General features: G+C 62.5%; 57 protein-coding genes and 1 tRNA gene. 26 read left to right on the forward strand and 32 right to left on the reverse strand.

Going from position 1 to position 50399, the window contains the following annotated elements; all coding sequences use genetic code 11:
- Positions 1–28 precede the first annotated feature (28 nt).
- The 3 genes from recA to Q1V51_RS00920 all read left to right on the forward strand — a co-directional run bounded on the left by recA (position 29) and on the right by Q1V51_RS00920 (position 4406).
- Complete coding sequence (gene recA / locus Q1V51_RS00910) at positions 29–1105, forward strand: recombinase RecA (RefSeq protein WP_366522680.1); 1077 nt, start codon at positions 29–31, stop codon at positions 1103–1105.
- A gap of 176 nt (positions 1106–1281) precedes the next feature.
- Positions 1282–3933 carry an alanine--tRNA ligase gene (alaS, locus tag Q1V51_RS00915; protein WP_300551806.1) on the forward strand — a complete coding sequence of 884 codons (2652 nt, stop codon included), beginning with the start codon at positions 1282–1284 and terminating at the stop codon, positions 3931–3933.
- Entirely contained in the window at positions 3933–4406 is a 474-nt protein-coding gene (locus tag Q1V51_RS00920) for a nuclear transport factor 2 family protein (protein ID WP_300551807.1), read from the forward strand. The genes alaS and Q1V51_RS00920 overlap by 1 nt, the downstream gene beginning before the upstream one ends.
- On the opposite strand, the gene Q1V51_RS00925 is transcribed toward Q1V51_RS00920, so the two are convergent.
- From Q1V51_RS00925 to Q1V51_RS00935, 3 genes are all read right to left on the reverse strand, one after another.
- Positions 4403–4819: a hypothetical protein gene (locus Q1V51_RS00925; protein WP_300551808.1), complete on the reverse strand. Its 417-nt coding sequence runs from the start codon at positions 4817–4819 to the stop codon at positions 4403–4405. The genes Q1V51_RS00920 and Q1V51_RS00925 overlap by 4 nt on opposite strands.
- 194 nt (positions 4820–5013) lie before the next feature.
- A complete protein-coding gene (locus Q1V51_RS00930; RefSeq protein ID WP_300551810.1) occupies positions 5014–5424 on the reverse strand; it encodes a hypothetical protein in 411 nt (136 codons plus the stop codon).
- A gap of 119 nt (positions 5425–5543) precedes the next feature.
- Entirely contained in the window at positions 5544–6767 is a 1224-nt protein-coding gene (locus tag Q1V51_RS00935) for an NADP-dependent isocitrate dehydrogenase (RefSeq protein WP_300551812.1), read from the reverse strand.
- 109 nt (positions 6768–6876) lie between these two features.
- On the opposite strand from Q1V51_RS00935, the gene Q1V51_RS00940 reads away from it, so the two are divergent.
- The 3 genes from Q1V51_RS00940 (at position 6877) to rpsD (ending at position 8757) form a co-directional block, all read left to right on the forward strand.
- Entirely contained in the window at positions 6877–7626 is a 750-nt protein-coding gene (locus Q1V51_RS00940) for an RNA methyltransferase (RefSeq protein ID WP_300551813.1), read from the forward strand.
- A gap of 112 nt (positions 7627–7738) precedes the next feature.
- Positions 7739–7984: a hypothetical protein gene (locus tag Q1V51_RS00945; protein ID WP_300551815.1), complete on the forward strand. Its 246-nt coding sequence runs from the start codon at positions 7739–7741 to the stop codon at positions 7982–7984.
- A 155-nt stretch (positions 7985–8139) separates the two neighbouring features.
- The gene (rpsD, locus tag Q1V51_RS00950) at positions 8140–8757 is read left to right on the forward strand and encodes a 30S ribosomal protein S4 (protein ID WP_300551817.1); all 618 of its coding nucleotides are present in this window, start codon (positions 8140–8142) and stop codon (positions 8755–8757) included.
- A gap of 40 nt (positions 8758–8797) precedes the next feature.
- Here the strand turns inward: rpsD and Q1V51_RS00955 are convergent, their stop codons facing one another.
- A complete protein-coding gene (locus Q1V51_RS00955) occupies positions 8798–9022 on the reverse strand; it encodes a hypothetical protein (protein WP_300551819.1) in 225 nt (74 codons plus the stop codon).
- Positions 9023–9230: 208 nt separating this feature from the next.
- Here Q1V51_RS00955 and Q1V51_RS00960 point away from each other — a divergent pair, with 208 nt between their 5' ends.
- Positions 9231–9755 carry a hypothetical protein gene (locus Q1V51_RS00960; protein ID WP_300551820.1) on the forward strand — a complete coding sequence of 175 codons (525 nt, stop codon included), beginning with the start codon at positions 9231–9233 and terminating at the stop codon, positions 9753–9755.
- 9 nt (positions 9756–9764) lie between these two features.
- Here the strand turns inward: Q1V51_RS00960 and grxD are convergent, their stop codons facing one another.
- Genes grxD through Q1V51_RS00975 form a run of 3 tightly spaced genes read right to left on the reverse strand, consistent with a single transcriptional unit; the run spans position 9765 to position 11181 of the window.
- Entirely contained in the window at positions 9765–10097 is a 333-nt protein-coding gene (grxD, locus tag Q1V51_RS00965) for a Grx4 family monothiol glutaredoxin (RefSeq protein WP_300551821.1), read from the reverse strand.
- Positions 10098–10129: 32 nt separating this feature from the next.
- Complete coding sequence (locus Q1V51_RS00970; RefSeq protein ID WP_300551823.1) at positions 10130–10948, reverse strand: aldo/keto reductase; 819 nt, start codon at positions 10946–10948, stop codon at positions 10130–10132.
- Positions 10945–11181, reverse strand: coding sequence for a BolA family protein (locus Q1V51_RS00975; RefSeq protein WP_300527401.1), 237 nt, complete (start codon positions 11179–11181; stop codon positions 10945–10947). Before Q1V51_RS00975 ends, Q1V51_RS00970 begins: the two co-directional genes overlap by 4 nt.
- A gap of 163 nt (positions 11182–11344) precedes the next feature.
- On the opposite strand from Q1V51_RS00975, the gene Q1V51_RS00980 reads away from it, so the two are divergent.
- Positions 11345–11848, forward strand: coding sequence for a YHS domain-containing (seleno)protein (locus Q1V51_RS00980; RefSeq protein ID WP_300551825.1), 504 nt, complete (start codon positions 11345–11347; stop codon positions 11846–11848).
- Positions 11849–11950: 102 nt separating this feature from the next.
- Positions 11951–12937, forward strand: coding sequence for a M20/M25/M40 family metallo-hydrolase (locus Q1V51_RS00985; protein ID WP_300551827.1), 987 nt, complete (start codon positions 11951–11953; stop codon positions 12935–12937).
- A gap of 175 nt (positions 12938–13112) precedes the next feature.
- On the opposite strand, the gene Q1V51_RS00990 is transcribed toward Q1V51_RS00985, so the two are convergent.
- From Q1V51_RS00990 to purC, 6 genes are all read right to left on the reverse strand, one after another.
- Positions 13113–13406 carry a GIY-YIG nuclease family protein gene (locus tag Q1V51_RS00990; protein WP_300551829.1) on the reverse strand — a complete coding sequence of 98 codons (294 nt, stop codon included), beginning with the start codon at positions 13404–13406 and terminating at the stop codon, positions 13113–13115.
- Between the two features lie 91 nt (positions 13407–13497).
- A complete protein-coding gene (purL, locus tag Q1V51_RS00995; protein WP_300551830.1) occupies positions 13498–15729 on the reverse strand; it encodes a phosphoribosylformylglycinamidine synthase subunit PurL in 2232 nt (743 codons plus the stop codon).
- 4 nt (positions 15730–15733) lie between these two features.
- Positions 15734–16276, reverse strand: coding sequence for a hypothetical protein (locus Q1V51_RS01000; RefSeq protein ID WP_300551832.1), 543 nt, complete (start codon positions 16274–16276; stop codon positions 15734–15736).
- 75 nt (positions 16277–16351) lie between these two features.
- Positions 16352–17014 carry a phosphoribosylformylglycinamidine synthase subunit PurQ gene (purQ, locus tag Q1V51_RS01005; protein ID WP_300551833.1) on the reverse strand — a complete coding sequence of 221 codons (663 nt, stop codon included), beginning with the start codon at positions 17012–17014 and terminating at the stop codon, positions 16352–16354.
- A 13-nt stretch (positions 17015–17027) separates the two neighbouring features.
- Complete coding sequence (gene purS, locus Q1V51_RS01010; protein WP_300551835.1) at positions 17028–17267, reverse strand: phosphoribosylformylglycinamidine synthase subunit PurS; 240 nt, start codon at positions 17265–17267, stop codon at positions 17028–17030.
- Positions 17264–18028 carry a phosphoribosylaminoimidazolesuccinocarboxamide synthase gene (gene purC, locus Q1V51_RS01015; RefSeq protein ID WP_300551836.1) on the reverse strand — a complete coding sequence of 255 codons (765 nt, stop codon included), beginning with the start codon at positions 18026–18028 and terminating at the stop codon, positions 17264–17266. The genes purS and purC overlap by 4 nt, the downstream gene beginning before the upstream one ends.
- Before the next feature lie 221 nt (positions 18029–18249).
- On the opposite strand from purC, the gene Q1V51_RS01020 reads away from it, so the two are divergent.
- Positions 18250–18573, forward strand: coding sequence for a DUF1476 domain-containing protein (locus Q1V51_RS01020; RefSeq protein WP_300551838.1), 324 nt, complete (start codon positions 18250–18252; stop codon positions 18571–18573).
- 72 nt (positions 18574–18645) lie between these two features.
- On the opposite strand, the gene Q1V51_RS01025 is transcribed toward Q1V51_RS01020, so the two are convergent.
- From Q1V51_RS01025 to Q1V51_RS01050, 6 genes are all read right to left on the reverse strand, one after another.
- The gene (locus tag Q1V51_RS01025) at positions 18646–19128 is read right to left on the reverse strand and encodes a hypothetical protein (RefSeq protein WP_300551840.1); all 483 of its coding nucleotides are present in this window, start codon (positions 19126–19128) and stop codon (positions 18646–18648) included.
- Between the two features lie 74 nt (positions 19129–19202).
- Positions 19203–19643: a thioredoxin domain-containing protein gene (locus tag Q1V51_RS01030; protein WP_300551842.1), complete on the reverse strand. Its 441-nt coding sequence runs from the start codon at positions 19641–19643 to the stop codon at positions 19203–19205.
- 92 nt (positions 19644–19735) lie between these two features.
- Positions 19736–20290: a pyridoxamine 5'-phosphate oxidase family protein gene (locus Q1V51_RS01035; RefSeq protein WP_300551844.1), complete on the reverse strand. Its 555-nt coding sequence runs from the start codon at positions 20288–20290 to the stop codon at positions 19736–19738.
- 70 nt (positions 20291–20360) lie between these two features.
- Positions 20361–21659 carry an adenylosuccinate lyase gene (gene purB / locus Q1V51_RS01040; RefSeq protein WP_300551846.1) on the reverse strand — a complete coding sequence of 433 codons (1299 nt, stop codon included), beginning with the start codon at positions 21657–21659 and terminating at the stop codon, positions 20361–20363.
- Positions 21660–22015: 356 nt separating this feature from the next.
- A complete protein-coding gene (locus Q1V51_RS01045; RefSeq protein WP_300551848.1) occupies positions 22016–22330 on the reverse strand; it encodes a DUF1330 domain-containing protein in 315 nt (104 codons plus the stop codon).
- Entirely contained in the window at positions 22327–23547 is a 1221-nt protein-coding gene (locus Q1V51_RS01050) for a threonine synthase (protein ID WP_300551849.1), read from the reverse strand. The genes Q1V51_RS01045 and Q1V51_RS01050 overlap by 4 nt, the downstream gene beginning before the upstream one ends.
- A gap of 207 nt (positions 23548–23754) precedes the next feature.
- Here Q1V51_RS01050 and Q1V51_RS01055 point away from each other — a divergent pair, with 207 nt between their 5' ends.
- Both Q1V51_RS01055 and Q1V51_RS01060 read left to right on the forward strand, forming a co-directional pair.
- Positions 23755–24036, forward strand: coding sequence for an STAS domain-containing protein (locus tag Q1V51_RS01055; protein WP_300551850.1), 282 nt, complete (start codon positions 23755–23757; stop codon positions 24034–24036).
- Between the two features lie 64 nt (positions 24037–24100).
- Positions 24101–24493 carry a VOC family protein gene (locus Q1V51_RS01060; RefSeq protein ID WP_300551851.1) on the forward strand — a complete coding sequence of 131 codons (393 nt, stop codon included), beginning with the start codon at positions 24101–24103 and terminating at the stop codon, positions 24491–24493.
- 1 nt (position 24494) lies between these two features.
- On the opposite strand, the gene radC is transcribed toward Q1V51_RS01060, so the two are convergent.
- The 4 genes from radC to sfsA form a co-directional block, all read right to left on the reverse strand.
- On the reverse strand, positions 24495–25184 hold the full coding sequence (radC, locus tag Q1V51_RS01065) for a DNA repair protein RadC (protein WP_300551853.1): 690 nt from the start codon (positions 25182–25184) through the stop codon (positions 24495–24497).
- 64 nt (positions 25185–25248) lie between these two features.
- Entirely contained in the window at positions 25249–26091 is an 843-nt protein-coding gene (gene map, locus Q1V51_RS01070) for a type I methionyl aminopeptidase (protein ID WP_300551855.1), read from the reverse strand.
- Between the two features lie 104 nt (positions 26092–26195).
- Entirely contained in the window at positions 26196–27866 is a 1671-nt protein-coding gene (locus tag Q1V51_RS01075; RefSeq protein ID WP_300551857.1) for a M28 family metallopeptidase, read from the reverse strand.
- A gap of 104 nt (positions 27867–27970) precedes the next feature.
- A complete protein-coding gene (sfsA, locus tag Q1V51_RS01080) occupies positions 27971–28675 on the reverse strand; it encodes a DNA/RNA nuclease SfsA (RefSeq protein WP_300551859.1) in 705 nt (234 codons plus the stop codon).
- Between the two features lie 64 nt (positions 28676–28739).
- On the opposite strand from sfsA, the gene Q1V51_RS01085 reads away from it, so the two are divergent.
- Complete coding sequence (locus tag Q1V51_RS01085) at positions 28740–29522, forward strand: molybdopterin-binding protein (RefSeq protein WP_300551861.1); 783 nt, start codon at positions 28740–28742, stop codon at positions 29520–29522.
- A 269-nt stretch (positions 29523–29791) separates the two neighbouring features.
- Positions 29792–31336 carry a von Willebrand factor type A domain-containing protein gene (locus Q1V51_RS01090; RefSeq protein WP_300551863.1) on the forward strand — a complete coding sequence of 515 codons (1545 nt, stop codon included), beginning with the start codon at positions 29792–29794 and terminating at the stop codon, positions 31334–31336.
- Positions 31337–31402: 66 nt separating this feature from the next.
- Here the strand turns inward: Q1V51_RS01090 and Q1V51_RS01095 are convergent, their stop codons facing one another.
- Complete coding sequence (locus tag Q1V51_RS01095) at positions 31403–32026, reverse strand: putative 2OG-Fe(II) oxygenase (RefSeq protein ID WP_300551865.1); 624 nt, start codon at positions 32024–32026, stop codon at positions 31403–31405.
- Positions 32027–32217: 191 nt separating this feature from the next.
- On the opposite strand from Q1V51_RS01095, the gene Q1V51_RS01100 reads away from it, so the two are divergent.
- From Q1V51_RS01100 to Q1V51_RS01125, 6 genes are all read left to right on the forward strand, one after another.
- Positions 32218–32304, forward strand: a tRNA-Leu gene (locus tag Q1V51_RS01100).
- A 207-nt stretch (positions 32305–32511) separates the two neighbouring features.
- On the forward strand, positions 32512–35334 hold the full coding sequence (locus Q1V51_RS01105; RefSeq protein ID WP_300551866.1) for a bifunctional [glutamine synthetase] adenylyltransferase/[glutamine synthetase]-adenylyl-L-tyrosine phosphorylase: 2823 nt from the start codon (positions 32512–32514) through the stop codon (positions 35332–35334).
- A 71-nt stretch (positions 35335–35405) separates the two neighbouring features.
- Complete coding sequence (locus Q1V51_RS01110; protein ID WP_300551867.1) at positions 35406–35942, forward strand: EF-hand domain-containing protein; 537 nt, start codon at positions 35406–35408, stop codon at positions 35940–35942.
- 43 nt (positions 35943–35985) lie between these two features.
- Entirely contained in the window at positions 35986–36624 is a 639-nt protein-coding gene (locus Q1V51_RS01115) for an RNA polymerase sigma factor (RefSeq protein WP_300551868.1), read from the forward strand.
- A complete protein-coding gene (locus Q1V51_RS01120; RefSeq protein ID WP_300551870.1) occupies positions 36621–37025 on the forward strand; it encodes a hypothetical protein in 405 nt (134 codons plus the stop codon). The genes Q1V51_RS01115 and Q1V51_RS01120 overlap by 4 nt, the downstream gene beginning before the upstream one ends.
- Entirely contained in the window at positions 37022–37546 is a 525-nt protein-coding gene (locus Q1V51_RS01125; protein ID WP_300551872.1) for a periplasmic heavy metal sensor, read from the forward strand. The genes Q1V51_RS01120 and Q1V51_RS01125 overlap by 4 nt, the downstream gene beginning before the upstream one ends.
- Here Q1V51_RS01125 and Q1V51_RS01130 read toward each other — a convergent pair.
- The 5 genes from Q1V51_RS01130 to Q1V51_RS01150 form a co-directional block, all read right to left on the reverse strand.
- Complete coding sequence (locus tag Q1V51_RS01130; RefSeq protein ID WP_300551873.1) at positions 37543–40074, reverse strand: ATP-binding protein; 2532 nt, start codon at positions 40072–40074, stop codon at positions 37543–37545. The two genes, Q1V51_RS01125 and Q1V51_RS01130, sit on opposite strands and share 4 nt — an antisense overlap.
- A 166-nt stretch (positions 40075–40240) precedes the next feature.
- Entirely contained in the window at positions 40241–40807 is a 567-nt protein-coding gene (locus Q1V51_RS01135) for a response regulator (RefSeq protein WP_300551875.1), read from the reverse strand.
- An 18-nt stretch (positions 40808–40825) separates the two neighbouring features.
- Entirely contained in the window at positions 40826–42391 is a 1566-nt protein-coding gene (locus Q1V51_RS01140) for an EAL domain-containing protein (RefSeq protein WP_300551876.1), read from the reverse strand.
- An 80-nt stretch (positions 42392–42471) separates the two neighbouring features.
- Positions 42472–43023: a hypothetical protein gene (locus Q1V51_RS01145; protein ID WP_300551877.1), complete on the reverse strand. Its 552-nt coding sequence runs from the start codon at positions 43021–43023 to the stop codon at positions 42472–42474.
- 77 nt (positions 43024–43100) lie between these two features.
- Entirely contained in the window at positions 43101–43778 is a 678-nt protein-coding gene (locus Q1V51_RS01150; protein ID WP_300551878.1) for a hypothetical protein, read from the reverse strand.
- Positions 43779–43901: 123 nt separating this feature from the next.
- Here Q1V51_RS01150 and dusA point away from each other — a divergent pair, with 123 nt between their 5' ends.
- Positions 43902–44906: a tRNA dihydrouridine(20/20a) synthase DusA gene (dusA, locus tag Q1V51_RS01155; protein WP_300551879.1), complete on the forward strand. Its 1005-nt coding sequence runs from the start codon at positions 43902–43904 to the stop codon at positions 44904–44906.
- On the forward strand, positions 44906–45721 hold the full coding sequence (locus tag Q1V51_RS01160; protein WP_300551881.1) for a sulfite exporter TauE/SafE family protein: 816 nt from the start codon (positions 44906–44908) through the stop codon (positions 45719–45721). The genes dusA and Q1V51_RS01160 overlap by 1 nt, the downstream gene beginning before the upstream one ends.
- On the opposite strand, the gene Q1V51_RS01165 is transcribed toward Q1V51_RS01160, so the two are convergent.
- Together Q1V51_RS01165 and Q1V51_RS01170 are read right to left on the reverse strand one after the other, a co-directional pair.
- Positions 45718–46461, reverse strand: a complete 744-nt coding sequence (locus Q1V51_RS01165; RefSeq protein ID WP_300551882.1) for a TIGR02281 family clan AA aspartic protease — start codon at positions 46459–46461, stop codon at positions 45718–45720. The two genes, Q1V51_RS01160 and Q1V51_RS01165, sit on opposite strands and share 4 nt — an antisense overlap.
- Positions 46462–46472: 11 nt before the next feature.
- Positions 46473–46670, reverse strand: coding sequence for a DUF1289 domain-containing protein (locus tag Q1V51_RS01170; RefSeq protein WP_300551884.1), 198 nt, complete (start codon positions 46668–46670; stop codon positions 46473–46475).
- Positions 46671–46768: 98 nt separating this feature from the next.
- Between Q1V51_RS01170 and Q1V51_RS01175 the strand changes: the two genes are divergently transcribed.
- Positions 46769–48055, forward strand: a complete 1287-nt coding sequence (locus Q1V51_RS01175) for a nucleoside transporter C-terminal domain-containing protein (protein ID WP_300551885.1) — start codon at positions 46769–46771, stop codon at positions 48053–48055.
- Here the strand turns inward: Q1V51_RS01175 and Q1V51_RS13420 are convergent.
- The gene (locus Q1V51_RS13420; RefSeq protein WP_366522681.1) at positions 48052–48774 is read right to left on the reverse strand and encodes a DapH/DapD/GlmU-related protein; all 723 of its coding nucleotides are present in this window, start codon (positions 48772–48774) and stop codon (positions 48052–48054) included. The two genes, Q1V51_RS01175 and Q1V51_RS13420, sit on opposite strands and share 4 nt — an antisense overlap.
- 78 nt (positions 48775–48852) lie before the next feature.
- On the opposite strand from Q1V51_RS13420, the gene Q1V51_RS01185 reads away from it, so the two are divergent.
- From Q1V51_RS01185 to Q1V51_RS01195, 3 genes are read left to right on the forward strand one after another with little or no spacing between them, the layout of a single operon-like run.
- Positions 48853–49296, forward strand: a complete 444-nt coding sequence (locus tag Q1V51_RS01185; RefSeq protein WP_300551887.1) for a PaaI family thioesterase — start codon at positions 48853–48855, stop codon at positions 49294–49296.
- 4 nt (positions 49297–49300) lie between these two features.
- Positions 49301–49546 carry a DUF3253 domain-containing protein gene (locus Q1V51_RS01190; RefSeq protein WP_300551889.1) on the forward strand — a complete coding sequence of 82 codons (246 nt, stop codon included), beginning with the start codon at positions 49301–49303 and terminating at the stop codon, positions 49544–49546.
- Positions 49533–50129 (forward strand): uracil-DNA glycosylase family protein, encoded by a 597-nt coding sequence (locus Q1V51_RS01195; protein WP_300551891.1) that lies wholly within the window; start codon positions 49533–49535, stop codon positions 50127–50129. The genes Q1V51_RS01190 and Q1V51_RS01195 overlap by 14 nt, the downstream gene beginning before the upstream one ends.
- The last annotated feature ends 270 nt before the right edge of the window (positions 50130–50399 follow it).

Here is a 50399-nt window from a genome sequence, read left to right on the forward strand (position 1 = left end):
TGGCGGCGTGAAATAAGGGAATACGGTTATGAGCAGGGGCGCGATTCGACTCGTGAAAGACGAAGAGATGGATAAGCAAAAAGCCATTGAGGCAGCACTGAGCCAGATCGACAAAGCCTTCGGTAAAGGCTCGGTCATGAAACTGGGTCAGAAACCGGCCATGGAGGTCGAAGCGGTCTCGACCGGTTCGCTTGGTCTCGATATCGCCCTGGGCATTGGCGGCCTGCCGAAAGGCCGGATTATCGAGATCTATGGCCCGGAAAGCTCCGGCAAGACGACGCTCGCCCTGCACACTGTCGCCGAGGCGCAAAAAGCCGGTGGTGTCGCGGCCTTCATTGATGCCGAGCACGCGCTCGACCCGGTCTATGCCGCCAAGCTCGGCGTGGATGTCGGCGAACTCCTGGTCTCGCAGCCGGATGCCGGTGAACAGGCCCTGGAGATTGCCGACACGCTCGTGCGCTCCGGTGCCGTCGACATTCTGGTCATCGACTCTGTGGCCGCGCTGACGCCGCGGGCCGAGCTGGAGGGCGAGATGGGCGACAGCCTGCCGGGCCTGCAGGCGCGGCTGATGAGCCAGGCGCTGCGCAAGCTGACGGCGTCGATCTCCAAGTCCAACTGCCTGGTGGTCTTCATCAACCAGATCCGTATGAAGATCGGTGTGATGTTCGGCTCGCCGGAGACCACGACCGGCGGTAATGCCCTGAAATTCTACTCCTCCGTCCGTCTCGACATCCGCCGCATCGGCGCGCTGAAAAACCGCGATGAGGTGATCGGCAACCAGACCCGGGTCAAGGTGGTTAAGAACAAGGTCGCCCCGCCTTTCCGTGAGGTCGAGTTCGACATTCTCTATGGCGAAGGCATTTCCAAGATGGGCGAACTGCTTGACCTGGGTGTCAAAGGCGATGTCATCGAGAAGTCCGGTTCCTGGTATTCCTACAATTCCGAGCGGATTGGCCAAGGGCGTGAAAACGCGCGGAAATTCCTGCTGGAGAATGGCGATATTGCGGCCGAGATCGAACACAAGGTTCGTGCCAATGCCGGCCTTCTGGCGGACGAAATGCTGACCGGCCCGGAGCTGGAAGACGATGAAGCCGTGGCCGGCTAGACCGGTCTGGCATCGGGGCGTGATTGTCCCGAGCTGAACGGCGCGGATTGCTAGAGATAGCAGCTTGCGATTAAACGGGTGTCTGGCGGGGCCGGGCACCCGTTTCTATATCTAGGACCTACTCCCTGCGCCGACCGTCCGGCCGGCGCTTATGCAAACCCGATGATGGACTGATCATGGCCAGCTTGCGCGATATCCGTGCCACCTTCCTCGACTATTTCGCCAAGAATGAGCACGAGGTCGTTTCCTCCAGTCCGCTGGTGCCGCAGAACGACCCGACCCTCTTGTTCACCAATGCCGGCATGGTGCAGTTCAAGAATGTCTTCACCGGGCAGGAAACGCGCGGCATACCGCGCGCTGTGTCGTCGCAGAAATGCGTTCGCGCCGGTGGCAAGCACAATGATCTCGACAATGTCGGCTACACAGCGCGTCACCACACCTTTTTTGAAATGCTGGGGAATTTCTCCTTCGGTGACTATTTCAAGGAACGCGCCATCCATCATGCCTGGGAGCTGGTGACCCGGGAATTAGCGCTTCCGGCTGAGAAGCTACTCGTCACCGTCTATTCCGAGGATGAGGAGGCGCGGACGCTGTGGAAGAAGATCGCCGGCCTGAGCGATGACAGGATCATCTCCATCTCCACCTCGGACAATTTCTGGTCAATGGGCGATACCGGCCCGTGCGGCCCGTGTTCGGAGATTTTCTTCGACCATGGCGAGGATATATGGGGCGGCCCTCCCGGTTCGCCGGAGGAAGACGGTGACCGCTTCATCGAGATCTGGAACCTGGTCTTCATGCAGTATGAGCAGCAGGGCCCGGACCAGCGCATCTACCTTCCCATGCCCTCGATCGATACCGGCTTGGGGCTGGAGCGCATCGCGGCCATCCTGCAGGGCAAACACAATAATTACGATGTCGACCTGTTCGCCAATCTGATCCGGGCCGGCGAGGAGGCGCTGGGCGTCACGGCCGAGGGCGATGCCCTGGGCAGCCACCGCGTTATTGCCGACCATTTGCGCTCGACCTGTTTCCTGATGGCCGATGGCGTTACCCCGTCCAATGAGGGCCGTGGCTATGTCTTGCGCCGCATCATGCGCCGGGCCATGCGTCACGCTCACCTGCTCGGGGCCAGCGAACCGGTGATGTGGAAGCTGGTACCGGCGCTCGAGCGTGAGATGGGCGACGCTTATCCCGAACTGGGCCGGGCCCGCGCCTTGATCGAGGACACGCTCAAGGTCGAGGAAGAACGCTTCCAGCGCACGCTCGGCCGCGGCATCAGCCTGCTCGACGACGCCACCGCCGGTCTTTCCGAGGGGGATGCGCTGCCGGGCGAGACTGCGTTCAAGCTCTACGATACCTATGGCTTCCCGCTCGACCTGACCCAGGACGCGCTGCGCGCCAAGGGCATGACCGTCGATGAGGCCGGCTTCAATACGGCGATGGAAAAACAGCGCGCCGATGCGCGCGCTGCCAAATTCTCTTCCGGTGAGGTGGCGCCGGACACGGTCTGGTTCGCGGTCCGCGACAAGGCCGGGGCCAGCGAATTCCTCGGCTATGAGGGCACCTCGGAGAGCGGCAAACTACTCGCCATCGTCGCCGACGGCGCCGAGGCGGTGGCCCTGGGTGAGGGCCAATCCGGCGAACTCGTCTTCGACCGCACACCATTTTACGGCGAAAGCGGTGGCCAGGCCGGCGATACCGGTGTGATCACATTCGAGAACGGCGCGGTCTTCCGTGTCGAGGACACCCAGAAGCGCGCCGGCGAGCTGCACACCCATGTCGGTGTGATGGAGAAGGGTGAGGTCGTGACCGGCGACACGGCGCGGCTGGATGTTGATGCCTCCAAGCGCACCGAGACCAAGTCCAATCACTCCGCCACCCACCTGCTGCACGCCGCCCTGCGCGATATCCTCGGCGCCCATGTGACCCAGAAGGGCTCCTATGTCGGCCCGGACCGACTGCGCTTCGATTTCAGTCATAATGGTGCGGTGACGGCGGCGGAAATCGCGGCCCTGGAAGCCCAGGTCAATGCCGTCGTGCGCCAGAACGCCTCGGTTTCGACGCGTGAAATGGCCCCGGAAGCCGCCATCGAGGCGGGCGCCATGGCCCTGTTCGGAGAAAAATACGGCGATAGCGTCCGTGTGCTGTCGATGGGGCGCGGCCTTGAGGACAGCCACAAGGCCTATTCGGTCGAGCTGTGCGGGGGCACCCATGTCGAGCGCACCGGTGATATCGCCCTGTTCAAGATTGTCGGCGAGAGCGCCGTATCGGCCGGTGTACGTCGCATCGAGGCGCTGACCGGCGAGGCGGCACGCCAGTATATGGACCAGCAGATCGGCTATGGCCGGGCTGCGGCCGAGGCGCTGAAAATCCCGGCCGCCGACCTGGAGGCGCGGGTACTGTCCTTGCAAGACGAGCGCAAGAAGCTGGAACGCCAATTGTCCGAGGCTAAGAAGCAGTTGGCCATGGGTGGCGGCGGTGCGGCCCCGGCCGGCCCGGAAGACATCGCCGGTACGGCTTTTATCGGCCGCGTGGTCGAGGGCGTGGGTGGCAAGGATCTGCGCGGCCTGATCGACGAGGCCAAGGCCTCTATGGGGTCCGGCATTGCAGCCTTTATCGGGGTCAATGACGGCAAGGCGGCCCTGGCGGTCGGCGTTACCGATGACCTCAAAGATCGTTTCAGCGCAGTCGAACTGGTTCGCGCCGGATCCGCCGCTGTTGGCGGCAAGGGCGGGGGCGGACGCCCTGACTTTGCCCAGGCCGGTGGACCGGACGGCTCCAAGGCCGAGGATGGCCTGGCGGCGATCCGCGCTGCGGTTGCCGGCTGATGGCCCGCCAAAGCAAGTCTCCGGGTAAGTCTTCGGGAAAGGCGCCCAGCGAGATCCAGCTCGTCGGCGACAAGGTGGCGGCACGTGAGATCGCGCGCTTGCGTGCGGATTTCAACACCGCCATCGCCGATCAGGATTTTGCCGCTATCCGCCGCGTGCTCAGCGAGGACGCGTTGCTCATCCCCGGTGACGACGCGCCCCTGATCCAGGGCCGTGAGGCGCAGCTGGAGGCCTGGAATTCCATTTTCAGCCAGTGCCAGGATGTGGGCTATCTGCGTTCACCGGCCCGCATCGAAGTCTCCGATGACGGCCATCTGGCGGCCGAGCAGGGGCGCTGGACCGGGGGCTGGATCAGCGATGGCCTGTCCATTCGCTATGTCGGCCGCTATCTGGCCAAATGGCATTTGGTCGATCTGGAATGGAAGATTGCGGCCGAGACCTTCGTCACCATCAAGCGCGCTGGCGGAAACTAGGCACAGGCGGATTTCTCGTCGGCCTCACGGGCTCCGACCAGCCATGCCCGGGCTTCTGCCTCGGTGGCAAAGGCCCGTTCGCTGCGCTCGAGCTCATTCTTCGCGCGATGTTCCCAATACGCCAGCAAGGCCCGGCTCAATTCGTCTGAACAGACCAGGGCGGACCGTTTAGCAGCGCGCTTGTGTTTGAGATCGCAGTCCCGGATGAATTGCATAATCTCGCCGGCGGCCTGTGGGGTGAAGCCACCCAGGGCCAGCTTGTTGATCACGGTCAGGCTTTCCAGCACCGGAGTCCATTCGGGGTGATTGAAGCGCTCGGCATAGCCGTCGCAGATTTCCTTGACCGTGGCAGTGCCCGACACGCGCCAGATGCAGAGGCGGTCTTCCAGGCAAAATTCCAGTTGCGACAACACGTTCGAGGGCTCCTACGATTCTAGAAATACAAATATGCGCCAATCACCGCCGCGTGCTCTACAGCCATTAACCCTACAAGAAACGGTGTATTTTATGATCTGAGCCGAGCGGGGGGACTCGCCCAATGCCGGGATCATCCAGTCAGGATATCAGGCTGGCGTCTCGCACGATGTTGCCAACCCGGCCGACCGCGCTAGACGCTCGCCGCGGGATCCGCGCTGTTGAGCCATTGCAGGGCGTCGGCTTCGGTGGCGAAGACGCGTTCCTCCAGGAAACTCTGCTCGTCATAACTCAGCACGTGCAGTTCAAGCAGGCTGCGCTGTTCCGGGCGACAATAGACCAGGGCGGATTTCATGCGCCGCTTGAGGCCGATTTCCGCTTGCCGCGCGTTGAGCTTGTCCTGCAGCTCGCGCAATCCATCCAGGGTTAGCTCGCCGAGCAGGGCGTCGACCTCATAGACGATCATGAGATTATAGCTGCGGTCCCAGTCCTTGGAGCTGAAGGCGTCGAAAAAGGCCTGGGCCAGCCCCTGCGGTGTGGCCAGACCATGAATCCGGATCGTGCAAACTCGGCGTTCCGCGCTGATCTCAAAACTGGAATGCAAGGCTTGTCCTGCCTCCCAAAGCCCCTCTGGTCCGTCTGATCCTTGCAATGAGGGCCGTGAAAAGCAAGACGGGCGGAACTTTCGTCCCGCCCGGCGCTTGATTAAGATGTGTGCCCGGATCAGACGCTGGCCGCCATGGCGGCCTTGAAGTTCTCGTCGACCTTGTTGAGGAAGCCCTCGGTGGAGAGCCAGCCCTGCTGGTCGCCGACCAGGAGCGCGAGGTCCTTGGTCATATAGCCGGCCTCAACGGTCTTGATGATGGTGTTCTCGAGCGTCTCGGCGAACGTCATGACCTGCTCATTGCCGTCCATACGGCCACGATGGTGCAGGCCACGGGTCCAGGCGAAGATGGAGGCGATGGAGTTGGTCGAGGTCTGCTCGCCCCGCTGATGCTGGCGATAGTGACGGGTGACGGTACCGTGGGCGGCTTCCGCTTCCACAGTCTTGCCATCGGGCGACATCAGGACCGAGGTCATCAGGCCGAGCGAACCAAAGCCCTGGGCCACGGTGTCGGACTGGACGTCGCCGTCATAGTTCTTACAGGCCCAGACGAAACCGCCGGACCATTTCATTGCGGCCGCGACCATATCGTCGATCAGGCGGTGTTCGTAGGAGATGCCCTTGGCCTGGAAGGCGTCCTTGAACTCGCTGTCGAAGATCTCCTGGAAGATATCCTTGAAGCGGCCGTCATAGGCCTTGAGGATCGTGTTCTTGGTCGACAGATAGACCGGCCAGCCGCGCTGCAGGCCGTAATTCATGCTGGCGCGCGCGAAGTCCTTGATCGACTCGTCCAGGTTATACATGCCCATGGCCACGCCGGAGCTCGGGAAGTCGAAGACTTCGCGCTCGATCGGCTCGGAGCCGTCTGCCGGCACGAAGGTCATGGTCAGCTTGCCCGGCTTGTCGACGAGGAAGTCGGTAGCGCGGTACTGGTCGCCGAAAGCGTGGCGGCCGATGACCATCGGCTGCTGCCAGCCCGGTGCCAGGCGCGGCACGTTGGAAATCACGATCGGCTCACGGAAGACGACACCGCCGAGGATGTTGCGGATGGTGCCGTTCGGCGAGCGCCACATCTTCTTCAGGTCAAATTCTTCAACGCGGGCTTCATCCGGCGTGATGGTGGCGCATTTTACACCAACACCGTAATGCTTGATCGCCTCGGCGGCTTCGACGGTGATCTGGTCATCGGTCTCGTCGCGCTTTTCGATCGAGAGGTCGTAATACTTCAGATCAATGTCGAGATAGGGCAGGATCAGCTTGTCCTTGATCATCTGCCAGATGATGCGGGTCATCTCATCGCCATCGAGCTCGACAACGGGGGTATCGACTTTGATCTTAGCCATGGTGTGCTGCTTTCTTTTCGGACGGATACAAGACGCGCTAGACACAGCGCTCGGTTGGAATTTGCGCGCTCTCTAGCACTGGCGCGCCATAAGGTGAAGGGGCGGACCCATGCCGCAGACGTCAGATACGCCGGCTTTTATCCTGGTCAATCCTCAGCTGGGCGAGAATATCGGTGCCGCGGCCCGTGTCATGGGTAATTTCGGGTTGCCCGATTTGCGCATTGTTGACCCGCGAGACGGCTGGCCCAACGACAAGGCGGTGTCCATGGCCGCAGGCTCGCCCGTGCTGGATGCGGCCTATCTGCACAAAGACTTTTCCGATTCGATCGCCGATTGCACGCGGGTCTACGCCACCACGGCGCGGCCACGCGGCATGGAAAAACCGGTGCTGACAGCCCGCCAGTCCGTGGCCGAGATGCGCGGCGCCATCAAGGCGGGCGAGAAGGTCGGGGTGTTATTCGGGGCGGAGAAATCCGGCTTGCCGAACGAGGCTGTGACCCTGGCCGACGCGATTATCACCCTGCCGGTTGATCGCAGCTTTTCCTCACTTAACCTGGCCCAAACCGTTGCGGTGATGGCGCATGAATGGGCGGCCGACGAAGCCGCGCCGGATGTGTTCGAGCCGGTCAGCGAGGCGGCCAGCCGCGAGGACCTGGAGCGCATGTTCGAACACTTCGAAGAAGAGCTGGAACGTGCTGGCTTCTTCTTCCCGCCCGAGAAGACGCCGCTGATGAAGCAGAACCTCCGCGCGGCCTTTATTCGGGGACGCTGGACGGCGCAGGAAGTTCGCACCTTCCGCGGGGCGGTGAAAGCGCTGGCGGTTGGCCGCGGCAAGGCCCGGATCGCGCGCGAGGACTAGGCGATTTGCGCCAACGGATTTGTGAAGCGCGTATCTATTGAGTTTGCGTGGGCAACCAAACCTTAGGAGTTTGCGTGTCTAGTAAGGGCTCGAATGGAGAAAGGTGAGAGCCGTGAACGACACGTCGCGCCCCTATGATGCCGACCAAATGGACCAATTCCTGGCCCAGCTGGCCAAGGGTGGTGCGCATGCGAGCGATGCCCTCGATGCCGTCGTGTCCCAATTCTCCATCGATGAGAAGCTCGCCTATGAGCTGATCCAGGACAATGGCGCCTGGGATGCCGAGTTCGCCCAATCCTCGGTGCTCAAAAGCCTCTTCCTCAACCTGCTCGATGAAGACGCCGATAACGCCGCCTGATCGGTTCTGAGCAGCCCGATTGACTTTCCCTGCCAGGCCTGTAGAACCCCCGCTTCTCGCGCACACGCGCGGGGTACGGGTGATGTGGTGTCCGCCGTTTAAATCGCGATCCCAATCGTGGGGTCGCCGGGCCACGTCAAACATAGGAAGAGACGATGTCGAAGCGTCATTCTCAGAAGTATAAAATTGACCGCCGCATGGGTGAAAACCTGTGGGGCCGTCCGAAGTCCCCGATCAATTCGCGTCCCTACGGCCCCGGCCAGCACGGTCAGCGCCGCAAGAGCAAGATGTCCGATTTCGGCATCCAGCTGATGGCGAAGCAGAAGCTGAAGGGTTATTACGGCAACATCACCGAGAAGCAGTTCCGTCGCACCTATGACGAAGCGTCTCGCCGTACGGGCAACACCGCCGAGAACCTGATCGGTCTGCTCGAGTCCCGTCTCGACGCTGTGGTCTACCGTTCCAAGTTCGTGCCGACCGTTTTTGCGGCGCGCCAGTTCGTCAACCACGGCCATGTCATGGTCAACGGCGTCAAGACCAACATCCCGTCCTACCGCTGCAAGCCGGGTGACGTGATCGAGGTTCGCCAGAAGTCCCGCTCCATGGCGCTGGTTCTGGAAGCCCTGGAAAGCGCTGAGCGCGACATCCCAGAATATATCGACCTGGACCCGAAAGCCATGAAGACGACCTTCGTGCGCATCCCGGAACTGTCTGAAGTGCCGTACCCGGTGCAGATGGAACCGAACCTCGTGGTCGAATTCTACTCCTCGTAATTGCGAGGACGACAATCGATTTGGGGAAAACCCGCCGGGCTCAGCCTGGCGGGTTTTTCGTGCGCAGCATATACAGAAGGCCAAGGCCAATCATGCCGGGGAGCAAGCCATATAGCGCCCCGATAAACGCCAGGACTTCATAGCTCATCCAGTAATGAACCGCCGGGTCATAGACCAAAAGCGCGATGGCCAGAGCGAGCAGGAGGACGAGCGATCCTCCTCCACACAGGAGTGCGCCAAGCAAGCGCATGATATCCCTAAGCATCGCGGTACCTTATCGCCTTATCTCGACCGTCGAAGTCGAGACTATGCGTGAAACAGATTCCCACAAGCGGAACGCAAACCGTGATCGCGTTCTTCTCCGCTCAGGCGCAATCCCTTGCAATCAGAATAAAAACTGCTTCCATGCTCCGGCTCGTGCGGCATGGGGCTTGCAGCGCACGGCGTCGATGGGGTTAGCAGTGGGGGCTGTTGTGTCGAATTTGCGTGTTTTTGGAGTGGTCGCGGCCTTGGCGGCGTGCAGCGCCTGTTCAACCGTACCGGCAGATAGTGCTGCAAGGGATGATGAGGGCGCCCGGGCGCGTTTCCTGGCCAGCCTGCCGAGCCTTCCCAGCCTGCCGGACATGTCCATTCCCGACCTGACCATCCCGGGCACCAACCGCCAGGCGCCGGAAGTTGACCACAGCCTGGAGCCGGTGATCTACTGGCGGGTGATTGAAGACGATATCCTGGTGGTTCATGCCAATACGCATGGCTGCACGGCGCGCAGCAATTTCCAGCTCGACGTCAAACAATATCACGAGGACATCTATACGGTACGCCTGAACCGCAATGCCGAAGACCTCTGCAGCGAGGACATCCCCTGGGGGATCCAGCTCGGCTTCGGTTTCGAGGAAATCGGCGTGCCGGTCGGCGGGCAGGTGATCCTGCTCAACCCGCTCGACAACCGGGCCTGGGACTGGAATGAGCGCGAGCCGCAAATGGTCGCGCGGCGCTGATCAGCGGCCTCAGGCCGCTTCGATCACACCTTTTTCGCGCAGATAGGTCTGCAGTTCGCCGGACTGGAACATCTCCTTGATGATGTCACAGCCGCCAACAAACTCGCCCTTTACATAGAGCTGCGGGATGGTCGGCCAGTTGGAGAAATCCTTGATGCCCTGGCGGATCTCATTGTCCTCAAGCACGTTGACGCTCTCGAAGTCGACCTGAAGGTGGTCGAGCACCTGGGAGACGACGGAGGAGAAGCCGCATTGCGGGAAGACCGGCGTGCCCTTCATGAACAGCACCACATCATTATCGGTGATGGTGGACTGAATGGCGGAATGAACGGCGTCGGACATCGGGTTACTCCTGGTTTGGCGCTGCAGAAGACCTAGGCGGGCTTGGCGTCCGGTTCAAGACCGGCGAGCGCTGCATTGGCTGTGAGATGCACCGGATTTGTCGTGCTTGAGACCACCGTATCGCAAAATGGCCGGTCGAGGGCCCATTTCAGGGCGGCTTGCGGTGGCAGCCCGGTCTCTTCCGGAACCGAGCCGGTTAGGCCCTGCTTGATCCGCCGGGCCAGATACCAGAGATCGGCCGGGCGGGGCGAGAGACGGGCCTGGCGCACACTGCCGGCCAGGGCTTCAATTCCCATCACCGTCATGGAGCGCGCCTTGGCGCGTTCGAGGCGCGCGATCCCGGTCCTGTCCAGGCTTGAATTCACCGGCGCCATAAGCGCAGTGATCTCGTCCATATCGATTGCGGCATCGAGTTCCGCGCCGCGGCCGCAGACACCGAGTACATCGAACAGGCCGCGCGCCTGAAAGGCGCCGAGATGGCGCAGCAGCGCCGGGGTGAGCTCTTCCGGCGCCGGACCGTGCAGCCAGAGAATGTCGACGCGCCTGCGGTTGAGGCGCTCAAGCGACTCCTTCAGCGACATCTCGATGGCGCCCGGCGAGAAATCGCGTCGCTTGCCGGCATGGATGCCGGCTTTGGTCATCAGGCAGATGCGGTCCTCGCGCACACCGCGCAGCGCCTCGCCCAAACGCCGCTCCGCCCGGCCATGGCCATAGGCCGGCCCGGTGTCGAACACGGTGATGCCGTGCGACAGCGCGGTCCTGACCAGCTCACGCGTCCGCGCGGCGGAGACGGCCGGGCTGGCCAACGGACCGGTGACGCCAAAGGCGAGCGGGGAGAGGGGGAGCGTCATGCGTCCGGTGTTTTGGTCTCCAGGGCGAGCGCGTGCAGCTCATTGCCCATTTTCGAGCCCAGGGCGGCATAAACCATCTGATGCTGGGCGACACGCAGCTTGCCCTTGAAACTGGCACTGGTGACCACGGCCTTCCAGTGATCGTTATCGCCGGCCAGATCCTCCATCTCGATCTCCGCATCGGGAATTCCGGCCTTGATCAGGGCGATAATCTCGTCAGCGGGCATCGGCATGTTGGGCTCCAGTCTTTCTTGGTGGGTGACGGCTCATCTCACGCGATCTCACAACACCGCACCCAGATGTGAAGCGGCGTGCCCGATCTGCGTCTTTCAAAGCCGGCAGGGGCGTCTCATATGTCGGCGCAAGCTAACGGCCCTGCCAGTTTGAGGAAAGACCATGACCCATCTCTTCGCCGCCAAAATCGCCCTGCGTGTCGGGCTCGGCCTGATCAATCTCGCCTTCGCCGCTGTGTTCCTCTCCGGAATGGCCTTGGCAGGCGAGCAATATCTTGACCGCGACGGCCGTCCGGTCGGCGGCTATGACGTGGTCAGCTATCACACCGAGGCCGCCCCGCTTGCCGGCCTCGATGCTTTCAACGCCGAGTACAATGGCACGACCTGGTATTTCGCCAGCGCCGAGAACCGCGACCTCTTCATCGCCGATCCGGCCCGTTATGCACCCGCCTATGATGGCCATTGCGCCTACGCCCTGGCCCATGACCGCAAGGTCCGCACCGACCCGCTCGCCTATCGCGTGGTCGATGGCAGGCTCTACCTGAATTTCTCCCCGTCGATCCAGCAGCGCTGGGAGGAGGATATCGACGGCTATGTGACGCAGTCCGAAGCCAACTGGCCGGACCATGAGGCCGAACCCGCCGCGCGCCCGAGCCGCTGGTTCTAGGCCGTCGGGCCGAGATCGCGCCCGGTGTGACTGATTTTTCAGTGGGGCCGGGCGCTTTTGCATGGCAGGTTGCGTCCCAGATTTCTGCTCTGGGGAGTTTTTATGCGTTCGTTTCTGACCGTTTCCGCCTGCACCGCCGCCCTGCTTGCTCTCAGCGCCTGTAGCGCCACGGACGCGCCGCAAACCCCGCAGACGCCTGCAACGCCGGCTCCGATCGCTCTGGATCGCACCCAATTGCTCGACGATCTGCGCATTCTGGCGGCTGACGACATGGAAGGCCGCGAGGCCGGGACCGAGGGCAGCGCCCGTGCCCGCGCTTATCTCATCGAACGCTTCGAAGAGGCCGGCATCGCCATGATTGGCGACACTTACGAGTCGCCCTTCACCTACCAGACGCGGGTCGATACCGGCGAGGTGCATAACGGCATCAACCTGATCGGCCGCATCGAGGGCACCGGCGATAGCGACCACACCATGGTCGTCTCGGCGCATTATGATCATGTCGGCATGCGTGACGGGGAGATCTGGAACGGCGCCGATGACAACGCCTCAGGCGTTGCCGCCATGCTTGCTGTGGCTGCCGATTTCGCGGCCAATCCGCCCGAGCATGACGTGATCTTTGCCGCCCTGGACGCGGAAGAGCGCGGCCTGCAGGGCGCCTATCACTTCGTCGCCAACCCTCCGGTCGACCGCGAGGACATCACCTTCAATCTCAATCTCGACATGGTGGCGATGTCGGAAGACCGCATCCTCTGGGCCGTCGGCACCTATCACTATCCCTTCCTGGTGCCTGTGGTCGAAGCGGTCGCCGCGCGCTCCAGCGTCAACTTGCCCATGGGCTATGACGAGCCGACCGATGTGCCCGGCGCCGACTGGACCCTGCTCACCGATAGCGGCGCCTTCCACCGCGCCGGCATCCCCTTCATCTATCTCGGCGTCGACTTCCACCCGCACTACCACCAGCCGACCGACACCTATGAGAACATGACGCTGGAATTCTTCCAGGATGCGTCGGAGACGATTGTCGATTTCGCGCGCGAAGCAGATGCGAACCTGGCGATGATCGCTGAAGCGGGGGCTGCGGAATAAGGGGCTTAAGGCTCAATATTCCCCCTCATCCCGGACTTGATCCGGGACCCCGATGCGGGTGCGCGCTGGCAGCGCCGACGCTGATGGCGCTTCAGGGCCGCTAGGTCCCGGATCAAGTCCGGGATGAGGGTGGGGTGGGGATTAGAAGATCGCCGGCTCTCGCCGGGATCAGAGGTTAGGCGTTGAGGGTTTCGTAGAGATCGTGCCAGCGCGGATTGCTTTTCTCGATCAGCTCGATCTTCCAGGCGCGGTGCCAGTTCTTCAGCCGTTTCTCCAGCGCAATCGCATCCGGCATGGTCGGGCTGTGCTCCAGCCAGACCAGGCGTTTGATGTTGTATTTGGCGGTATGCCAGGACGCCTTTCCCTGCTTGTGCAGCCAGACGCGCATTGCGATATCGCGGGTCACGCCGATATAGAGCGCGCCGTGGGGCCGGCTGGCGAGGATATAGACACAGGGCTGATGCGGCATGGCGCGGTCCTTTTGCTGGGACCGCGCGCCCTTTCGGGGTCCTGACTTGCGTCAGGATGAGGGAATATACTTAAAAGTACAACTTTAAAGTTTACTCCGCCGCCATGGCCTCGCTGCTCATCAACCCCGGCAGCCAGCCTTCCCAGGCCTCGCGCAGGCGGTCGAGTTCGAGGTGGTGGGCGCCGTTGACGCTGACGGCCGTGCCGCCGGCCAGGCCGACCACATGCACCGGAACATCTTCCGCCTTGGCGTCCTGCAGGATGGCCAGGGCGTCTTCGCGCTTGGCGGCGACGAGATAGCGGGCCTGGTCCTCAGCAAAGAGGAAGCCGTGCATCGGTACCGGGTTTTCCGGCTCGTGGGCGAGCTTGATGCCGCACTGCGAGGCCAGCGCCATGTCGGCTGCGGCACAGGCGAGACCGCCATCGGAGAGGTCGTGGCAGGCGGTCAGGCGGCCGGCGCGGATCTGGTCGCGGACGAAATCGCCGTGCATTTTCTCGATGCCGAGATCGACAGCCGGGGCACCGCCATCTTCGCGGCCTTCGATCTCGCGCAGATAGAGCGAGGCACCCATGGCGCCCTTGGTCTCGCCGACGACAAGGACGATATCGCCCTCGCTCATACAGCCAAAGCCCTGGCGCTGGTCCATGTCCGGGATGAGGCCGACACCGCCGACCGCCGGGGTCGGGGGAATGGCGACGCCATTGGTCTCGTTGTAGAGCGAGACATTGCCGGACACGACCGGGAAGTCGAGCGCCTTGCAGGCCATGGCCATGCCTTCCACGCAGCCGACGAACTGGCCCATGATTTCCTCGCGCTCCGGATTGCCGAAATTGAGGCAATCGGTGATCGCGATCGGGTCGGCACCGGTAGCGGTGAGATTGCGCCAGGCTTCCGCCACGGCCTGTTTGCCGCCCTCGAACGGGTCGGCAAAGCAATAGCGCGGCGTGCAGTCCGTGGTAATGGCCAGCGCCTTGTTGGTGCCGTGCACACGGACAATGGCGGCGTCAGACGGATCTTCCGAGCTGGCCGCCGTATCAGCCATGACGTGGCGGTCATACTGGCGCCAGATCCAGGCTTTCGAGGCCATGTTCGGGCTCGCCATCAGCTTGAGCAGGACCTCGCCCATGTGAGAGGGCTGGGCGACGTCCTTGGCATCGATCTGGGCGCGCACTTCCGGGGCGTAATAGGGGCGCTCGTATTTCGGAGCGTCGTCGGCCAGCGGGGCGATCGGAATATCGCAGACGATCTCGCCCTTGTGCTCCAGCACCATGCGGCCGGTATCCGTGGTCTCGCCGATCACGGCAACATCGAGTTCCCATTTCTCGAAAATCGCCTTGGCCACGTCCTCGCGGCCCGGCTTCATGATCACCAGCATGCGCTCCTGGCTTTCCGAGAGCATCATTTCATAGGTGGTCATGTTGTCTTCGCGCTGGGGCACGCTGTCCATGTCCAGCTTGATGCCGATACCGCCCTTGTCCGCCATTTCAACAGAGGAGGAGGTCAGGCCCGCTGCGCCCATATCCTGGATCGCGGCGATCGCATCGGTGGCCATCAGTTCCAGGCAGGCCTCGATCAGCTTCTTCTCGGTGAAGGGATCACCGACCTGGACGGTGGGGCGCTTTTCTTCGCTCTCATCGTCGAACTCGGCCGAGGCCATGGTGGCGCCATGGATGCCGTCGCGGCCGGTCTTGGAGCCGACATAGACGATGGGCTGGCCCGGCTCGGCGCCGCGGGCGTAGAAAATCTTGTCCGCATCGGCGAGGCCGACGGCCATCGCATTGACCAAGATATTGCCGTTATAGCCCTCGTGGAAATTGGTCTCGCCGCCCACGGTGGGCACGCCGACGCAATTGCCATAACCGCCAATGCCGGCAACGACACCGCCGACAAGGTGGGTGGTCTTTTCATGATCGGGCGCTCCAAAGCGCAGCGCATTCATCAGCGCCACCGGGCGGGCACCCATGGTGAAGACATCGCGCAGAATGCCGCCGACACCCGTCGCCGCACCCTGATAGGGCTCGATATAAGAGGGGTGGTTATGGCTCTCCATTTTAAAGATGGCGGCCTGGCCGTCACCGATGTCGATGACACCGGCGTTTTCGCCCGGCCCCTGGATCACCTTCTCGCCGGAAGTGGGGAACTTGCCCAGATGCGCACGCGAGGACTTGTAGGAACAGTGCTCGGACCACATGACCGAGAAAATGCCCAGCTCGACCATGTTGGGCGCACGGCCCAGCCGGTCGAGGATGATGGCGTATTCCTCATCATTGATACCGTGTTCGGCGACGATCTCGGCGGTGATGCCGTCAGCGTATTGGGTCATGGGTTCAGTCCGCGATCGAGAATTGAAGAGCGCGCAGCTCTCGAAGGTCAAGGGCCGCTTTGAGGTCGGCCAGGGTTTCAACGGTATCAGCATTCGCGTGACGTTCGCGATGCAGGTCCACGTTTAGATTGGCGATGGTGAGAGCGATGGATGAGGTCCAGTTGGGAATAGCGAGATACTGGGTCTCCCAACCAAGCTCACCGTCCTGCCGTGTATTCGAGTAGATGATATCCGCGCCTTCGATAGCCCGTTGGGCGGTCAGGCTCTGATACCAGTCCAGGCATTCGGTTTCGACGGCTTCAGCCGTTGAGGCCTGACATTGGAACGCAATGTAGGGCTCGCCCAGGGAGACATCGAAATAAACGGCGGTCACGGATCCGAAAGCGGATTCCCTATCGTCGACAACGACGCGCTCTGGGGTGCCGTCTCCGTCGATATCCTGCCCCAACACCCCAACGATGGTCGCGTCAATCACAGGTGTTGAGCGCCCCTCGCCGGAAGCCGATTGCATGGAGTAGGTGCCGTCACTGTGCACACTTGTAAGCATGCAGGGGTCTTCGCAGACATCAATGGCGAGCGACGCTACTACCAAAAAGCCACCAATGAGTGCCCCTGATACCACCTAAGCGCTCCCCAGCAGGCTTTCAAACAGCGCCAGCCCGTCCGTGCCGCCATGCTTGGCGTCAACGGCGCGTTCCGGGTGCGGCATCATGCCGAGCACATTGCCCTTGGCATTGACGATGCCGGCAATGTCGCGGGCAGAGCCATTGGGATTATTGCCGTAGCGGAAGACCACCTGGCCGTCGCCTTCAACTCGGTTGAGGGTTTCGTCATCGGCGAAATAATTGCCGTCATGGTGGGCGATCGGGATGATCAGCTCGGCCTCGCTGTCATAGCGCGAGGTGAAACGCGTATTGCCATTGGCGACGCTGAGCGGAGCTTTTTCGCATACGAAGGACAGTCCGGCATTGCGCATCAGCGAGCCCGGCAGGAGGCCGCTCTCGGTGAGGATCTGGAAGCCGTTGCAGACGCCCAGCACCGGCGCACCGCTCTCGGCATGGGCGATGATCGCCGGCATGATGTTGGAGCGCGAGGCCATGGCGCCGCAGCGCAGATAGTCGCCATAGGAGAAGCCACCGGGCACCATGAGAAACTCGGTACCTTCGGGCAGTTCGGTTTCCTGGTGCCAGACCATGGCCGGAGCCTCGCCGGTGACGCGCGCAATGGCGTCATGGGCGTCGCGGTCGCAATTGGAACCAGGGAAGACGATGACGGCGGATTTCATCGCTTGACGCTCCTTACGCCATCTCGATCGAGTAGCTCTCGATCACCGGGTTGGCGAGGAGTTTCTGGCACATCTCGTCGACGCGGGACTTGGCAGCGTCGGCGTCTTCACCGCTGAGGTCGAGCTCGATCAGCTTGCCTTGGCGTGCGGCGGTGACTTCCTCATAGCCCATGGTGTGGAGCGCGCCGGCGACAGCCGCGCCCTGCGGGTCAAGCACTCCGGGTTTGAGATAAACGTGGATCTTGGCTTTCACGACGTACCCTCATCATTGGCAACGGCGACAACATTATTCTGGCGCATGATGCCGAGACGGCGGGCAACTTCGGCATAGGCCTCGGTGACATTGCCCAGATCCCGGCGGAAACGGTCCTTGTCGAGCTTTTCATTGCTCTCCATGTCCCACAGGCGGCAGCTGTCCGGGCTGATCTCGTCAGCCAGGATAACGCGCTGCATCTCGCCATCGAAGACACGGCCAAATTCGAGCTTGAAATCGACCAGGCGGATGCCGGCACCGGTGAACAGTCCGGACAGGAAGTCATTCACACGCAGGGCGGTGGTGACCATCTCATCCATCTCGTGCGGCGCGGCCCAACCGAAGGCATTGATATGCTCTTCGGAGATCATCGGATCGCCCAACTCGTCCTTCTTGAAATAATATTCAACGATCGGGCGCGGCAGGGGCTGGCCTTCTTCAATGCCGAGGCGCTTGGAGATCGAGCCGGCGGCGACATTGCGCACGACGATCTCGAGCGGAATGATCTCACACTGGCGGATCAATTGCTCGCGCATATTGAGGCGTTTGATGAAGTGCGTCGGGATACCGATGCGCTGCAGGCCAAGCATGATGTGCTCGGAGATGCGATTATTGAGCACGCCCTTGCCCTCGAGGGTGGCGTGTTTTTCACCATTGAAGGCGGTGGCGTCGTCCTTGAAATACTGGACGATCGTACCCGGCTCGGGACCTTCATAGAGGATCTTGGCCTTGCCTTCGTAGATTTTCTTGCGGCGGGACATGCGCGACGCTCCTGCGGGGGTCCGGCACGATGCCGGAGCGATAAACGCCTCGCGCGGCCGACTCATCAAGCAGGCCGCGCGGCGAGGGCGGAAACTAGCCGTGAAGCGGGCTAATCGCAATGGCATGCTGCGGCAAGCTGTCAGCCTGCCCATGAGCGATTGATTTCGCTAGGGTGGCGGGATACGGAAACAGGAAAGAAATATCCGTCAGGGAGACCCCAATGTCTGGAATGGACGATCGCGAAAACGCCTTTGAAAGCAAGTATGCTCACGATCAGGAAGTGGAATTCAAGGCGATCGCCCGCCGCAACAAGCTTCTCGGCCTGTGGGCTGCTGGCGAAATGGGCATCGAGGGCGATGCCGCCGAAGCCTATGCCAAGGAAGTGGTGATGGCGGATTTCGAGGAGGCCGGCCATGAAGACGTCTTCCGCAAGATCCGCGGCGATCTCGACGCCAAGTCGGTCGACGTCTCGGACCACATCATCCGCAAGCAGATGGATGATTTCCTCATCCAGGCACGCGAGCAGGTGACCAGCGAGGGCTAGTAAGCCCGACGCTATCACTGGAAATGCAATGCCGTCCGCGCGGGTTCTGACCTGCGCGGGCGGCATTTTGCGTTAGAGATCGAGTTTGCCGCTGCGAAACCAGATATAGCGCGTCATGGCGATGACTGAGATTAGCCAGAGGGTCAAAGTTGCGGCGATGATTGCTGCACCGGTAAAGGCAAGCCCCACATACCCGTCGGACACCAGGGCGCTGATCCTCACAAGTGATCCCGGGATGAGGCCCATAAAGAAGATATGCGCGGGAATAGACCCACGGGCCATGAACCAAAAGATGGTGGTGGATAGGCTGAGGCCGAGGATCGCTATCGCTGCGGACAATACGGGGCCGCTCCGCTGGAGCGTCCATAATAGGTTTGGCGAAAACAAGAGAATTCCCAACGCCAACGGATAGAGCGAACACGCGATCGCGGCAGGCCTGAAGGCGCGCTTTGCGTTCTCGAACGAGCCGGGGTGCGGGTTATACCAGGGGCCGTGCTCAACTTTGGGAACGATGAGTTTCTCGCGGATAAAATCGGTGCGGCCTTCGGGAAACATGTAGAACTCGCACAGGTGGTTGCGGTTGCGCTCACACCAAGCCCGACTGCGGCAGTCGGGTCAATCCCCTAGCGCTAGTAGCCCGCCGTCACCTGCAGCCAGCGATCAAAAGCCGCGGCGATGTTTTCGCGGTCATAATCGGTGGTGATGATCTCGAAGATCTGGCCGCTGTCGCGGTCCATGAGCACGAGAAAACCGGTCCGGCCTTCGAGCTGGTCATAGAGGTCGGCAATGCCGGCCTCTTCTGCTTTTTCCCGCAGCCCGCCGCGGCGGCCCAGCGTGAAGTCGAAGCGGATGAATTCCATCCGGGCGTCGGTATAGTTTTCGCGCACATCATCGACCCGCGGTTCCAGGATACGGCAGGCGCCGCACCAGGACGAGCGGAACATGGCGGCCACCAGACGCGGGCGTTTTTCGCTCACCGCCGCCTCGGCCGGCGCGTCCCAGCTGGCACGGAAGAAGTTGGGGCCAAGGAAGGCGCCGAGCAGCGCGGTTACAATCAGAACAGTACGCATATTCACTCCAACGCGTGTCTTATGGGCAAGATAGGGCCCGGCCGCGTAAACGGTAGAGGTCAGGCGATCACACTTGTATCAGGTACCCGGTCTCAGGCGTCCGGTTTTACCAGCCCGTCGAGGCCGTCGATCGACACGGCGTTGGATTTATAGCGCTTCTCGCGCCACTCCTCCTTCGACCGGTTGGCATTGGCGCGCACCAGCTGGTCGCGCTCGCCCTTGTACTCGTAAAACGGCACGCCCCAGCCGCAACTGTCCTGGATGCGATCGATCTTGGCGGTGATGATGGCGCGGGCATGGGGAAATTCGGGGAAGAGGGCGAGCTTGTCCTCAAAACCCGGCTCGTCGAAGGTCACCGCTTCGCCCTGGCCATAGAGGCGCAGGATATTCGCCGCGCCCTCATAGGCGCAGAACATGAAGGTGATGCGGCCGTTCTCGCGCACATGGGCCAGGGTCTCGATACCGGAACCGCCGAGGTCGAGATAGGCGACTTCATTCGGCCCCAGGATACGGAAACTGTCATAGCCCTTGGGCGACATGTTCACATGACCCTCGCTCCCCGCCGGCGCCGTGGCGACGAAGAACATCTTCTGCGCCTCGATGAATTTGCGGATTCGGTCGTCGATCGTGTCGTGAAGCTTGGCCATGAGTCACTCCGTTTAGGCGCCCACACTTTAGCCCCTCATCCTGACGAAAGTCAGGATAAGGCCTGGGGTTTTACCCAAACACCCGCGCAAAAATCGTGTCGACATGTTTCAGGTGATAGGCCTCGTCGAAACAGGCCTCGATCTGCTCGTTCGAGAGCAGTTCAGTGACGCCTTCATCGGCCTTGAGATGCTCGACGAGCTTGCCGCCTTCATCCCAGGTTTTCATGCCATTGCGTTGCACCAGGCGATAGCTGACCTCGCGGCTGGCGCCGGCCTGGGTGAGGGCGAGGAGGACGCGCTGGGAATTATGGATGCCGCCATAGGCTTCCAGGTTTTCCCGGCAGCGGTCTTCATGCACGATGAGTTTCTCGATCATGCCTGCCGTGCGGTGCAGGGCGAAGTCGAGATGGACATTGGCGTCCGGGCCGATGCCGCGCTCGACGGAGGAGTGGGAGATGTCCCGCTCGTGCCAGAGCGCCACATTCTCCATCGCGGGGACCACAGCCGAGCGCACCAGGCGAGCCTGGCCGGTCAGGTTCTCGGTCAGGATCGGATTGCGCTTGTGCGGCATGGCGGACGAGCCCTTCTGGCCCTTGGAGAAATACTCCTGCGCCTCGCGCACTTCGGAGCGCTGCAAATGTCGCACTTCCACGGCGATATTCTCGATCGCCGAGGCGATCAGGCCGAGCACGGCGAAATAATTGGCATGACGATCGCGCGGGATGACCTGGGTCGAGACCGGCTCGACGGTAAGCCCCATCTGTTCGGCGACATGTTCTTCCACGGCCGGGTCGACATTGGCGAAGGTGCCGATGGCGCCGGAAATGGCGCAGGTGGCGATCTCGTCACGCGCAGCGACCAGGCGATCGCGATTGCGTTTGAACTCGGCATAGAAGCGGGCAAATTTCAGCCCCATCGTCGTCGGCTCGGCATGAATACCGTGCGAGCGACCGATACAGACGGTGAATTTATGCTCTTCCGCGCGCGTCTTCAGCGCTGCCAGCACCCGGTCCATGCCGACCAGGAGGAGATCGGCGGACTGTTTCATCTGTACCGCGAGGCAGGTGTCCAGCACGTCGGAGGAGGTCAGGCCCTGGTGCACGAAACGGCTTTCCTCGCCGACATGCTCGGCCAGGTGGGTCAGGAAGGCGATGACGTCATGTTTGACCTCGGCCTCGATCTCATTGATCCGGTCGACATCAAACTCGACATCCTTGGCTTTCCAGACCGCATCGACAGCCGACTGCGGCACCACACCCAGCTCCGCCAGTTTCTCCGTCGCATGCGCCTCGATCAGATACCAGATCTTGTACTTGTTCTGATCCGACCAGATCGCAGCCATTTCAGGACGGGTATAGCGGGGAATCATGCGCGCACTCCGGGCTTTGAGAGCATTTTCAGCAAAAGTGGGTACCGGTTTTGCGGTTCGAAAATGCGATCACTAATGATTCGGATGCTCGCATGAGCATTCGAATGAAGAAGCGCGGGGGATGCGCCGAAGTGGCGCAAAAATCAAGAGCGGGGCGGGTTTTCCTGGCGGCTTCGCCGCTGCACCCCATCCGCCGTGCTGCTGTGCAGCTCGCCACCCCGGAACAAGCCCGGGGCAGGCTCTTCCCCATCAAGGGGAAGGAGGGAGGAGAAGCGTCCTCCTTCCCCTCGACGGGAAAGGTGGGCCAGCCCGCAGTGCTGGGTCGGATAGGGTGCGCGCCGAAGGCGCACCAAAACTCACCCCCGCGGCGGCATCCCGTGCACCATGGTCAGGAACTGCAATTGCGTGCCGGCGCGGCGGTGTTCGGAGATCGCCTGGTATTCCGGGTCGTCATACCAGGCCCTGGCGGCCGCCTCATTGGGGAATTTGCCGATGATCATCCGGCCCTGGCGCGGCGCCTGGCCTTCAAACGTATGGGTATTGTCGTCAAATGTGACGAACTCGCCGCCATGCTTGGAGAAGACGGGGAAGAAACCCTTCTCGTATTTGCGGTACTCGTCCGCGTCCTCGATATGTAGGTTGGCGACGATGTAGACGGGCGTGTCGGTCATTTCATACTCCCCCAATCAATTTCCCCGTGCCGGTCGAGCGGTGTCGCGCCTTCCGGCATGTCGTATTTCAGGCCCGAGCCGCAATTGAACAGGACGCATTCCGCATCGCGTTCGATCTGGCCTGTGGCCATGGCTTTTTCCATCGCGGCCAGCGTGGCGGCGCCTTCCGGGCAAAGCAAGAGACCGTCTTCTTGCGCGCAGGTGACGCGGGCGGCCTGGATCTCGTCTTCTGAAACGCTCATGGCGAAACCGCCGCTTTTGCGGCAGGCGTTGAGGATGAGGAAATCGCCGATCGCCTTGGGCACGCGAATGCCCATGGCGTGGGTTTCCGCCTCGAACCATTCCTCGGCATGGGTTTCGCCCTTGTCCCAGGCGCGCACGATTGGGGCACAGCCCTCGGCCTGGACAGCGATCATTTTCGGGCGTTCCGAACCGATCCAGCCGAGGCGTTCCATCTCGTCAAAAGCCTTCCACATGCCGATCAGGCCCGTGCCGCCGCCGGTCGGGTAGAAAATGGCGTCGGGCAAGCTCCAGCCCATCTGCATGGCCAGTTCGATCCCCATCGTTTTCTTGCCCTCGATCCGGTAGGGCTCTTTCAGGGTGGAAACGTCAAACCAGCCCATCTCCGCCTTGCCGGCCCCGACGAGGGCGCCGCAATGGTGGATATAGCCATTGACCTTGAACACCTTGGCACCCTGCAGCGCCATTTCGCGCAGATTGACCTCGGGCGTGTCCTCCGGCGCAAAGCAATAGCTCTCCATACCCATGCGCGAGCAATAGGCCGACAGGGCCGCCCCGGCATTGCCATTGGTCGGCATGGCCATGCGCTTGATGCCGAAGGAATGCGCCATGGCGACCGCGAGGCCGAGGCCGCGCGCCTTGAAGCTGCCCGTCGGTAGCCGGCCCTCATCCTTGACCCAGACCTTGCTGGTTGCGCCGGTCGCCCTGGCTGTGGCCGGGACATCGATCATCGGCGTGTCGATCTCGCCCAGCGCGCAGACATCGGCGTCATTCACGACCGGCAGCAGCTCGCGCCATTTCCAGAAGCCGCCCTCACGTGCCGCGATCTCATCGCGGTCGATCTCGCCCCGGGCACGCTCGAAATCATAGCGCGCGAGCAGGGGCTTGCCGGCCCCGGAGAGGTTTTGCGGCTGGTCCTTGGCGTAGTGCTCACCGGTGGCGGAGCATTCCAGATGGGTGAAGTAATTGCGGTACATGTGGCCCTCGGATCGGTATCCGGCGAGGCTAGTCATGCGTGCAGATTTCGCTAGTGCTTTGTCAGCACGACGACCGCGTTCCGGGAAAACCGGAAAAACGTTCCGGTTTTACTCATTTTTTATGCATGCCGCCTATGGTCCACGTCAAAGACCTGGGGGGAGACAGGCTTGATCTGCGAAACAGCAGAGGGTGGTGGGATAATGCGGATGCGCGCGAGGGGGGAGCTAGTCTTCGCAGCGCATCCGCAATTTCACGCCTTCATAAAACAGCTCAAGACCACGCAATGCCGCCGGGCCGAGTTCGACCTAGACGCGATCACGCGTCTGGATATGTGCGGGGTAGGCATGTTGATGCTGGCGCAGGATTGCGCGGCCGCAGCCGGTATCGCAATTGAGTTCCTCAATGCGCCACGCGAGCTGGGCATCATCCTACATATCGCCGGCAAGTCGCTCTCGGCCTCAACCGCGCCGGCCCGGCTCGCAGCCTGACCGTTTTGCCCGTGCAAGCCCTCGAGTGCGCAGCTAGTCTACCGAGACAACAGGGGAGGCAATCATGGCCCAGGTAATCTGTGTCGGTGGCGTATTCTTCAAGTGCGAGGATCCGGAAGGCCTGATGGCCTGGTATCACGACGCGCTGGGGCTCAAGCTCAATCATTATGGCGGGGCGGACTTTCTCCACGCCGACAGCGCCAGGGCCTTCCCGCAGGGCGCCCGCACCATCTTTTCCGGTTTCAAGTCGGAGACGGATTATTTCGCGCCGTCCAAGCACGTTTTCATGATCAATCTCATCATTGACGACATGGACGCGATGCTGGCGCGCTTGAGCGAGAAGGGTGTGCCGCTGGAAGGCGAGCCGCAGGATTTCGACTATGGCCGCTTTGCCTGGGTGATGGATCCCAATGGCGTCAAGGTCGAGCTGTGGCAGCCGATCGAGCCCAAGGGTTAGGTCACAACAAGCCCAGCGTCTTGAAGCTCGCCGTGTTCTCGCGCGCGATCACCAGGTGATCGTGGACGACGATATCAAAGGGCGTGCAGACCTCCGTCAGTGAGCGGGTCATCTCGATGTCGGCCTGGCTCGGCGTGGCGTCGCCCGAGGGGTGGTTGTGAACCAGGATCAGGGCCGAGGCCTCATGGGCGAGGGCGCGTTTGACGATTTCACGCGGATAGACCGGGGCGTGATCGATCGTGCCCTTGCCGAGGACTTCATCGGCGATGAGCCGGTTCTTGCGGTCGAGGAAAAGCACGCGGAACTGTTCCGTCATGGCGTGTTGCAGGGCGGTGCGGCAGTAGGTGATCAGCGCTGACCAGGAGGAGATCACCGGCCGGCCGATGACCTGTTCATGCGCCAGGCGTTCTGCCAGGGCCTGGATTAGGCGCAGCTCGGCGGCGGTTTTTTCGCCCACGCCTTCTACCTGGACCAATTGCTCGACCGGCGCGGTGGCGACGCCGCCGAGATCGCCGAAGCGGGCTATCAGCGCCTTGGCGATGGGTTTGACGTCTTTGCGCGGGATGGCGAGGAAGAGGTAGAGCTCCAGGAGCTCGTAATCATGCAGCGCGTCTCCGCCCGCATTGAGCAGGCGCGTTCGCAAGCGGCCGCGATGGCCCTGCTCATGCGGTGGCGCTTCGCGCACGGGCATGTCGACAGCCTCCCTGTTCGCAACAATCTGGATTGTGCGAAGCAGAAGTGCAAGTCAGGGGTGTTTATGCCTGGAGCGAATAGGGCGGCTTATCCAGGCCCTTGGGCGATTGGGTGAAGATCTCGACACCGTCTTCCGTCACCCCGACGGAGTGCTCGAACTGGGCCGAGAGTGACTTGTCGCGGGTCACGGCGGTCCAGCCATCGGCGAGGATTTTCACGTCGGGCCGACCCAGATTGAGCATGGGCTCGACGGTGAAGAACATGCCCGGCTTGAGTTCGGGGCCTTCGCCGCGGGTGCCGAAATGCAGCACATTGGGGCTGTCATGGAAAAGACGGCCAAGTCCATGGCCGCAAAACTCGCGCACGATGGAACAGCGCCGGGTTTCAGCGTGTTCCTGGATGATGGCGCCGATCGTGCCCAGGGTGACGCCCGGCTTGATGGCGTTGATACCGGCCATCATGGCGTCATAGGTGGTGTCGATCAGTAGCTCGGCTTTGCGCTTGGGCTCGCCGGCCACGAACATGCGGCTGGTATCGCCATGCCAGCCATCGACCACAACCGTGACATCGATATTGACGATATCGCCATTGCGCAGCGGTTTCGGTCCCGGAATGCCGTGGCAGACGACATGATTGAGTGAGGTGCACAGCGAGTGCCGGTAACCGCGATAATACAGCGTTGCCGGGGTGGCGCCGTGATCGAAGACAAATTCGCGGGTCAGCCGGTCGAGATGATCGGTGGTCACGCCCGGGGCGACTTCACTGGCGAGCATGTCGAGCACGGAGGCGGCCAGATGGCCGGCTTTGCGCATGCCCTGGAAACCTTCCTCATTATGCAATTTGATCCGGCCGTCACGGGCCGGGCCGTCATCATATTCGGAAACGGTTTCGTATGCGGTCGTCACTGAGATCTCTCCGGTCGCCTCATCTCGGGCTGGCCAGCCTATAAGAAAGCACGCGCCGTTCAAAACGACGCGTGCTTCCAACTGTGCCCTTATGGTGGATTTGTCTAGTCTTCGGCTGCGAACATATTGCCGAAGAAGCTATCCTCATTCCATGCCGGGGTCTCGTCGCTATCGGCGATTTCGCGCGCAATCAGGTAGTTGATATTGGCGAATTTGGCGCCCTGGTCGAAGAGTACTTCGAGCTCACCGTCGAGCTGGTCTGTCTGACGGTGATAATAGGTGTTGAGGAAGCCCATGAAGCCTTCCCCGCCATCCCAGCGCGGATCCGGAGACGCAAAACCCGTCATCAGGAAGAGCGAAGGCACGCCGACACGCACGAAGTTATAATGGTCCGAGCGCACGAAGAGCGACTGTTCCGGGATCGGGTCTTCGCTGACAGCAATATCCATGCGGGCCGCCGCGCGCGAGGCGATCGGGCCGAGATTGGAGTGGTCGGAGCCAAAGGCCACGACATCGGCGAAATCATAGACGATCACCGGCATGTCGAGATTGACATTGGCGACCATCGCATCGGCGGGGACCGTCGGATTGCGAGCGAAATGTTCGGAACCGAGCAGGCCCTTTTCCTCTGCGGCGAGGGCCACGAACAGGACCGAACGGCGCGGTGCGCCCTGGGCCAGGAAGGTGCGGGCGGTTTCCAGCATGATGGAGATGCCCGAGGCGTTGTCGACTGCACCGTTACAGATGCCGTCCTGCTCGTCGCTGGACCGGCAGCCACCGCTCCCGCGCATGAATTCGGAAACCTGGCCGATATGATCCAGGTGAGCGGTCAGAACGACGTATTCATCGGCCAGTTCCGGATCGGTGCCGCGGATCATGCCGACGACATTGGGGTCCGCGAAGCTCTCCGACAGCGTGCGCTGGCGCAGGGTAACCGAGTGCGGCAAGTCGAAAACCGGATAGGTCGGCTCGTCTGCGCTCATGGTCGCGCGAACCTCTTCCAGCGACATCTCCGCGCCCTCGAAGAAGGCCGTGCCGAGCATCGTGCCGACGGTGGCGTGGGCCTGGATATTGTCGAACGGCGAGGCGCCGGTCGCAGAGGTCAAGGCGGTGAACTCGCGGCTGGCAAAGCCTTCTGCCCAGCCCGCAGCCTGTTCATTGGTCATGGAATTGACCGTGATCATGCCGATAGCCCCGCGTGCAGCGGCGACGGCCCGCTTGGTATTGCCGGAATTGTGGTGGGCGCGTTCCTCGCTGGGGAAGCCCGCCGGCACGCCATTCATGGTGACCACGATTTTGCCCTCGACATCGAGGTCGGCATAGTCGTCATGGCCGCGATTGGCGGCGGACACGCCATAGCCGGCGAAGACCAGCTCGCCGGTGATCTCCGCTTCGCCATGGATCGGGTTGGCCCAGATCACCACGCCATCGCCCTGACCGTAGGTCTGGCCATTGAAGGTCAGCTGGTTGAACTCACCATCGGCGCGCATGTCCTGCATGGGCACGGCAGCGAAATAGGAGTTCTCGCCGTCGCCAGCCGGCTCGAGGCCCAGGAGGCGCATTTGCGAGGCGACATAATTGGCGGCGATTTCATAGCCGTCCGAGCCGGCATCGCGGCCGCCCATATAGTCTGAAGCCAGGAAGCGGATATGCGCTTCGATATTCTCCACGCTCACATCCGGCGTGAAGGGCTCATTCGATGCGGAGGTCTGCAAGCCTTCAAGGTCGCAAGCCGTCAACGCCAAACCGGCCAGAACCGGAACCAGATATTTCATAAGTCTCAACCTCCCCCGCGAGGTGCCAAAAAACCCGCGCGACTATAGGGATTTGTAACGGCTGGACAACGCAGTGCGGTGTTAAATTTCAGAGAGAAACGCGCTCAGCCGGTTTCCACGCGCATCTTGTGAACCAGCGTGATCGCCTCCTGCGTCACATCGCAACCATAGGCGAGCACGTCCACGCCGCGGCGTGCCGCATCGCGCAAGGCCTCGGCATAGGTGGGATCGATATCCTCCGCCGGGCGCAGGACTTGGCAGTCGGACCGCTGCACCACGAAGAGCTGCACAGCGCGCTCCCCGGCCTCGGCCTTCAGCGCCAGCTCGCCCAGATGCTTGGCGCCGCGCGAGGTGACCCCATCGGGAAACTCCGCCACCCCCGGTGCGCGCATCCAGTGCACATTCTTCACCTCGACCCAGCAAGGCGGACGAACGTCGTCTTCCAGTAAGAGGTCGATGCGGGAGTTCTCGCCGTATTTCACTTCACGGCGCAGGCCGGCATAGCCGCTCAGCTCGGCGATCTTGTCGGCGGCCACGGCTTCCTCGGCAATCTCGTTGGCGCGGGCGGGCAGGGCGCCGATCAGCGTGTTGTCGGCCTCGACCAGCTCCCAGGAATATTTCAGCTTGCGCTTGGGATTGTCCGACTTGGACAACCAGACGCGAAGGCCTTGCTCCTTGATCCCGGTCATCGCCCCGGTATTGGCACAATGCGCGGTCACCACCTCGCCGCCGGGCAGCTCCACATCGGCGAAGAAGCGCTTATAGCGTTTGACCAGGCGGCCTTCGATCAGGGGGGCGGTGAATTTCATGGTTGGGCCTTTTGCGTTTCCGCCTCATATAACCGGTGAAGCGATTTTGGCGAGGCGTAGCATCATGAGTGAGGCAAAGCGGGTCACGGCAGCAGTTCTGCTGATCGGGGACGAGGTCCTCTCCGGCCGCACGGCGGACAAGAACCTGCAGCAGATCGCGCAATTCCTCGCCCCGATCGGCATCAATGTCATCGAGTGCCGCACCGTGCCGGACGAGCAGGACGTCATTGTCGACGCCGTCAACACGCTGCGCGCCAGGGCGGATTATGTCTTCACCACCGGCGGGATCGGCCCGACGCATGACGACATCACCGCCGATGCCATCGCCGCCGCATTCGGCCTGCAAATCGATGTCCGCGCCGATGCGCTGGAGATTATCGAGGAATGGTATCGCAAGTCCGGCACCCCGCTGACGGACAGCCGCAAGCGCATGGCGCGTATCCCGGATGGCGCCTCGCTGATCGACAATCCCGTCACCGGTGCGCCGGGCTTCCAGACCGGCAATGTCTTCACATTGGCCGGGGTGCCCAAGATCGCCCGCGGCATGCTCGAGGATATCGCCCACCGGCTTGAGGGCGGTGCGGTGACGCTTTCGCGCTCGGTGAAAGGCGAGAACCTGCGCGAGGGCGATATCGCTGCCCGGCTCGGTGAGCTGCAGGAGCAATTCCCGCAGGTCTCGATCGGTTCCTATCCCTATTTCCTGGAAATCCAGGACGGCAAGATCCGCCGCGGTACCCACCTGGTCGCGCGTTCGACCGATCAGGCGGCGCTGGACCAGGTGATCGACACCATTGCCGGATATGTCGCCGAGCTCGGCCTTGTGCCGCAGATTGACCCGGACAAATAGCGCGTCCGCGGCCGAACTCTCACAGGCTTGATGAATATTCCGCCGCGAGATGGTCTTGATCTGGCCTCTTGATCGTCTGGTTGTGGCATAGTCTTCTGCCCGGGACAAGGGCCCTGAGGGGCGGGAGATCATTGATGAAAGCCAAGCTTTTCGCGTTCGCGTCTGTTTTGATGTTGTCGGCTTGTATGGCCACAACGCCACCACCGCCATCTCCGCCGCCCCCTGCGCCTCCGCCGCCACCGCCCCCGCCGGCTTATGGGCAGTCGGAAATGATTGCAGTGACAGGGGCCCGAATTATTCGTCGAGATTTTGTCGCTACGGGTCCGGTTGTGGTGGTTACGGACCATTCTGATGAAAACATGTTCAACCAGGACCGCGACCGCTTCGAAGACGTTGACCCCAATCCGGTCGTCGCCGTCGCGGACGAGCCGGTCTCTACCTTCTCCATCGATGTCGATACCGCGTCCTACTCGGTTGTCCGCCGCCGCCTGGAAGACGGGCAATTACCGCCATCTGATGCAGTGCGGATCGAGGAGATGGTGAATTATTTCGATTATGAATACGCCCTGCCCGAGGGCACGGATGCGCCCTTTGCCACCCATGTCGAGGTTATGCCGACACCGTGGAATGCGGACACCCAGCTCCTGCATATCGGCATCCAGGGCTATGATGTTGTGCCGGAGGAGCGCCCGCGGGCCAATCTGGTATTCCTGATCGATGTCTCCGGCTCGATGGGGGCGCCGGACAAGCTGCCCCTGGCTGTCGATGCCATGCACATGCTGGTCGACGAGCTCGACCCGGACGACACGGTCTCGATCGTGGTTTATGCCGGCGCCGCCGGGGCCGTGCTGGAGCCGACCGAGGCACGCCATGCCCGCCGCATTCACAACGCGCTTGATCGCCTCTCCGCCGGGGGCTCCACCGCCGGGGGCGCTGGCCTGGCACTGGCCTATGACCTGGCCGAGCGCAATTTCGACCCCGAAGCGGTCAATCGCGTCATGCTTTTGACCGATGGCGATTTCAATGTCGGCCAGACACGCGATGAGAGCCTGGAAGACTTCATCACCCGCAAGCGCGAGAGCGGCATTTATCTGTCGATCATGGGCTTTGGCCGCGGCAATTATAACGACCTGCTGACGCAGACCCTGGCCCAGGCCGGCAATGGCACGGCCGGTTATATCGACAGCCGCCGTGAAGCGCGCCGCATGCTGGTCGAGGAAAGCGCGTCGTCACTCTTCCCGATCGCCAATGACGTGAAAATCCAGATCGAATTCAATCCGGCCCGGGTCTCCGAATACCGGCTGATCGGCTATGAAACGCGACTGCTGGACAATGCCGATTTCAACAATGACCGGGTCGATGCCGGCGAGATCGGTTCCGGCCATTCCGTGACGGCGATCTACGAGATCGCCGCACCGGGGTCCGATGGCCTCTTGCTGGAACCCTCGCGCTATCAGCCGCAGCCCGACCTGCCTGCCGATCTCGGCAATGAGTTCGCGCATCTTCGCCTGCGCTACAAGCGACCCGGCGAAGAGGACAGTCAGCTGATCGAGCGCCCCGTGACCACGGCCGATGCGGTGGAGACGTTCGAGGAGGCGGGTGATGAGGCCCGTTTCTCGGTCCATGTCGCCGGGTTCGCCCAGCTCTTGCGCGATGATCCCTATCTGCGCGATGCCGCCTATGACTGGTCGGCCATCCGCGATGGCGCGTCCGGCCTGGTCGGGGAGGATGAGCTGGGCTTCCGTGAGGAATTCCTCGGCCTAGTTGATCGTGCCCGCTATCTCGATGAAAGCGCGGGTCAGAAGACGCCCTAGGCCAATGACAAAAGAAAACGGGCGCGGAAAGCCATCCGCGCCCGTCTTTCATTCTGTCTCGGCCGCCTAGGCCAGCGTCAGTTCCGAGACATCGCGGAAATTGCCGATCTTGCCCTTGATGAAAGTGTTGAAGGCGATCGAATAGCGCGGCTGGTTGGTCACATTCGTTTCGACGAAATGCTGCAGGCCGGATGAGAACAGCACCACATCATTCACTTTCGGCTTCACCACATTGACCGGCGTGTTGAACAGGTTGTGGCGTTCACGCTCCGGGTTCAGCTCCAGCTGGCGATAGGTGCGGTGTTTGTCGAATACCATGCCCGCCACCGGCTCGGCCATCTCGGTGTAGTAAAGCGAACCCGAGACGATGGAATTGGAGTGCGAGTGGCCGTGCATGCCGACATTGGGCGGATTGATCAGCGACCAGGACTGGGTGACGTAGAGTTTCTGGGAAATCCCCATCACTTCCTTGGCGTAAAGATCGAGCGCGTCCTGAACGGCACCCGCGATCTTCTTCAGCGCCGGCTCCTCGAAAATATAGAGATTTTCCGAAATGTAGTTGGTCTTGTTGTTGATCATTTTCAGGTTTTTGATGAATTCAACCTGATCCGGCGTGATCGCATGACCGATATCCGCCCGGAAAAGCGGCTCTGCGAAAAGCGGCTGTACGCCATAATCCTTGATTGCCATGTGCAGCGCTCCCCCGTCCTTACTTGGCATGTTACATATCCGTAATAAGGACCCTGACGCAGGCCGCGCGAAGGTTCAAGATCGGGGGCTGATATTCATCCCTGGCGCGAAAGCCCGTCTGCCCCGTTCAACCTGCCGAGCACGCTGGAACAAGGCCTGAACCCGTGTAGGATCACGCCCGTCTACCCGGCGCGGGCGTGGCGGAATTGGTAGACGCAGCAGACTTAAAATCTGCCGGCCGCAAGGTCATGCCGGTTCAAGTCCGGCCGCCCGCACCATCCTTCCCCCGGGACTTGATCCGGGGTTCGGGTGGCAGGCCACCCGCAGCGCGCACCCTGGGGCGAAGGAGGGCCTCAGCGCCATCCCCCGCTTAGCCTCGTGGCCTCCGGATTTGACCTCTTTCCTCATCTCCCGGATCGGTTCAGCTTGGCGCCATGTCATCTGACCGTCCGCTTTTGAGAGATCTCGCACCCCTCCCGGGCCCAGTGCCGGGGGAGGCAGGGCTGTTTTTTGCAGAGTGGGATGAGGCGCATCTTGCGGCCCTGGCGCCCGCGCGCGGTTTCCTGGAAAGCGTGTTTGCGCATGCGCCCTATCTCGGCCGGTTGGCACAGCGCCGGCGCGGGACGCTGCTGGCATTGACTGGAAAGGCTGTCAGCCATGTTGTCGACAGCGCCATCAACGCCGCCTTCGAGGCCGCACAGACCGCTCCGGACATCGCCGCTTTCGACATCGCCTTGCGCCGCGCCAAGGCGGATATGCATCTCGCGGTGGGGCTGGGTGATCTCGCCGGAGCCCTGCCATTGAGCCAGGTCACCGGCGCGGTAACCCGCTTTGCCGATGCCGCCGTCAGCGCCGCGCTTTATGCGCATGTCCGTTTCAATGCCGCGCTGGGGCGCTGTGCTGAGCCGGTCTCGCTCGACAATCCGCTGCCCGGCCTTTTCGTGCTGGCGCTGGGCAAGATGGGCGGTAGGGAGTTGAATTATTCCTCCGACATCGATCTCGTCGTTCTGTTCGACGCCGAGAGGATCGCCCTACCGGACGGTCAGGAGATGCGCAAACGCCTGCCGCGCCTGATCCAGGCCATGGCCAAATCGCTGCAGGAGGTGACGGCAGAGGGCTATGTCTTCCGCACCGATCTGCGCCTGCGGCCCGATCCGGGCGCGACGCCGGTGGCGCTGTCGACCGATGCGGCCTTTCACTATTACGAGACGCTGGGCATGACCTGGGAACGCGCCGCCTGGATCAAGGCGCGCCCCTGTGCCGGCGATGTGGAGGCGGGCCAGCGCTATATCGAGGCGATGCAGCCCTTTATCTGGCGCCGGGCGCTGGATTATGCCGCCATCGACGATATCCGCTCGCTTGCGCGACAGATCCAGACTGTCGGGCGGCGCGCCGAGATCCGTCCGGCCGGGCATGATCTGAAACTGGGCCAGGGCGGTATCCGCGAGATCGAGTTTTTCGTCCAGGTGCCGCAACTCGTCATGGGCGGGCGCAACAGGGAGGTCCGCACCCCGGCAACCCGCGATGCGCTCGCGGCTTTGACCACGGCCGGCGCGGTGGAAGCGCCGATCGCCCAGGCTCTGGTGCAGGATTATATCCGCCTGCGCCAATGGGAGCATCGCATCCAGATGCGCCAGGACGAGGCGAGCCAGGCCGTGCCCGCGGATGAGGCGGCCCGCGCCAGCCTGGCCGCATTGGCCGGGTTTGAAACGCGGGCGGAATTCGAGGCCGAGATCGAGGCGGTCCTGACCCGTGTGCACGGGCATTTCTCCGACCAGTTCGAACAGGACAGGCCGCTGGCATCGCAGGCCGGCTCACTGGTCCTCACCGGGGTCGAGCCGACACCGGATACTCTGACGACGCTCGCCCGCCTCGGCTTTGCCGAACCGGACCGGATCTGGTTCCGGCTCAATGGCTGGGCCGCCGGAAAGATCCGCGCCCTGCGCACTGACCGGGCGCGGCGCCTGTTTGCGCAATGGGCTCCGCAGCTGGTCGACACGCTGGCCGAAACCGGTGAACCCGACGCCGCCTTTGCCCGTTTCTCGGCCTTCTTCGAGGGCCTGCCCATGGGCGTGCAGCCGCTCTCGCTGTTGATGAATGAGCCGGGCCTGGCGGCGGACCTGATCGGCATCTTGCTCCTGGCGCCGCGCATGGCCAGCGATCTTGCCCGCCGTCCGGAGCTCATCGATGCCATGCTGGATCAGCGTTTTGCGATCCCGGTTGACAGCGATCCGACCGGCGCCTTCCGCCAGCGTCTGCTCAAGGCGAGCCCGGACGGGATGGTCTTCGAGGATGTGCTCAACCAGGTGCGCCGCACGGTGCGCGAAGAGCGTTTGCGGGTCGGGACACAGATCCTGCGCGGCACGATTGAGGCCAGTGCCGCCGGTGCGGCGTTTTCCGATATGGCGGATGCGTCCATAGAGCGCCTCGCGGCGGCCTGTCTGGCCGAGGCTGAGCGTCGTTATGGTGAGGCCCCGAGTAAATGGGCGGTGATCGGGCTGGGCAAGCTGGGCGGGCGCGAGCTGTCCGCTGACAGCGATCTCGATATCATGGTCGTACATGAAGCACCGGTAGAGGCCCAGACCTGGTTCACCCGCTTCACCCAGCGCCTGGTGTCCGCCCTGTCGGTGCCGACCGAGGAGGGCGAGCTCTACCAGGTCGATATGCAATTGCGTCCCTCCGGAAAGGCGGGGCCCGTGGCGGTGCAATTCAGCCGGTTTGAAAGCTATTATGGCGGTGAGGCTTGGACCTGGGAGCGCATGGCCCTGACCCGCTCGCGCCTGATCACCGGCGATCCGGGATTGTCAGAGCGGATCGGCTCGGCCATCGAGACCGTTCTGCGCCAGGCCGGTGAGGCTACGACGATCATCGCCGATGCGCGCGACATGCGGACCCGGCTGGAAGAGGCCAAGCCGGCCCGCTCGCCCTGGGATCTTAAGGCCCGTATAGGCGGTATCCAGGATATCGAGTTCATCGCCCAGACCCTGCAACTCGTGCATGCTGACCGGCTCGGGGCCGCCGAGGCCTCGACGTCTGCCGCGCTGGCGCGCCTGGCCGAAGCGGAGATCATCGAGCCTGACGATGCGCGCGCCCTGGCCGACAGCCTGACGCTTTATCTTTCCCTGTCCCAGCTCTTGCGCGTCGCGCATGGCTCCGGTTTTGACCCGGACCGGGCCAGCAAGGGTGCGATCGGTGCGTTGTGCCAGTCCTGTTCCAGTCCGGATCTTGACTCGCTCAAGGCCGATCTCGACGCTCGGGCCGAGCGGGTGAGAGCGCTGTTCGAGCGCTATATTCATCTAGCTGAATAAAAAGCGACGGATTTCTGCTGGAGGCGCGTTTGAGGAGTAAGCGAGGCCCACAGGATAAGGAAATCCTTTCGATGAAACGCTCCCAACTTCTCGTGCTCTTGTGCACGTCCACCCTGGCCTTCACCGGCGCAACGGCCGAGGCCCAGCGCGGCGGCGACCGTGATCGCGGCAATGGCGGCGAACGCGTCATGATGATGCTGCGCGCGTCTGACGCCAATGGCGACAACACCATCACCCTTGAAGAGATCGAGGGGCTGCAGGCGGAGATGTTCGCCTGGATGGATCGCAATGGTGATGGTTACCTCGACATTGACGACCAGAACCCGATGCGCCAGCGCCTGATGGCCCAGCGCCAGGCGGAGCTCAGTGATGAAGAAGCCCGCGGTCCGCGCGGTGGCCGGGGCGGTCGCGGCCGGCACGGTCCGGGCGGTGAACATCGCCGGGCTGACAGCAATGGCGATGGCCGGGTTTCCCAGGCCGAATTCATGTCGGTCGAGCACCCGCTGTTTGAACGCCTGGACAGCAATAACGACGGGGCGATCACCCCTGACGAGCTGGACGCTGCTGTCGAACGGCGTCAATCTCGCCGCATGTGGTGGCGTGACTAGTTCGGCCGGCACTCTGGATGGACGCGCTAGCTCAGGAGTTTTGATGGCCGATACGGGCCTCAACGGTTTTCGCGTCCGTTCGCGCGGCGGCGATCAGAGCGATGAAGCCCTGCTGGGCCGCATTGCTCAGGGTGATCGCGATGCCGCACGCCTCCTGATGCAGCGTTGTCTGCCGCGTATCTGCGGGATTGCCCAGCGCATGCTGGGGGATCCGGCGGAGGCCGAGGACGTGGCCCAGGAGACCTTCATCCGCGTCTGGAAAGCGGCCGGCCGGTTTGAAAGCGGTCGCGCCCAGGTCACCACCTGGGTCAGCCGCATCGCCATCAACCTCTGCTATGACCGGCTGCGCAAGCGGCGCGAGGTGCTGATGGATGAAATGCCCGAGCGCGCCGACGAGACGCCGGACCAGGAAGCCCGCCTGACCCGCCGGGAAAGTGGCAATCGCGTTGTCGATGCGGTCAATCAATTGCCCGAACGCCAGCGCATGGCGATGGAGCTCGTCCATTTCCAGGAGATGAGCAATATCGCCGCTGCGGAAATCATGTCGGTCAGTGTCGAGGCGCTGGAAAGCCTGCTCGCCCGCGGCCGCCGTAAACTCAAGGCACTGTTGATGGATCAGGCAGGCGATCTGATATCAAGCTACCATAGCGTGGCGGTTACGCAGGAAGGAGTGGAGCCATGAACCGGGAACGCATGCAAGACATTCTCGAAGCCTATGGCGCCGATCCGGCGCGCTGGCCTGAGGCCGAGCGCGATGCGGCGCAGGACTTCTTGCTCGATCATCCCGAAATCCTCGCTGAGGCTCATGCACTGGAAGCCGAGCTCGATGCCCTCTTGGAGATGCCCGACCCGCAGCCGAGCGAGCTGTTGCAGCACCGGATCCTGAAAAGCCTGCCGCAGCCGGGTCTGGTCTGGGGTTGGCGCGCGCCGGTCGCTGCAGCGGCGGCCTTGGTCATCGGTGTGTTTGCCGGCTTTGCCGGTGGCTATGTCGCGCCTCAAGGCAGCGACGCCGAAGCGATTTATGCCGAAGCCTTCAGCGGCTTTGACGAGGACTGGACCGATTGGCTGGGAGAGGAGATTTGAACTCACCCACCCCCTGGATCATCGCCTTGATCGTATCCGTGCTGGTCAATGGTGCGCTCATCGGCTTTGTGGCTCAGCGCCAGCTGGCGCCCGCCGCACCGGCAGCGGTCGAACGCCCGGACGGTTCAGGGCGCGAGACCGGGCTGCGCGGCTTCAATGTGCGCCGTTTCATCGCCGCTCTGCCGCCGGAATACCGGCGCAATGCGCGCCAGCGCATGCGCCAGGAGGCACCCCGTTCACGCGAGCTGATGCGGGAAGCCTATAGGGCACGCCGGGAAGCAGAAGTGGCGATGATGGCTGAACCCTTTGATCCGGACGCCGCGCAGCTGGCCCTGCAACGCATGCGTACCAGCCGCCATGCTGTCGAGGCCCATATCGAGGGCGTGCTTATCGCGGTGGTGGCGGATCTTGATGCGGATACCCGGGCGCGGGTTTTGCGCGAAGCGCGCGGTCGCGGGTTCCGGCCAGACGGTGAACGTCCGGGACCGCGCCGCCGACCGCCGTCCCCGGATGGCGGCTAGCCCGTCTGGCTTGAGGCTGCGGTTGCCGCTGCCGGCTCGCCATCGACAAATTCCAGCGCGTCATCGCCGAAATCGCTTTCGACCTGTCGTGCCAGGGCCTCGGCGTCGATCTCCTGATCCTGGGTCAGGGGCAGTACGAAGCTGACGGTGGTGCCCTCGCCAAGGGTCGATTCGATCGTCATCGTACCGCCATGCAGTTCGATCAGTGATTTCGACAGGGCCAAGCCGAGACCGGAGCCCTGATAGCTCTTGGAATGCTGGCTCTCAATCTGCTCGAACGGACGGCCCAGTCGCGGCAGGTCGTCCTTGGAGATGCCGATACCGGTGTCTGAGACCTGGAAGACCACCCCATTCCCAGACAGGAAACCACGTACCGTGACGCGGCCGCCTTCCGGGGTGAATTTCACCGCATTGGACGCCAGGTTGATGACGACCTGCTTGAACGCGCGGGGATCGACCTCGACCTCGGGCAGTTCGGACACATCGGCCCGCAATTGCAGATTCTTTTCGTCGGCCCGGCCGCGCACAATGCGCAGGCAATGCTCCACCAGCTCGCCGGCATCAGTCGGCTCGGTCTGGAGCTGCATCTTGCCAGCCTCGATCTTGGACATGTCGAGAATGTCGTTGATCAATTCCAGCAGGTGCTGGCCGGATGAGAGAATATCGTTGGTATAGCCGACATAGCGCTCATCGCCCAAGGGACCGAACATCTCGCGCAGCATGATCTCGGAGAAGCCGTTGATGGCGTTCAGCGGGGTGCGCAGCTCGTGCGACATGTTGGCGAGGAATTCGCTCTTGGAGCGGTTGGCTTCCTCGGCGCGGATCTTCTCTTCTTCGTATTTGCGGGCCAGATCGGCGATACGGGCCTGGCTTTCGCGCAAGTCTTCGACGGTCCTGCGCAGCTGGGCATCATTCTCGGTCAGCGCGGCTTCATGGCGTTTGAGGTCGGTAATGTCCGCCCCGAAACTGACCAGGCCGCCATCGGCAGTGGCGCGCTCGGAATAGTGCAGCCAACGACCGTCGGCGAGCTCGATATCATAGGCTTCCGACGTGTCCTGTTCGCCATGCACAGCCTTGATCGCGCGGGCTGCGGTCTGTTCAACCGCGCTGTAGGACAGTCCCGGCTTGAGCTGGCCGTCGGAGAAATCGAAATAGTCACGGAACTTGCGGTTCCACAGCACCAGACGGCGCTTGCTGTCCCACAGGACAAAGCTTTCCGACATCGATTCCAGCGCCGCCCGCAGCCGCGATTCCGCCGCTGCCACGCGGGCTTGGGCGCCCTTGCGTTCGGTCACATCGATGGCGACGCCGATAATGCGCGCGGCACCATCCATACCGTCGCTGAGGATGCGGCCGCGCATTTGCAGCCAGACCGGAGCGACCGACGCGATGACCTCCAGATCAACCTCGCCGCCGGTCGGAGCAGTACGCATGGCGGCGCGGAGCTTGTCCCGGTCGCTGCGGCTGAACAGGCGCAGGAATTCCGTGCCCGAACACTCGATCGCACCGTCCAGGCCGAGCATGCGCGCCAGGCTGTCGGTGACGAAGACGGTGTCCGCATCGGGATTCCAGTCCCAGACGCCACAGCGCGCGCCTTCAATGGCGTAACGGAAACGCTGCTCATTAACGGCCAGCTGCACCCGGGTGGAGCGCAGGCGGCGCATCTGCAGGAAGATCAGGCCGACAAGCCCGAGCGCAACAATAATCGGCGCCACGAACATCAGGCTGTAGAAGGAAATCGTCCGGATCCAGGCGCTCTGATTGATCTCCACAGCGCCCAGGGCATAAACCCGCAAGGCCGTGTTCGAGACCGGAGCAACCGCGAAGGTGACCGGGTCCTCGCCAAAGCGGGCCTCCGATGTCGCGCCGCCGCCATCAGCGAGGGAGGCGACGATCTCACGGGTCAGCCCGAAACGCTCGGCCAATGGGGTGCCGGCGCGTACGCCGGTCATGACGGGTTGCAGGGCCAGCATGCGGCCATCTTCATCGGCCAGCGCTACGACGCGGTCGCTGCCCCAGTCGGGTAGGGCGAGCTGGGCCGGTACGCGAACCGCGATGGCGCCGACAGTGCCGTCTTCAAGCGGTACCGGTACAGCGAGAACGACAAAGGCCTCGCTATTGTCGCTGATGGTCGCCACCATGCCGGACTCAACCGCCAGAGCATCGCCGGCCGCCGACCGCAGAGCGCTGTCGCCGGGTTGGCTCATGAAGGTGCGTCCGTCGGGCAGCATGATGATGCCGCTATCGATCAAAGGAGACTGGACCAGCGTGTCGAGGCGCGTCTCGGCCAGTGGGCTCAGGCCCTGGACCGGTGCGGCCGCCAGATCGGTCCCGGCGAAATTCAGCGCGTAGCGGACCTCGCCCAGCCTCGCTGACACACGCTCGGCCAGGTAGCCGGCGGCATTGGCCTGGGACCGTTCCGCTTCCGTCATCAGGGCGCCGCGTTCTTGCTGGATCTTGAGAGCAAAAATGCCGCCATAAGCGAGCGTGAAAAGAAGGATCGCGAAGACAATCCAGCCCGCGCCCATTCCACGGGCCGTTTTCCCCTCGGCCGCAGGCGCGCGCACCGTCGACGGACGGGGCTTCGCACCGCGCTGCCTTGCAGCCGGCCTATCGGAAACAGATTGACTCATAGTCATAAACTAAAGTGCGTCGCGCGCCAATGTCGATCACGCGTCGCGGTCTATCCACGGTTTAAGCCGCGTTGCCCTGCGGGGAGAGGTCAATACCGTCTCCGCCATCGTCATCCGCGGCCGGCGCAACAGACTTCAGACCCTTGCGGCGTTCCGGTCCCTTATAGGTCGAATCCTCAGGGTCCTGACGGCGCCGGTCCGGTCCGAAATAGGACTTGTTGCGGATAAAGGGACGCGGTTCGTTGATCACTGCGGCGATCTTGGCAAACATTTCCTTTGCCGTGATCGGCTTGCAGCAAAACTCGGTAACCCCGGCATCGCGTGCGGCTTCCACTCGTGATTTCTCCGAGTAGGCGCTCAGCATGACGATCGGGATCAGCGGATTGGGGCTGTCATCTGCGGTGCGGACCAGGCGCACGAAATCGAGACCGTCCAGGATCTCCATCTGATAATCGGTGATGATGATATCGACGCTGTCGGAGCGCACCATGTCGAAGGCGTCGGCGGGGTCGCGCGATTCGAGAATCTGCTTGATGCCAAACCCGTGCAGGATCGTACGCAAGATGGTGAGCATATAGCCGTTGTCGTCGACAATCAGCACTTTGACGCGGCTCATATCTGCGGCCATGGCGGTTCGCCTCTCCGGTTACGCGGCCCGATTCGCCTTGTGATTCGGGTCTGCCAGAGTTTTTAGCGGGAGAGGCTTACCGAAATAGTAACCTTGGCCGAAGTCGACATTCATGGCCTTCAGACGTTTGACCGCCTTCTCGTCCTCGATCATTTCGGCAACGGTTTTGCAGCCGAGAGAATGACAAAGATCTACCATGCCTTTGAGGATCAGGTCGTCGCGCTCCGACCGGCCCAGTGCGCGGATGTATGACCCGTCGATCTTGATAATATCGGCGGGAAAATCCCGAAGATAGTGGAAACCGGCCTGTCCGACTCCGAAGTCGTCCAAGTACACCTTGTGCCCTCGCTCCCGGATCTTCTGGATAACAGTGTTGGCGGCTTTGACATTCTTGATTTGAGCGGTCTCGGTGATCTCAAAGCTCAGTCGGGATCTGTCGATTTTGATATCTGCCAGCAGTTTGAGAAATTTCTTGGCCCAGATGGTGTTGGTCAGAGATTTGCCAGACAGGTTCACTGCAAGCGCCGGCCGGTCATAGTCGTCGCGCAGGAAGCTCGCGGCGATTTCGGTCATGGCAAAATCGATCTCGTGGATAATCCCCGTACTCTCCGCAAAACCGACGCTCTCGCTCACTGGGCGCCCACCCGGCAGGCGTAGCAAAAGCTCGTAATGGCTGACCTCGCCGCTCGTGATATCGACGACGGGTTGGGCAAAGGGTTCGATGACGCGCCCGGCGATCGTCGTCCGCAATTCGAGCATACGCTGCTTGGTGGCCTCCATCATCGTGGTCGCCACTTCCTTCAGGCTCTTGATATCAAGAGCTCTGTTTGTTTCCGCTGCCTCGTTGACCGCATGAATGAAAGCCTGAACGGCGACTTCCGGTTCAAGATCCGGCGCATCGGGGACGGTATCGATCGTGGCCACCGCATTGGTGAAGCCATTGTCGGCGAGAATGCCCTTCACCTCTGCGAGCAGACCGTTCAAGTCGGCCTTGGCGTCGTGGATGAGCGCTGTGCGGTTCCCGTCGACTTGGCGCGCGACTCCGTACTCACCGGTGGTCAATGCGCATGCCGCCGCCAGAGCGTCACGCATTGAGCGAGCCGCGGCTTCACCGATCATGCGCGTCGCATCGTCGATGCCATCAATGCGAAGGACCGACATGTTCAGTTCAGTGCCGGCATCCCGCGCGGCGGAGATGGCGGCTGCAGCTGAGCGGTTGAATACCTCCGGCTCAACCTCTTCGGGCGCGGACAGTGCCGTGAAGTTGATCGTCCATCGGATGTTATCGGAGTCCTTGAGCTGCCAGCCGGACAGCATGGCCTCACGACCGCCGATACAGATCCGCACCGGACCAGCGCGCCGGCCCGGGCGGATGGAGCGCAATATCGCCTTGAAGATAGGCCGAGAAGTTCGATCGAAGCGATCGGGCAAGGTCACCGAGGTCTCGTCGATCGACGGTTCGCCGAGTGCCGCACTGGCGCCAGCCGCGAAGGTTGTTATTCCCTCGCGGTCGGTCTCGACCAGAACATCTGCCGCAGCAAATGCGAAGGACAGAAAGCGATTGCGTTGTTCTATCAGCGACATTCCAAAGGCCCGAGCGGTTCGCTTGAGTCTTCAGTCTTGCATCGAAAACGTTATGGCGGCCTTAAGCGAATGGAATTCTGTTACGCCGCTTTGGCGCTTGGAGCCGTGGCCGCAGATCTAGGCTTGGTGTTGACCGCCTGGAGGATGTCACGGGCCTGGCGGACAAGCTCGGCCCAGTCGGCGGGAAGATCGGTTTCTTCTTCGGTCAGCTCGACCAGTTTCTCAGCCATGTGCAGGAGCCGAGGGGATTGGACGACGAGGCGGGCCTGGGCTTCGATGCGCCCCGGGTCGCGGTCGTACTCGGCTGCCGGGACACGCCATCCGCCCCAGTCCATACTGTCTGTGACAATGACCGGGAAGGTGCCGGGATAGGGGTGGCGCGCGCATTCTTCATCGCTCTGCCACTTGTTCTTGGCCCGGAGCAGGCGCCAGTGACCGGTTTCGACGATCTCGGTGTGTTCGGCGGAAAGCTCGTCGGCGGTGAAATCGCGTCCCAGACCGCAGTCATAAAACACCCGGACCGGTTCTTCGACATCCTTGACCCATTGCGGTTTCACATGTTCGACCAAGGCCCAGGTGCCGACCGGCTGGACGAAAACGCGCTGATGCTTGTGAAAGATCGCTTTGGCCATGATGCCCTCCCATTGGACAGACATCAGACCAGAACCATCTTGAAATCCGCTAAACGAACTCTCTTGGATTTGAAATATCAGCCGATCTGCGCGCGCACGCGGGCGATCTGGGCGTTGACATCGGCCACCGGGGTCGGGGTTGAAGCGGCCAGGGGGCCGGACTCCGGCCACATCGCTTGAAGCGCTTCCAGCTCTGCCGCGAGCGGCTCATTCTCCGCCCGCCGGGCCAGCCGCAAGGCAACCTGGGTGAAGCCGAAAGCGTCCTGGTATTCCCCAGGGTCCGTGATCACGCCGTCGGTGACCCCGATCGCGTATTCCTCTTCCAGCACATCCATCAGATAGCTGATGATTTCCATCGGGTCGCCGCCGGCCTGGTTCTGCATCCGGGCCAGATTGGCCTGGGCGCCGTTGAGCAGGCGTTCAACCTCGTTTGCCGGGCGCCCCGCTGCAAGCGCCGTTGAGACGGCCTCGAAAATAGCCGGGTCGAAGCCGAGTTCGTCCAGACCGGCGCGCTCTGCGGCATGGGTTTCCGATACCGGGTGAAGGAGGTGAGGGGCAGCCTCTTCCGGTGCCCCGGCCCGGTAAAGTGCCAGTCCGGCCATGACATGGCCGGACATGAAGGCGACGCGCTTTTCCCGGGGCAGGGTTTCCATGTCGGAATGGGCCGCTGCGGCTTCGGTCTGCTCGGCCGGTGGCGGCGCGGCATTGCAAGCCGTCAGGGCCGCCACAGCGCCTGCAAGCAAGAGATGTTTCATGAAATGCCCCCAGATTTGTGTTGGCTGAAGTGAACACCAGCGACGCGGACATCGCAATATCCGGGCAGGCGATCGCAGCGAACGACCGTGCCCGCAGGGAAAAAGCGTGATAACCGGGGCCTCATGACAACGACCTCCGCACCCTTGTCGCGCAAGCTCAGCGTGGCGCCGATGATGGACTGGACCGACCGGCATTGCCGGGCGTTCCATCGTGTCCTGACGCGCCAGACCTTGCTCTATACCGAGATGGCGGTGGACAAGGCGGTGATCCATGGCGATCGCAAACACCTGATCGGGTTCGAGCCGGAGGAACAGCCGGTGGCGCTGCAGCTGGGCGGGTCCGACCCGGCCGAGCTCGCCGAGGCGGCCCGGATCGGTGAAGCGTTTGGCTATGCCGAGATCAATCTCAATGTCGGCTGCCCCTCGGACCGGGTCCAGTCGGGGCGTTTCGGTGCCTGTTTGATGCGCGAGCCGGGCCTGGTCGCTGATTGCGTCAAGGCGATGCTCGACAAGGTCAGCGTACCGGTAACGGTGAAATCACGTATCGGCGTCGATGACCAGGACCCTGAAACCGCTCTGTTCGAGTTTGTCGAGCGGGTCGCCGCGGCGGGCATTGCCAGCTTCACCGTTCACGCCCGCAAGGCCTGGCTGAAGGGCTTGTCGCCAAAGGAAAACCGCACCGTTCCGCCGCTCGATTACGCCCTGGTGCGCCGCCTCAAGGCCGAGCGACCGGAGCTGGAAATCATCCTCAATGGCGGGCTCGAGGATATTACCCACGCCCAGTCCGAGCTCGGCGATCTGGACGGGTTCATGCTCGGCCGGGCAGCCTATCACACGCCCTGGGTTCTGGCACAGGCCGACAGTCTCGTATTCGGCGCTGAGGCCGATCCGGTGGCGGGCCGGTTCGAGGCGCTGGATGCCTATCGGCCATATCTGGAACGCCGCATCGAGGAGGGCGTACCGTTGCACGCCATGAGCCGGCACATGCTGGGCCTGTTCCATGGCCAGCCCGGCGGCCGGCACTGGCGCCGCATCCTGTCGGAAAAGGGCGGCCGCCATGGCGCTCCGCTCGAAGTGCTCGATGAAGCCCGCGCGGCAGTTGCGCAACAGATGGACGAGGCGGCCTAGTGGAAGAATTTGGTGTTCTGATTATCGCCCTGGCGCTGACCGGCGCTCTGGCCGGTCTGGTCGCGGGCCTGTTCGGTATCGGCGGCGGCATCGTCATGGTGCCGGCGATGTATTACGTCTTCCAGACGCTGGGTTATGACGGTGACCGCACCATGCATGTCGCGGTCGGGACCTCGCTGGCGGTCATCGTGGCGACCTCGCTGCGCTCGGTGTCGGCCCATGCCAAGAAAGGCGCGGTCGACTTCGACGTTCTCAAGGCCTGGGCGCCCTTCATCGTTATCGGAACGCTGATCGGCACCGTCGTGGCGGATTACATTCCCAGCCGCGGACTGACCGGGCTCTTCGGCGGTATGGCGCTTCTACTGTCCCTGCAATTTTTCTTCGGCCGGCCCAATTGGCGGCTGGCCGACGAGATGCCGGGCGGACTGCCGCGTATTGCCCTGGGGCATACAATCGGCGGTCTGTCGGCGCTGATGGGGATTGGCGGCGGGGTCATGGGTGTCACTCTGATGACGCTGTGCGGCAAGACCATCCACCGCGCCGTCGCGACCTCCGCCGGGTTCGGTGTGGCCATCGGCGCGCCGGGTGCGATTGGCTATATCCTCAATGGCTGGGGATCGGATGCCGTGCCGATGTCGCTGGGGTACGTCAATCTGCCCGGCTTCGCCTTGCTCGCCGGTTGCGCCTTCTTCGTGGCGCCGTTGGGCGCGCACCTGGCGCATTCCCTGCCGGAAAAGAACCTCAAACGCCTGTTTGCCGTCGGCCTGGCGATCGTCGGCGTCATGCTGTTGCGCGAGGCCGTCATCGGCGCCTAGCGGCGCAGGATCAGCTGGTCGCCTCGAATTTCCACCGAGCGGAATTCTTCTAGGATCTCCATCCCGAGCAGGGACCGTCCGCCGGATTGCATGATCAGGGCCGGGACGTTGGAGAAACTGTTATTGGGCAGGTTGAATTCCCGGATGGTGATCGGAGCGGCCTGGGCGCGGCCATTGGCGGTGGAGACATTCACCCGGTAGTCGAGCCGGTCCATGTTCACACCGATGCGGCGGGCGTCGTCCTGGGTGATCGCCACCCCGGTCGCCCCCGTATCGACCAGGAAGACCACATCCACGCCATTGATCCGGGCGTCGATATAGTAATGGCCGTCCGCCTGGCGCTGCAGGATGATGGCATTGCCGGCCTCAACGCTGGCGAAAGCGCTGCTCGGGGTCATGCCGCGCTGCGGGCTATGGGTGAATTCAGGCGGGGCTTCCACCCAGAGCCGTTCAGTTTCCCAGGCCGTGTAATCCCGATCGAGCAATGCGACGGCGAAGAAGGAAAGCGCCACGCTGCCCCAGCTGAGAACGTGGCGGTATTTGGCGTCACGTCCGGCCAGCGCGCCGCCCGTCAGGGCGATCGCCAGAAGCACCAGGATCAGCGCGGCATAGGCCATGCCGGTTACCGGGGCGACGCCTTGCCAGATCGGCCAGGCCAGAATGCGTACGGCCAGAAAAACGACGGCCGCGATCAGGGCCGGTATGGCGGCCAGAATGAAAAGACGTTTGAGCGGGTTCACAACCGGACGGCCTAGCTTGCGGCGGTCCGGGACGCGAGATAGGCCTCGCGCCGGGCTTCGAGCTGACCCATGATCGTGTCGCGCTCCGCATCGCTATACTTGGTCCAGCGCCCCAGCTCTTCCATCTTGCGGAAACAGCCGACACAGAGCTGCGCCGTCGGATCGACGAAGCAGACTTTCACGCACGGTGTCTTGATGCCTTGGCTCATGGGCTCACATTTGGGCCTTCGCGTCATTGAAGCAAGTCCTTGCCGCCGCACCTGCCCGCGGAATAAGGTGCGCAACCGAAATTCCTGGGGGGACTGGCATGGAAGATGTGTCGCTGCAGATGCGCAGCTTTATTGGCCTGTTTGCCCTGGCGGCGATCGCCTGGCTGCTGGGCCCGCGCAAGCGCATCCCGGTGCTGCTGGTTGTCGGTGCCATCGGGCTGCAATTGGGGCTCGCCTGGGCGCTCTACAGCTTCGCCCCCTTCCGCGCCTTCCTGCAATCCCTGACCGGTGTCGTCGCGGTGTTGCAGCAGGTGACCGACCAGGGCGCGCAATTCGTCTTCGGCTACCTCTCCGGCAGTGAAGCGCCCTGGATCCCAAACCCGAACGCAGATCCCGGCGCCGCTTACCTGTTCGCCTTCCGGGCGCTGCCGATGGTGATCGTGCTGTCGGCTCTGTCCGCTTTGCTCTGGCGCTGGCGTATCCTTGAGGTGCTGGTGCGGGCCTTTGCGCTGGCGTTCCGGCGATTGCTGAACCTCTCGGGCGCTGCCAGCCTTGGCGCGGCGGCCAATATCTTTCTCGGCATGACCGAAAGCCCGGTTCTCATTCGGCCGCGTCTGCCGGATATGAGCCGCTCCGATCTTTTCCTGATCATGACCGTCGGCTTCTCCACCGTCGCCGGCTCGGTGATGGCGCTTTATGTCGGCCTTCTGGGCGATGTCATTGAGGGCGCTGCCGGCCACATCTTCACCGCCTCGCTGATCTCGGTCCCAGCCGCGGTACTGCTGGCGCGCCTGATGATGCCGCCGGAAGCAGAAAGCGAAGAGCCGGCCACCAAGGAAAAGATCCCGCAGACCATCTATCATTCCTCGATGGACGCACTGACCACCGGCGTGTCGGACGGGATGCGGCTCTATTTCAACATCATTTTCATGCTGCTGGTGTTCACCGCCCTGGTGGCGCTGGTGAATGTGCTCCTGGCATTGGCGCCGGAATTTGCCGGCGCGCCGCTGTCCGTCGAACGCATCCTCGGCTGGCTCTTCGGGCCGGTGGTCTGGCTGGCGGGTATTCCCTGGAGCGAAGCCTTCCAGGCCGGTTCCCTGATGGGGCTGAAGACTGCGCTCAACGAGGTCTTTGCCTACATCGCCCTGGCTGAGGCCGGCGACGCGCTGTCACCGCGAACGGCCCTGATCATGACCTATGCCCTGTGCGGTTTCGCCAATTTCTCCTCGATCGGCATTCTGACCGGCGGGCTAGTGGCGATAGCCCCGTCACGTCGTGAGGACATCCTCAAACTCGCCCCGCGCGCCCTGATTTCAGGCACGCTGGCGACGCTGATGACCGGCGCAGCGATCGGTGCGCTGCCGATGGACATGTTCGGGCTTTAATCCCCGCGCTTGGGAAATAGTTTGGAGCGCACCCATCCCCAGGTCGAATTGCCGGCCATGGTGTTGCGATAGGCGTTCTCGAAAAAGCGGTCGGTATCCGGCCCGGCGCCGAGCAGATCGGCGCGGGTCCGCATCGGGGCGTCCGGATCGAGGCGCTTGATCACCTTGGCCGGATTGCCCGCTACCACGGCATAGGGCTCGACATCCTTGGTGACGGTGGAGCGGGCGCCGACGACGGCGTGGTCACCAATGGTCACGCCCTTGCCGATGAACGCGCCATCGCCGATCCAGACGTTATTGCCCAGTTTGACGGGCTTGCAGGGCGGGTTGGGATCAACACGGTCATAGAGGGAATGCCAGTCGCAATCGGTAATCGTAGCCTCGCGGGCAATGAGACAATTATCGCCGATCTCGATCTGTCCGGCCGCGAGGATACGCGTGCCCCCGGCCATAAAGACGAAATCACCGATCTCGATGCGGCCGGCCTGGTCCTGGGGTGACCAGACGGTGAAACGGATCGGATCTGCGGCGCTGGCGATCAGGTGGATATGATCCCCGGCGCGGATATTCGGTCCGAAAACCTCGACATGCCAGGGGCGCACGATTTTCGGCTTCTGGCCCAGGGCATCGAAATGGGGCTCGAGGAAATGCGCGGTCCAGGCATTCTCGAAATTCTCCCAGAGCCGGTGCATCCAGTAAGGGCGATGATCGCGCCGCATGTCAGGTCCCCGATTGTGTTTCCTTCTCCAGCTCCCGATGATGCTCGTGGATTCGACGGGTCGAGCGAGGATGAGCGTGTGAGCGAAACAGTGGTGATGAGTGCGAGCGAGGTTAGCGATTTCCTCGACGAGGTCTTCCCGCAAATACACCAGAACGGCCGCGTCTACACAGTTGAGACCATCGAGTCCTCGACGGCCCGGGTGCGGTACAAGGCGGGGGAAGACAGTCTGCGTCCCGGCGGCACGGTCTCAGGTCCGGCGATCATGGCACTGGCCGATTTCGCCGCCTATGTGGTGATACTCGGCCATGTTGGGCGCCAGGCGCTGGCGGTGACGACCAACATCAATATCAATTATCTGCGCAAGGCCGGTCCGGGCGACCTGATCTGCCAGGCGCGCTTGCTCAAGCTTGGCAAGCGGCTTGCCGTGGTTGACTGCTTGATCACGACGGATCAGGACGAGGACGCAGTGATCGCGCAAGCCAGCGCGACCTATTCCCTGCCGGAAGCGAGAAAGGCCTGAGACCATGACCGACGATCCTATCGAAGCAGCCATTCTCGAACTCGTGGCGGCGGCGCCAGTAGGGCGTTCCATTTCTCCGGCCGATGTTGCCAAGGCGGTTGACCCGGATAATCACCACAAACGCTTTGGCCATGTCCGTCAGGCCGCCCTGCGCTTGGCCAAGGCCGGGCGGATCCAGATCCTGCGCAAGGGCAAGCCGGTTGAAGACCTCGATGCCCTCAAGGGCGTCTATCGCCTTGGTCGCGCCTGATCTCAACCCGCTGCTGGGTGAGATCCGCGCCTGCCGGGTCTGTGCGCCCGCCATGCCACATCAGCCGCGCCCGGTCATTCAGGCCTGCGCAGGCGCGCGCATCTTGATTGTCGGCCAGGCGCCGGGCACCCGGGTCCACGCCTCCGGTCGGCCCTTCACCGACCCATCCGGTGATCGCTTGCGGGACTGGATGGGGGTGGATGAGACGGTGTTCTACGATTCCAGCCGGATCGCGATTGCGCCGATGGGCTTCTGCTTTCCGGGCCTCGATGCCAAGGGCGGTGACCTGCCGCCGCGCAAGGAATGTGCGCCGCTCTGGCAGGACCGCGTCCGGGCGGCTCTGCCGGAAATCCGGCTGACATTACTTGTCGGACAATACGCTCAGCGCTTCCATCTGCGTTCGCAAATGCAAAAAACACTCACCGAAACGGTTCGGGAGAGTGAGCGCTATCAACCGGATTTTCTGCCGCTTCCCCACCCTTCGTGGCGGAATAATGCATGGCTGAAGAAAAACCCGTGGTTTGAGGAAAGAATCCTCCCTTTGCTGCGCCGCCGCATTCAGGACTTGTTATCCCCCGCTTGATCACAAGCGGTGTCTGGCGCTTGCGGCAAGCGGCGTGAGGGGTTATCCCACGCCCGATTTTACAGCGCTCTAGCTGGCCTCGCACAGAAAGGTTTTGCGCGTCATGAGTGTTTTCGAACACCCGTCCTACGACAACCACGAAAAAATCCTGTTTGCGACCGATGAGAAGACCGGCCTCAAGGCCATCATCGGCGTGCACTCCACCGCAACCGGCCCCGGCGCCGGCGGCTGCCGCATGTGGTCCTATCCCAGCTCGGCCGAAGCGCTGGA

The sequence above is a fragment of the Maricaulis sp. genome (assembly GCF_030149235.1).
GTDB lineage: Bacteria > Pseudomonadota > Alphaproteobacteria > Caulobacterales > Maricaulaceae > Maricaulis.

What these genes read in the sequence shown, in the direction of transcription:
- recA (WP_366522680.1), top strand. Translation starts at nt 29, where the DNA reads ATGAGCAGGGGCGCGATTCGACTCGTGAAAGACGAAGAGATGGATAAG.
- alaS (WP_300551806.1), top strand. Translation starts at nt 1,282, where the DNA reads ATGGCCAGCTTGCGCGATATCCGTGCCACCTTCCTCGACTATTTCGCC.
- Q1V51_RS00920 (WP_300551807.1), top strand. Translation starts at nt 3,933, where the DNA reads ATGGCCCGCCAAAGCAAGTCTCCGGGTAAGTCTTCGGGAAAGGCGCCC.
- Q1V51_RS00935 (WP_300551812.1), bottom strand. Translation starts at nt 6,767, where the DNA reads ATGGCTAAGATCAAAGTCGATACCCCCGTTGTCGAGCTCGATGGCGAT.
- Q1V51_RS00940 (WP_300551813.1), top strand. Translation starts at nt 6,877, where the DNA reads ATGCCGCAGACGTCAGATACGCCGGCTTTTATCCTGGTCAATCCTCAG.
- rpsD (WP_300551817.1), top strand. Translation starts at nt 8,140, where the DNA reads ATGTCGAAGCGTCATTCTCAGAAGTATAAAATTGACCGCCGCATGGGT.
- Q1V51_RS00955 (WP_300551819.1), bottom strand. Translation starts at nt 9,022, where the DNA reads ATGCTTAGGGATATCATGCGCTTGCTTGGCGCACTCCTGTGTGGAGGA.
- grxD (WP_300551821.1), bottom strand. Translation starts at nt 10,097, where the DNA reads ATGTCCGACGCCGTTCATTCCGCCATTCAGTCCACCATCACCGATAAT.
- Q1V51_RS00970 (WP_300551823.1), bottom strand. Translation starts at nt 10,948, where the DNA reads ATGACGCTCCCCCTCTCCCCGCTCGCCTTTGGCGTCACCGGTCCGTTG.
- Q1V51_RS00975 (WP_300527401.1), bottom strand. Translation starts at nt 11,181, where the DNA reads ATGCCGATGCCCGCTGACGAGATTATCGCCCTGATCAAGGCCGGAATT.
- Q1V51_RS00980 (WP_300551825.1), top strand. Translation starts at nt 11,345, where the DNA reads ATGACCCATCTCTTCGCCGCCAAAATCGCCCTGCGTGTCGGGCTCGGC.
- Q1V51_RS00985 (WP_300551827.1), top strand. Translation starts at nt 11,951, where the DNA reads ATGCGTTCGTTTCTGACCGTTTCCGCCTGCACCGCCGCCCTGCTTGCT.
- Q1V51_RS00990 (WP_300551829.1), bottom strand. Translation starts at nt 13,406, where the DNA reads ATGCCGCATCAGCCCTGTGTCTATATCCTCGCCAGCCGGCCCCACGGC.
- purL (WP_300551830.1), bottom strand. Translation starts at nt 15,729, where the DNA reads ATGACCCAATACGCTGACGGCATCACCGCCGAGATCGTCGCCGAACAC.
- Q1V51_RS01000 (WP_300551832.1), bottom strand. Translation starts at nt 16,276, where the DNA reads ATGCTTACAAGTGTGCACAGTGACGGCACCTACTCCATGCAATCGGCT.
- purQ (WP_300551833.1), bottom strand. Translation starts at nt 17,014, where the DNA reads ATGAAATCCGCCGTCATCGTCTTCCCTGGTTCCAATTGCGACCGCGAC.
- purC (WP_300551836.1), bottom strand. Translation starts at nt 18,028, where the DNA reads ATGTCCCGCCGCAAGAAAATCTACGAAGGCAAGGCCAAGATCCTCTAT.
- Q1V51_RS01020 (WP_300551838.1), top strand. Translation starts at nt 18,250, where the DNA reads ATGTCTGGAATGGACGATCGCGAAAACGCCTTTGAAAGCAAGTATGCT.
- Q1V51_RS01025 (WP_300551840.1), bottom strand. Translation starts at nt 19,128, where the DNA reads ATGTTTCCCGAAGGCCGCACCGATTTTATCCGCGAGAAACTCATCGTT.
- Q1V51_RS01030 (WP_300551842.1), bottom strand. Translation starts at nt 19,643, where the DNA reads ATGCGTACTGTTCTGATTGTAACCGCGCTGCTCGGCGCCTTCCTTGGC.
- Q1V51_RS01035 (WP_300551844.1), bottom strand. Translation starts at nt 20,290, where the DNA reads ATGGCCAAGCTTCACGACACGATCGACGACCGAATCCGCAAATTCATC.
- purB (WP_300551846.1), bottom strand. Translation starts at nt 21,659, where the DNA reads ATGATTCCCCGCTATACCCGTCCTGAAATGGCTGCGATCTGGTCGGAT.
- Q1V51_RS01045 (WP_300551848.1), bottom strand. Translation starts at nt 22,330, where the DNA reads ATGACCGACACGCCCGTCTACATCGTCGCCAACCTACATATCGAGGAC.
- Q1V51_RS01050 (WP_300551849.1), bottom strand. Translation starts at nt 23,547, where the DNA reads ATGTACCGCAATTACTTCACCCATCTGGAATGCTCCGCCACCGGTGAG.
- Q1V51_RS01055 (WP_300551850.1), top strand. Translation starts at nt 23,755, where the DNA reads ATGCGCGCGAGGGGGGAGCTAGTCTTCGCAGCGCATCCGCAATTTCAC.
- Q1V51_RS01060 (WP_300551851.1), top strand. Translation starts at nt 24,101, where the DNA reads ATGGCCCAGGTAATCTGTGTCGGTGGCGTATTCTTCAAGTGCGAGGAT.
- radC (WP_300551853.1), bottom strand. Translation starts at nt 25,184, where the DNA reads ATGCCCGTGCGCGAAGCGCCACCGCATGAGCAGGGCCATCGCGGCCGC.
- Q1V51_RS01075 (WP_300551857.1), bottom strand. Translation starts at nt 27,866, where the DNA reads ATGAAATATCTGGTTCCGGTTCTGGCCGGTTTGGCGTTGACGGCTTGC.
- sfsA (WP_300551859.1), bottom strand. Translation starts at nt 28,675, where the DNA reads ATGAAATTCACCGCCCCCCTGATCGAAGGCCGCCTGGTCAAACGCTAT.
- Q1V51_RS01085 (WP_300551861.1), top strand. Translation starts at nt 28,740, where the DNA reads ATGAGTGAGGCAAAGCGGGTCACGGCAGCAGTTCTGCTGATCGGGGAC.
- Q1V51_RS01090 (WP_300551863.1), top strand. Translation starts at nt 29,792, where the DNA reads ATGATTGCAGTGACAGGGGCCCGAATTATTCGTCGAGATTTTGTCGCT.
- Q1V51_RS01095 (WP_300551865.1), bottom strand. Translation starts at nt 32,026, where the DNA reads ATGGCAATCAAGGATTATGGCGTACAGCCGCTTTTCGCAGAGCCGCTT.
- Q1V51_RS01110 (WP_300551867.1), top strand. Translation starts at nt 35,406, where the DNA reads ATGAAACGCTCCCAACTTCTCGTGCTCTTGTGCACGTCCACCCTGGCC.
- Q1V51_RS01115 (WP_300551868.1), top strand. Translation starts at nt 35,986, where the DNA reads ATGGCCGATACGGGCCTCAACGGTTTTCGCGTCCGTTCGCGCGGCGGC.
- Q1V51_RS01120 (WP_300551870.1), top strand. Translation starts at nt 36,621, where the DNA reads ATGAACCGGGAACGCATGCAAGACATTCTCGAAGCCTATGGCGCCGAT.
- Q1V51_RS01130 (WP_300551873.1), bottom strand. Translation starts at nt 40,074, where the DNA reads ATGGGCGCGGGCTGGATTGTCTTCGCGATCCTTCTTTTCACGCTCGCT.
- Q1V51_RS01135 (WP_300551875.1), bottom strand. Translation starts at nt 40,807, where the DNA reads ATGGCCGCAGATATGAGCCGCGTCAAAGTGCTGATTGTCGACGACAAC.
- Q1V51_RS01140 (WP_300551876.1), bottom strand. Translation starts at nt 42,391, where the DNA reads ATGTCGCTGATAGAACAACGCAATCGCTTTCTGTCCTTCGCATTTGCT.
- Q1V51_RS01145 (WP_300551877.1), bottom strand. Translation starts at nt 43,023, where the DNA reads ATGGCCAAAGCGATCTTTCACAAGCATCAGCGCGTTTTCGTCCAGCCG.
- Q1V51_RS01150 (WP_300551878.1), bottom strand. Translation starts at nt 43,778, where the DNA reads ATGAAACATCTCTTGCTTGCAGGCGCTGTGGCGGCCCTGACGGCTTGC.
- dusA (WP_300551879.1), top strand. Translation starts at nt 43,902, where the DNA reads ATGACAACGACCTCCGCACCCTTGTCGCGCAAGCTCAGCGTGGCGCCG.
- Q1V51_RS01170 (WP_300551884.1), bottom strand. Translation starts at nt 46,670, where the DNA reads ATGAGCCAAGGCATCAAGACACCGTGCGTGAAAGTCTGCTTCGTCGAT.
- Q1V51_RS01175 (WP_300551885.1), top strand. Translation starts at nt 46,769, where the DNA reads ATGGAAGATGTGTCGCTGCAGATGCGCAGCTTTATTGGCCTGTTTGCC.
- Q1V51_RS13420 (WP_366522681.1), bottom strand. Translation starts at nt 48,774, where the DNA reads ATGCGGCGCGATCATCGCCCTTACTGGATGCACCGGCTCTGGGAGAAT.
- Q1V51_RS01190 (WP_300551889.1), top strand. Translation starts at nt 49,301, where the DNA reads ATGACCGACGATCCTATCGAAGCAGCCATTCTCGAACTCGTGGCGGCG.